Annotated in this window: 54 protein-coding genes and 3 pseudogenes (2 of these 57 only partly in view); 25 read left to right on the plus strand and 32 right to left on the minus strand. The window is 71.6% G+C overall.

Features of this window, described 5'->3' with window-relative positions; all coding sequences use genetic code 11:
• The 4 genes from ACZ60X_RS38870 to ACZ60X_RS38885 form a co-directional block, all read right to left on the minus strand.
• Window positions 1-122, minus strand: partial view of a hypothetical protein gene (locus ACZ60X_RS38870; RefSeq protein WP_469609324.1) — the 5' portion only. 100 nt of this gene lie to the left of the window's left edge; the window shows 122 of its 222 coding nt (coding positions 1-122); it begins with the start codon at window positions 120-122; the stop codon falls past the left edge of the window.
• Between the two features lie 16 nt (window positions 123-138).
• Window positions 139-516: a hypothetical protein gene (locus ACZ60X_RS38875; protein ID WP_469609326.1), complete on the minus strand. Its 378-nt coding sequence runs from the start codon at window positions 514-516 to the stop codon at window positions 139-141.
• Window positions 517-1447: 931 nt separating this feature from the next.
• A complete protein-coding gene (locus ACZ60X_RS38880; protein ID WP_469609330.1) occupies window positions 1448-2389 on the minus strand; it encodes a DUF6924 domain-containing protein in 942 nt (313 codons plus the stop codon).
• 44 nt (window positions 2390-2433) lie between these two features.
• Window positions 2434-3222 (minus strand): SAM-dependent methyltransferase, encoded by a 789-nt coding sequence (locus tag ACZ60X_RS38885; protein ID WP_469609332.1) that lies wholly within the window; start codon window positions 3220-3222, stop codon window positions 2434-2436.
• 228 nt (window positions 3223-3450) lie between these two features.
• Between ACZ60X_RS38885 and ACZ60X_RS38890 the strand changes: the two genes are divergently transcribed.
• Window positions 3451-3987 (plus strand): hypothetical protein, encoded by a 537-nt coding sequence (locus tag ACZ60X_RS38890; protein WP_469609335.1) that lies wholly within the window; start codon window positions 3451-3453, stop codon window positions 3985-3987.
• A gap of 107 nt (window positions 3988-4094) precedes the next feature.
• Here ACZ60X_RS38890 and ACZ60X_RS38895 read toward each other — a convergent pair whose 3' ends face one another.
• Window positions 4095-4502 (minus strand): hypothetical protein, encoded by a 408-nt coding sequence (locus ACZ60X_RS38895; protein WP_469609337.1) that lies wholly within the window; start codon window positions 4500-4502, stop codon window positions 4095-4097.
• A gap of 26 nt (window positions 4503-4528) precedes the next feature.
• On the opposite strand from ACZ60X_RS38895, the gene ACZ60X_RS38900 reads away from it, so the two are divergent.
• Window positions 4529-5524, plus strand: coding sequence for a DUF6215 domain-containing protein (locus ACZ60X_RS38900; RefSeq protein ID WP_469609340.1), 996 nt, complete (start codon window positions 4529-4531; stop codon window positions 5522-5524).
• Window positions 5525-5571: 47 nt separating this feature from the next.
• Here the strand turns inward: ACZ60X_RS38900 and ACZ60X_RS38905 are convergent, their stop codons facing one another.
• Entirely contained in the window at window positions 5572-6510 is a 939-nt protein-coding gene (locus tag ACZ60X_RS38905) for a DUF4232 domain-containing protein (protein ID WP_469609343.1), read from the minus strand.
• 496 nt (window positions 6511-7006) lie between these two features.
• On the opposite strand from ACZ60X_RS38905, the gene ACZ60X_RS38910 reads away from it, so the two are divergent.
• From ACZ60X_RS38910 to ACZ60X_RS38920, 3 genes are all read left to right on the plus strand, one after another.
• The gene (locus tag ACZ60X_RS38910; protein ID WP_469609345.1) at window positions 7007-7414 is read left to right on the plus strand and encodes a hypothetical protein; all 408 of its coding nucleotides are present in this window, start codon (window positions 7007-7009) and stop codon (window positions 7412-7414) included.
• 431 nt (window positions 7415-7845) lie between these two features.
• Entirely contained in the window at window positions 7846-8217 is a 372-nt protein-coding gene (locus tag ACZ60X_RS38915; protein WP_469609347.1) for a hypothetical protein, read from the plus strand.
• 147 nt (window positions 8218-8364) lie between these two features.
• Window positions 8365-8520: a DUF6131 family protein gene (locus tag ACZ60X_RS38920; RefSeq protein WP_469609350.1), complete on the plus strand. Its 156-nt coding sequence runs from the start codon at window positions 8365-8367 to the stop codon at window positions 8518-8520.
• A 180-nt stretch (window positions 8521-8700) separates the two neighbouring features.
• On the opposite strand, the gene ACZ60X_RS38925 is transcribed toward ACZ60X_RS38920, so the two are convergent.
• Both ACZ60X_RS38925 and ACZ60X_RS38930 read right to left on the minus strand, forming a co-directional pair.
• On the minus strand, window positions 8701-9273 hold the full coding sequence (locus ACZ60X_RS38925; RefSeq protein WP_469609352.1) for a helix-turn-helix transcriptional regulator: 573 nt from the start codon (window positions 9271-9273) through the stop codon (window positions 8701-8703).
• Between the two features lie 706 nt (window positions 9274-9979).
• Complete coding sequence (locus ACZ60X_RS38930; RefSeq protein ID WP_469609480.1) at window positions 9980-10351, minus strand: hypothetical protein; 372 nt, start codon at window positions 10349-10351, stop codon at window positions 9980-9982.
• A gap of 102 nt (window positions 10352-10453) precedes the next feature.
• Between ACZ60X_RS38930 and ACZ60X_RS38935 the strand changes: the two genes are divergently transcribed.
• A complete protein-coding gene (locus ACZ60X_RS38935) occupies window positions 10454-10645 on the plus strand; it encodes a hypothetical protein (RefSeq protein WP_469609354.1) in 192 nt (63 codons plus the stop codon).
• A gap of 26 nt (window positions 10646-10671) precedes the next feature.
• Here the strand turns inward: ACZ60X_RS38935 and ACZ60X_RS38940 are convergent, their stop codons facing one another.
• Complete coding sequence (locus ACZ60X_RS38940; RefSeq protein ID WP_469609356.1) at window positions 10672-11058, minus strand: nuclear transport factor 2 family protein; 387 nt, start codon at window positions 11056-11058, stop codon at window positions 10672-10674.
• Window positions 11059-11158: 100 nt separating this feature from the next.
• Here ACZ60X_RS38940 and ACZ60X_RS38945 point away from each other — a divergent pair, with 100 nt between their 5' ends.
• Entirely contained in the window at window positions 11159-11770 is a 612-nt protein-coding gene (locus tag ACZ60X_RS38945) for a TetR/AcrR family transcriptional regulator (protein ID WP_469609358.1), read from the plus strand.
• 576 nt (window positions 11771-12346) lie between these two features.
• Window positions 12347-13482, plus strand: a pseudogene (locus ACZ60X_RS38950) (FAD-dependent oxidoreductase).
• 72 nt (window positions 13483-13554) lie between these two features.
• Here ACZ60X_RS38950 and ACZ60X_RS38955 read toward each other — a convergent pair.
• Window positions 13555-14592 (minus strand): C40 family peptidase, encoded by a 1038-nt coding sequence (locus ACZ60X_RS38955; protein WP_469609360.1) that lies wholly within the window; start codon window positions 14590-14592, stop codon window positions 13555-13557.
• A gap of 1386 nt (window positions 14593-15978) precedes the next feature.
• On the opposite strand from ACZ60X_RS38955, the gene ACZ60X_RS38960 reads away from it, so the two are divergent.
• Entirely contained in the window at window positions 15979-17442 is a 1464-nt protein-coding gene (locus tag ACZ60X_RS38960; RefSeq protein ID WP_469609364.1) for an aminotransferase class I/II-fold pyridoxal phosphate-dependent enzyme, read from the plus strand.
• A 463-nt stretch (window positions 17443-17905) separates the two neighbouring features.
• Here ACZ60X_RS38960 and ACZ60X_RS38965 read toward each other — a convergent pair whose 3' ends face one another.
• Window positions 17906-18544 (minus strand): TetR/AcrR family transcriptional regulator, encoded by a 639-nt coding sequence (locus ACZ60X_RS38965; RefSeq protein ID WP_469609366.1) that lies wholly within the window; start codon window positions 18542-18544, stop codon window positions 17906-17908.
• A 106-nt stretch (window positions 18545-18650) separates the two neighbouring features.
• On the opposite strand from ACZ60X_RS38965, the gene ACZ60X_RS38970 reads away from it, so the two are divergent.
• Window positions 18651-19613 (plus strand): zinc-dependent alcohol dehydrogenase family protein, encoded by a 963-nt coding sequence (locus tag ACZ60X_RS38970; protein ID WP_469609484.1) that lies wholly within the window; start codon window positions 18651-18653, stop codon window positions 19611-19613.
• A gap of 1372 nt (window positions 19614-20985) precedes the next feature.
• On the opposite strand, the gene ACZ60X_RS38975 is transcribed toward ACZ60X_RS38970, so the two are convergent.
• From ACZ60X_RS38975 to ACZ60X_RS38985, 3 genes and pseudogenes are all read right to left on the minus strand, one after another.
• Window positions 20986-21831 carry an RNA polymerase sigma factor SigF gene (locus tag ACZ60X_RS38975; protein ID WP_469609368.1) on the minus strand — a complete coding sequence of 282 codons (846 nt, stop codon included), beginning with the start codon at window positions 21829-21831 and terminating at the stop codon, window positions 20986-20988.
• Between the two features lie 177 nt (window positions 21832-22008).
• Window positions 22009-22407 (minus strand): annotated as a pseudogene (locus tag ACZ60X_RS38980) (ADP-ribosylglycohydrolase family protein); the annotation flags it as partial.
• Between the two features lie 20 nt (window positions 22408-22427).
• Entirely contained in the window at window positions 22428-22790 is a 363-nt protein-coding gene (locus ACZ60X_RS38985) for a DUF488 domain-containing protein (RefSeq protein ID WP_469609371.1), read from the minus strand.
• 251 nt (window positions 22791-23041) lie between these two features.
• Here ACZ60X_RS38985 and ACZ60X_RS38990 point away from each other — a divergent pair, with 251 nt between their 5' ends.
• Together ACZ60X_RS38990 and ACZ60X_RS38995 are read left to right on the plus strand one after the other, a co-directional pair.
• Window positions 23042-24298: a site-2 protease family protein gene (locus tag ACZ60X_RS38990; RefSeq protein WP_469609374.1), complete on the plus strand. Its 1257-nt coding sequence runs from the start codon at window positions 23042-23044 to the stop codon at window positions 24296-24298.
• Window positions 24299-24446: 148 nt separating this feature from the next.
• Window positions 24447-25340, plus strand: a complete 894-nt coding sequence (locus ACZ60X_RS38995; RefSeq protein WP_469609377.1) for an alpha/beta hydrolase — start codon at window positions 24447-24449, stop codon at window positions 25338-25340.
• A gap of 254 nt (window positions 25341-25594) precedes the next feature.
• On the opposite strand, the gene ACZ60X_RS39000 is transcribed toward ACZ60X_RS38995, so the two are convergent.
• Complete coding sequence (locus tag ACZ60X_RS39000; RefSeq protein ID WP_469609380.1) at window positions 25595-26593, minus strand: hypothetical protein; 999 nt, start codon at window positions 26591-26593, stop codon at window positions 25595-25597.
• Window positions 26594-26884: 291 nt separating this feature from the next.
• Between ACZ60X_RS39000 and ACZ60X_RS39005 the strand changes: the two are divergent.
• A pseudogene (locus tag ACZ60X_RS39005) lies at window positions 26885-26944 on the plus strand (SPW repeat protein); the annotation flags it as partial.
• A gap of 56 nt (window positions 26945-27000) precedes the next feature.
• The gene (locus ACZ60X_RS39010) at window positions 27001-27132 is read left to right on the plus strand and encodes a hypothetical protein (RefSeq protein ID WP_469609383.1); all 132 of its coding nucleotides are present in this window, start codon (window positions 27001-27003) and stop codon (window positions 27130-27132) included.
• 58 nt (window positions 27133-27190) lie between these two features.
• Here the strand turns inward: ACZ60X_RS39010 and ACZ60X_RS39015 are convergent, their stop codons facing one another.
• On the minus strand, window positions 27191-28093 hold the full coding sequence (locus tag ACZ60X_RS39015) for a DMT family transporter (RefSeq protein ID WP_469609387.1): 903 nt from the start codon (window positions 28091-28093) through the stop codon (window positions 27191-27193).
• A gap of 342 nt (window positions 28094-28435) precedes the next feature.
• On the opposite strand from ACZ60X_RS39015, the gene ACZ60X_RS39020 reads away from it, so the two are divergent.
• Both ACZ60X_RS39020 and ACZ60X_RS39025 read left to right on the plus strand, forming a co-directional pair.
• Entirely contained in the window at window positions 28436-29242 is an 807-nt protein-coding gene (locus ACZ60X_RS39020) for an SDR family NAD(P)-dependent oxidoreductase (protein WP_469609390.1), read from the plus strand.
• A gap of 69 nt (window positions 29243-29311) precedes the next feature.
• The gene (locus ACZ60X_RS39025) at window positions 29312-30127 is read left to right on the plus strand and encodes a polysaccharide deacetylase family protein (protein WP_469609392.1); all 816 of its coding nucleotides are present in this window, start codon (window positions 29312-29314) and stop codon (window positions 30125-30127) included.
• Between the two features lie 163 nt (window positions 30128-30290).
• On the opposite strand, the gene ACZ60X_RS39030 is transcribed toward ACZ60X_RS39025, so the two are convergent.
• Window positions 30291-31349, minus strand: coding sequence for an MGDG synthase family glycosyltransferase (locus ACZ60X_RS39030; protein ID WP_469609487.1), 1059 nt, complete (start codon window positions 31347-31349; stop codon window positions 30291-30293).
• A 257-nt stretch (window positions 31350-31606) separates the two neighbouring features.
• On the opposite strand from ACZ60X_RS39030, the gene ACZ60X_RS39035 reads away from it, so the two are divergent.
• The 4 genes from ACZ60X_RS39035 to ACZ60X_RS39050 all read left to right on the plus strand — a co-directional run bounded on the left by ACZ60X_RS39035 (window position 31607) and on the right by ACZ60X_RS39050 (window position 35446).
• On the plus strand, window positions 31607-32518 hold the full coding sequence (locus ACZ60X_RS39035) for a DMT family transporter (RefSeq protein WP_469609395.1): 912 nt from the start codon (window positions 31607-31609) through the stop codon (window positions 32516-32518).
• A 271-nt stretch (window positions 32519-32789) separates the two neighbouring features.
• Window positions 32790-33653, plus strand: a complete 864-nt coding sequence (locus tag ACZ60X_RS39040; protein WP_469609398.1) for an alpha/beta fold hydrolase — start codon at window positions 32790-32792, stop codon at window positions 33651-33653.
• A 308-nt stretch (window positions 33654-33961) separates the two neighbouring features.
• Window positions 33962-34705 carry a class I SAM-dependent methyltransferase gene (locus tag ACZ60X_RS39045; protein ID WP_469609401.1) on the plus strand — a complete coding sequence of 248 codons (744 nt, stop codon included), beginning with the start codon at window positions 33962-33964 and terminating at the stop codon, window positions 34703-34705.
• A gap of 264 nt (window positions 34706-34969) precedes the next feature.
• Window positions 34970-35446 carry a hypothetical protein gene (locus ACZ60X_RS39050; protein ID WP_469609404.1) on the plus strand — a complete coding sequence of 159 codons (477 nt, stop codon included), beginning with the start codon at window positions 34970-34972 and terminating at the stop codon, window positions 35444-35446.
• Between the two features lie 993 nt (window positions 35447-36439).
• Here ACZ60X_RS39050 and ACZ60X_RS39055 read toward each other — a convergent pair.
• From ACZ60X_RS39055 to ACZ60X_RS39090, 8 genes are all read right to left on the minus strand, one after another.
• Window positions 36440-36799 carry a low affinity iron permease family protein gene (locus ACZ60X_RS39055; protein ID WP_469609407.1) on the minus strand — a complete coding sequence of 120 codons (360 nt, stop codon included), beginning with the start codon at window positions 36797-36799 and terminating at the stop codon, window positions 36440-36442.
• Between the two features lie 139 nt (window positions 36800-36938).
• Entirely contained in the window at window positions 36939-38819 is a 1881-nt protein-coding gene (locus tag ACZ60X_RS39060) for a DUF2264 domain-containing protein (protein WP_469609409.1), read from the minus strand.
• Window positions 38816-39793, minus strand: a complete 978-nt coding sequence (locus ACZ60X_RS39065; protein ID WP_469609490.1) for a hydroxyacid dehydrogenase — start codon at window positions 39791-39793, stop codon at window positions 38816-38818. Before ACZ60X_RS39065 ends, ACZ60X_RS39060 begins: the two co-directional genes overlap by 4 nt.
• A 23-nt stretch (window positions 39794-39816) precedes the next feature.
• Entirely contained in the window at window positions 39817-40683 is an 867-nt protein-coding gene (locus ACZ60X_RS39070; RefSeq protein ID WP_469609411.1) for a carbohydrate ABC transporter permease, read from the minus strand.
• Window positions 40680-41663 carry a carbohydrate ABC transporter permease gene (locus ACZ60X_RS39075; RefSeq protein ID WP_469609413.1) on the minus strand — a complete coding sequence of 328 codons (984 nt, stop codon included), beginning with the start codon at window positions 41661-41663 and terminating at the stop codon, window positions 40680-40682. The genes ACZ60X_RS39070 and ACZ60X_RS39075 overlap by 4 nt, the downstream gene beginning before the upstream one ends.
• Window positions 41664-41692: 29 nt before the next feature.
• Window positions 41693-43045 carry an ABC transporter substrate-binding protein gene (locus tag ACZ60X_RS39080; RefSeq protein WP_469609416.1) on the minus strand — a complete coding sequence of 451 codons (1353 nt, stop codon included), beginning with the start codon at window positions 43043-43045 and terminating at the stop codon, window positions 41693-41695.
• A gap of 112 nt (window positions 43046-43157) precedes the next feature.
• Entirely contained in the window at window positions 43158-44303 is a 1146-nt protein-coding gene (locus tag ACZ60X_RS39085; protein WP_469609420.1) for a substrate-binding domain-containing protein, read from the minus strand.
• A 151-nt stretch (window positions 44304-44454) separates the two neighbouring features.
• Window positions 44455-45285: a polysaccharide deacetylase family protein gene (locus tag ACZ60X_RS39090; protein WP_469609493.1), complete on the minus strand. Its 831-nt coding sequence runs from the start codon at window positions 45283-45285 to the stop codon at window positions 44455-44457.
• A 399-nt stretch (window positions 45286-45684) separates the two neighbouring features.
• Between ACZ60X_RS39090 and ACZ60X_RS39095 the strand changes: the two genes are divergently transcribed.
• A complete protein-coding gene (locus ACZ60X_RS39095; protein WP_469609423.1) occupies window positions 45685-47379 on the plus strand; it encodes a hypothetical protein in 1695 nt (564 codons plus the stop codon).
• Window positions 47380-47465: 86 nt separating this feature from the next.
• On the plus strand, window positions 47466-47798 hold the full coding sequence (locus ACZ60X_RS39100; RefSeq protein ID WP_469609426.1) for an undecaprenyl diphosphate synthase family protein: 333 nt from the start codon (window positions 47466-47468) through the stop codon (window positions 47796-47798).
• A gap of 155 nt (window positions 47799-47953) precedes the next feature.
• On the opposite strand, the gene ACZ60X_RS39105 is transcribed toward ACZ60X_RS39100, so the two are convergent.
• Entirely contained in the window at window positions 47954-49039 is a 1086-nt protein-coding gene (locus tag ACZ60X_RS39105) for an alkene reductase (protein ID WP_469609496.1), read from the minus strand.
• Window positions 49040-49239: 200 nt separating this feature from the next.
• Window positions 49240-49668: a TetR/AcrR family transcriptional regulator gene (locus ACZ60X_RS39110; protein WP_469609429.1), complete on the minus strand. Its 429-nt coding sequence runs from the start codon at window positions 49666-49668 to the stop codon at window positions 49240-49242.
• A gap of 245 nt (window positions 49669-49913) precedes the next feature.
• Here ACZ60X_RS39110 and ACZ60X_RS39115 point away from each other — a divergent pair, with 245 nt between their 5' ends.
• Together ACZ60X_RS39115 and ACZ60X_RS39120 are read left to right on the plus strand one after the other, a co-directional pair.
• Complete coding sequence (locus ACZ60X_RS39115; protein WP_469609505.1) at window positions 49914-50150, plus strand: hypothetical protein; 237 nt, start codon at window positions 49914-49916, stop codon at window positions 50148-50150.
• A 102-nt stretch (window positions 50151-50252) separates the two neighbouring features.
• Entirely contained in the window at window positions 50253-50792 is a 540-nt protein-coding gene (locus tag ACZ60X_RS39120; protein WP_469609433.1) for a PadR family transcriptional regulator, read from the plus strand.
• A 46-nt stretch (window positions 50793-50838) separates the two neighbouring features.
• Here the strand turns inward: ACZ60X_RS39120 and ACZ60X_RS39125 are convergent, their stop codons facing one another.
• The 5 genes from ACZ60X_RS39125 to ACZ60X_RS39145 form a co-directional block, all read right to left on the minus strand.
• Window positions 50839-52233 (minus strand): GAF domain-containing protein, encoded by a 1395-nt coding sequence (locus ACZ60X_RS39125; RefSeq protein WP_469609436.1) that lies wholly within the window; start codon window positions 52231-52233, stop codon window positions 50839-50841.
• 69 nt (window positions 52234-52302) lie between these two features.
• On the minus strand, window positions 52303-52716 hold the full coding sequence (locus ACZ60X_RS39130) for a pyridoxamine 5'-phosphate oxidase family protein (protein ID WP_469609439.1): 414 nt from the start codon (window positions 52714-52716) through the stop codon (window positions 52303-52305).
• A gap of 4 nt (window positions 52717-52720) precedes the next feature.
• Window positions 52721-52966, minus strand: a complete 246-nt coding sequence (locus tag ACZ60X_RS39135) for an ArsR family transcriptional regulator (RefSeq protein ID WP_469609442.1) — start codon at window positions 52964-52966, stop codon at window positions 52721-52723.
• Between the two features lie 116 nt (window positions 52967-53082).
• Window positions 53083-53763 carry a GPR1/FUN34/YaaH family transporter gene (locus tag ACZ60X_RS39140; protein WP_469609445.1) on the minus strand — a complete coding sequence of 227 codons (681 nt, stop codon included), beginning with the start codon at window positions 53761-53763 and terminating at the stop codon, window positions 53083-53085.
• Window positions 53756-53977, minus strand: coding sequence for a hypothetical protein (locus ACZ60X_RS39145; RefSeq protein WP_469609448.1), 222 nt, complete (start codon window positions 53975-53977; stop codon window positions 53756-53758). Before ACZ60X_RS39145 ends, ACZ60X_RS39140 begins: the two co-directional genes overlap by 8 nt.
• A 680-nt stretch (window positions 53978-54657) precedes the next feature.
• On the opposite strand from ACZ60X_RS39145, the gene ACZ60X_RS39150 reads away from it, so the two are divergent.
• Window positions 54658-55546, plus strand: the 5' portion of a protein-coding gene (locus ACZ60X_RS39150; protein ID WP_469609499.1) for a substrate-binding domain-containing protein. Its footprint extends 332 nt past the window's final position; the window shows 889 of its 1221 coding nt (coding positions 1-889); the start codon lies at window positions 54658-54660; its stop codon lies beyond the right edge, outside the window.

The following is a 55546-nucleotide window of genomic DNA, read 5'->3' on the forward strand; positions in this document are numbered from 1 at the left end:
AGGATCCGCGCGACTCCTCCGCGCTTGAGCGGTCCGGCGGGCGCGGGCTTGCCGAAGGTGGCGTGATCCGACGACGCCCACGCCGGACGCGGCCCCGCACGGACGGCAACGGCGCTGCTCATGGCTGCTCACGGCTACTTATGACTGCTCCAGGGTGGCGAAGACCACGCGCTGATGGATGCGGTTGCGACGAGGAGAGGAGGGCTGCGTCGCGCCCGAGTGCGTCGACGCACGGCAGGCGAGGATGTGTTCGCCGACCGCGGAGGGGGTCCAGTCGAGGGTGAACCTCTGCCAGGCGTGGCCGGTGCGGGAGGTCACCGCGGCCGGCGTCCAGGTCGCGCCCCCGTCGACGCTCACGTCGACCGCTGTGACCGGCTCGCAGGCCCAGGCCCATCCCCAGGTCCGGACGGGCTTGCCGGCATGGACGTCTCCGTCGACAGGTGCGACGAGGCAGGAGTTCGGGGCCAACTCCCACACGGGCGTGGCCTCTGACGCCCCGTTCTCGGGCGGATCCATGTAGTACTTGGTCGTGAAGCATCGGTGTACTACGCGCCTTGGCCGCGGGACCGGGACGGGGAGAAGTCGGCATGGCCAGTTACTCGTTCCTACTCGGTGGCCAGGTCCTCGTCGATGAGACCGGCCATGACGGCGGCATCCGCCTCGCTGTCGCCGGACACCCTGTCACCGTAGCCGGTCACCAGATTCATGATCCGCGGAGCGGGCCGAGCGCGTACGCCGCTGGCGGGCCAGTTCGGTGTCCTCCGGGCGGAACAGCCCGTGCGGGTCCAGGGCCTCGGGTATCACGCCGGAGCGGCGGGATCTCCCTACCTCGCACGGTCAACGCATGGAGTTCCTCGCCCTGTTCGGCCACCGGCAGGTGGAACGCGGCTGGGTGGCCATAGCCTTCGGCGGTGCGGCCGACGGCGACCACGGCCTTGTCCTCGCAGGGCTCCGCGCCATCCCGCTCGTGGGAGCGGGGCGCACGCCAGGACGCCGTGCGCGGATCGGCGGGCGCGCTGAGATCACGAAGGCCGACCATGCCGTGTGCCAAGCGGCCGCAGGACGAGCCCTGCCGATCTTCCGCATCCCCTACGGCGACACCCCGGTAGATCGCCGGGGCAACCGCTGGGTTTCGCCGACATCGAATGGACCACTGACACGAAGCCCAGGCACCGCGGACGGTGTGACCGGACAGAGGACGGTGACCCGCGCGCCGCCCGCGGAGGCCCGGGCGGATCATCCAGCTGCACAGCGGACTCCTCGACGGCCAAGGGCCCGTCCTCGACGCCGAGACGCTGCCCCAGATCATCGACGCCCTCCACGCACGCGGAACACCGCATCACCGACCTCCGCGACATCCTCGGCGCATCAGGTCACCGACTCGCCGGCCGGAACACATGCCCCGCTCCTCCGCACGCCCCCCCGGGGGGCGCCGGGGAGCCACTGATCACCCACACCACCACGGCTCCGTACCTTCCTCGGTGACGAACTCGTGGAAGTCCATGTTGGCGATCTCCAGGTTGCACGCCATCGACCCGACCATGCGGCAGGGCAGTACGGCGGCGTGTCCGGGGGTGTCGTACAGGTCGACGGCGGTCAGCGGCCGGCCGGGTTCGGCAAAGGTCCGGGCGTCGGCGAGGGCGACCAGCGTGGTGTGCTCCCCGGGCGGGACGAGTGCCGGGACCTGCCCCGGCAGAAGGCCGCCGAAGGTCCGGTCGTCGATGACCAGCGCCGTCAAGGGGTAGTGCTCCACGTCGGTCTCGTCCGGGTCCAGCTCGGCGCCGACCCAGCCGTCCTCGTCGGCCCCGCCCAGCTCGTCGAGCAGCGCGCGCCAGCCGTCCTCGTCGTCGAAGGAGGTGCGGACCAGCAGGGCCCCGGCGGTGGCGGGCAATGCCGGGAAGGACCGGCGCAGCGGCATCGTCGGCGCGGGAAGGGCCGGGCGGCCGCCGTCGCCCTGGTACATGCCGTACTTGTCCATGGCGCGTACCAGGTCGTCGAACCCGAGCGCGCCGTCCAGCAGGGCGGACAGGATCTCGCCGAGCCGTGCCGACGGGACCCGGACGCCACGCCCGGGTATCGCCGCCAGATCCACCAGCAGCGGCCCGTCCCCGCCGTACACCACGGGGACGTCCGCCAGGACGACGACCGGCGGCACGAGGCCGCCGCTCGGGACGAGCGCCGGTACGTTGCCGCCGTGCAGGTGATCCCATTCCCGGTCTTCGACCAGGTGGAGCCGCACCCGGCCGTCCGCGAGGGCGAGCACGCCGCCTTCTCGACGGCCCCCCAGCTCGTTGAGCAGTCCGCCCCACAGGGCCTTGCCGTCCTCGTAGCACGTGCAGACCAACAACACGCCGGCAGACGCCGACTGGGGAAGCTCGGGAAAGGACACGACTCTCCTAGAAGGGGAATTGGGGACCGGAAGTTGACGGATCGTCAGGGTTTGCGGGCCAGCGCGCAGGAGATCAGCCGTTCCCACACAGGGAGATCGCGTTCGGATCCCGACCGCCACAACGAGCAGTGGACCAGCCCCGGTTCGCACAGCTCAAGGTCACCGAACAGGCCGACGATCTCCTCATCGGTGCGCCAGCGGCCGCGGCCGAAACTTGCCTGCAGCTTCTGCTCCGCGACCCGGGTCTCCTCGTTCTCGCCGGAGCGGAAGTGAGAGATGTAGACCTGGCTGCCCGAAGGGATCCGGTCCACCCACCAGCGCACGAGGTCGGCGGGCCGCTCGGAGTCGTTGAGATGGTGCAGGACGGCGCTGAGGACGACGCCCACCGGTTCGTCGAAGTCGATCAGGTTCTGCACGTCGGGGTTGTTGTAAACCTCCTCCGGCTCGCGCAGGTCCGCCCGGATCACCGCGGTGCGGTCGTCGGCGGCCAGCAGGGCGCGGCCGTGGGCGAGCACGGTCGGATCGTTGTCGACGTAGGCGACGCGCGCACCGGCACTGTGCCGCTGGGCGACCTGGTGCACGTTGTCGGCGGTGGGCAGCCCGCTGCCCAGGTCCACGAACTGCCGGATGCCGTCGCGAGCCATGGCACCCACGGCGCGGATCAGGGCCTGGCGGTTGGCGAACGCGATCGACACCGAACCGGGCAGATCCTTGATGAAGAAGTCTCCGATCTCACGGTCGACGGCGTAGTTGTCCTTGCCGCCGAGCAGATAGTCGTAGACGCGGGCGATACTCGGCTTCGACTGATCAATCCTTGTGCTGCGATCGGTCATGGGAACCAACCCTGTCCCTGGGATCCGTTGTCACGTCGATCGTAGGAGAACCGCCACGGCATGGGCCGTGGGCGCCCTCGACCGCGCCGCCCGTCTCGCGGCCGCCCCGGGGCTGGGCCGTCCGGAGGATGTATCGGCATCATGCTGTCCGCTCGGTGGTAGGCCTGGCCGGTGTCCGGGCGCGTCAGCGTGGGCCCCCGGTCACGCAGGCGACGATCAGGAGTGAGGATGCCCGCAGCCTCCGCTTCCCGGCCTTCCCGCAGTCACCGGCGCCCGTTGTTGCGGGAGCGCTGGCGCCGGGTGCTGGACGACCACACCACACCCACTCAGCGCTCGCTCATGGCGGCCTGGCTCGGCTTCGGCTGCACGTTCGGCACCGCACGGCTGATCACTCACGGAATCCGGGGCGGCTGGCTGCCCTGGGGCAACATCTCTGCCGACCAGACCCACCTGCACCACTACAACTTCGGTATCGCCACCCTGGCGGGCGTCGGACTGGTGGCCGTACGCGGCGACGAGGCCTACGTCGGCCATCCGGGGATCGGCGCCCTGTACGGCGCGGGTACGGCCCTGATCGCGGACGAGTTCGCCCTGCTGCTGGACCTGAAGGACGTGTACTGGGCCAAACAGGGACGTATCAGCGTGGACGTCTCCCTGGGCCTCCTCAGCGCGCTGGGTCTCTACCTGACCGCGGTGCCGTTCTGGCACGAGATCACCAAAGTCACTCGCGCCCATATCCGCGCACACCCGGCCGGTACGACCTGACCACTGGTCCTCCGCAGCCGTCCGACCCGGAACGCGGAGGCCGACACGGCCCCCACACCCGGAAGGAGGGCGCGGAGCCGCTTGGTTCTGTGGTGCCGCCGGAGCCGTCAGCTGTGTGTGCCGCGTCGGCGCCTGAACCAGATCAGGGCGCCTCCGGTCGCGACGAGCGCGGCGGCGATGCCGAGGGCCTGCGTACTGCTGTGCGCGAGGTCGCCGCCGCTGCCGCCGTTGTCGCCGGGATGGGGGCGTGGGAGACAGACTGCCGTTGCCGCTTCAGCTGTGGGCAGCGCGGGTGGCTCGGGCTGGTGGTCCCTCGAAGTGTCCGCGCCGCGCAGGCGCCACTTGCTGACGTCGCTGCTGTTGATGATCTCCTTGCACGCGCCGCGGGTCGAGTCGCGGCGCAGGTACCTGGTCTGCCCGAACCGAGGATCCGGGGTGGCGGAGTGCCGGTAGCCACGCCGGCCAAGTCGGCGAACGGTGACCGACGGAATTGTGGCCTCCACCACGGCGAACATGATCCCGTTCTTGGTGAGATCACCGGATGCTCGGTCTTCTTCTCCGTCTCCTGCCGTTCTGGGTCCGCGAGCCCCTGATCATCCTGCTCGGGTCCGTTCTCGGCGTACGCATCATGTACCTCGCCGTCCGTGATCACAACAAGGTCGCGGCCGGTCTCGGCGCGGTGTTCCTGGTGTTCACCGCGCTGCACGTCCACACGGTGATCAAGGCGCTTCGCGCGCGCCGGAACCCGGCTCCGGCGCTCCCCGCAGACCGGACGGTGGCCGATGCAGCCGCCCAGCCCCAGGCCGGAGCAGCAGCGCAGCCTCCCGGCCCGGACACTCAGGAGAAGGAACCCAGCGCGTGGGGCCAAGCCGTCGCGGCCGTGGCCGTGTTCGGCGCACTCGGGGCCGCGCTGTGGCCGGCCCCGCGCGTCCTGCCGTCCGACGACAGCACACCGCGGCCGGCCTCGTGTTCCCACACGGCGGACGAGAAACTGCCGACGGCCTACCAGAAGACACCCCAGGCCGTGACCGGTGACGAACTGTGCAAGGCACTGAACCGGCCCGACCTGCCCCGGCTCCTCGGAACCCCCGGAGAGAGGGCGTCCACGGCGTCCGGCACCAGCAACACCGCTCCCCTGACCGACGGAAAGGTCGCCCAGCCGGAGGCCGAGGTCACCTTCGACACCTACACCGTGCACCTCACGGCCACGTACAACGGCCTCTCGACCGCCCAGTACGTGAAGCTGATGGAGACCGGGGGCGAGGGGAGCGTCAAGACGCGTACAGTTCTCGGCCGGCCCGCGGCCTTCTCCTCGGACCACACCATGAAGTTCGAGATCAGCCTCGGAGGCGGCGGCTCCGGTGGGCCGGTCGAACAGGGCCCGCTCGCCCGGACACTGTCCGTCGCCCTCGACCAGAAGGACCGGGGCGGCTACTACGACATCACCGTGTGGAGCACCTCGGGAGCCCTCCCGGACGACAGCGTCCTCCTCGACATCGCCGAGAAGGTACTTCCGACGATCCCGCGACGCGGGTGACCTGGCGGCGCCAAGATTCCCGGCAGGGTCTCCTCCGCGTCAGCTGTTCAGCGCGGAACCAAAACCATCACGATGGGCCTCCGTCCGAGCACGACGATGAGTCGACGACCGTGATCGCAACTCACCGCTTGAGATGGAGAATCACCCCGATGAACGACAGACGGAGCCGACATGACGATCCCCATCCCCAGGCGCCGTGGTGGTGGGGGATCGGACCGGCGGGAGCGCTTCTCCTCGTCGTTGCCGGGGTCGCCTGGACTCTGTGGATCTTCCTCGGGTCGTCCGAGGCTGTGGACAACCCGGCGACCGCCTACCCGGCGAGCATCGCCGATCGGGTTGACGAAGGTTTCGGGGCTGGGGGTGCTGCCGGCCTGGTCCCACAGCGCGCCGCCGTAGGGCCAGACGAGGGTGACATGCGTGGTCTCGTCGAGCGGGGTGATGAGGACCTTGCTCGGTGCGAAGGGGCGGGTGTCCGTGGTGTTCACGGGGATCGGCAGGATGTTCATGGTGATCAGAGCCGTGTCCTGGCCGTGGTGCAGGGTGAGCGTGGCGGGCTTGTCCGTGGAGCGGGGCAGGTCCCAGGCCTTGCCGGACTTGCTGATCAGGCGAATGCCGGGGAAGCCGTACAGCGTGCAGGTACGCGCGCCGCGGTTCGTCAGCCTGACGGCGGCGATCTGCTGGTCGGTGGCTTCCATGTCGCGGCCGCCGTGCGCGGAGCCCCAGCTGTAGTTCAGTTCGCCGGTGTGGCAGCGGTTGCCCGTGGCCGAGGAGGGGGCGTTGACGGCGTCGGTCCGTGAGTTCCGCTGCGCCTTCCTCTTCACACCTGCCCCGGCCGGATCCTGCTGAGCCGTGCTCCGTTGCGTGCCGCCCTGCTGGCCAGAGGAGGAGTCCGTGGCCGCGGTGGAGGGCGCTGCGTCTTTGGCGGAGACGTGGTCGGAAGTGCCGCATGCGGTGGCTGCGGCGCCGAGCGCGACGACGGCCAGCACGGCGGCGGTGCAGCGGAGGGCGCGGTTCGGCTCGGCGGTCATGGTTCCCCCGTTTGTTCCGGCGCCGGGCTCTTCGACCGGGGCCGTTTGTGTCGAGTGCGTCTGACGCGATGTATGACGGCCCCTCGCAGAACGTAAGTTCACCCGAGAACGTCCGGAACGTGTAACGGCCATCCACCCGGTCGCCCACGGCGGAGACACGCCCGCGCCGATCGCCTGGACGGGATGGCGGCCTGCCACGCGGAGGTCGCTTGGCGGGGCGCGGGGCGGTCGTCTTGTGCTCGGGCTGCTGGAGCACGGCTGGGCGGCCGCGCAGCCCGGCGGCTGAGAGCCGTGAAAATTGGTCGAGTTCGGGGCAACGGCGCTCCACCGTTCTCCCTCTGACAGGGTGCAATCGGTGAGCGGATACGGCGGCCGCGGATCAAGAGGAACGGCTTCGTGTCCTTTGCGTTTCAGCACCGACCCAGCACCGACCGCTCGAAGGGGGAAACCGACTATGGGCGTTGTCAACCGCCGTGCCGCGCGCGCGGCCGTCGTGGCGGCACTCGGCATCGCGGCACTCGGGATGAGTGCGGCGACGGCCTCCGCAAAGGTCAGTTACGACTTCAAGGCGAGCCCGCACACCGTGAAGGCCGGTGCCCGCGTCCACGTGCGGGGCTACGCCATGAACGACGACTACCTCTTTCAGAGGTTCTGCGTGCAGGAGCGGCAGGGCACCGCGTCCTGGCACACGGTGAAGTGCGCTCACGGAGCGGCCTCCGACGGCGGCTCGGTCGACGCCTGGTTCCGGGCGAGCCACCGTGGCACCCTGCAGTTCCGCGGCGCGCTCTACGAGGCGGAGGGGGACACCGGCAGGCTCCGCCTGCAAACGGTCACGCCGACCCAGACGGTCAGGGTGCGCTGACCGGCCGGAGTACCGTTCCTGCGAAGCGCACGGTGTCTCGGCAGCAGCCGTGTGGTGTCCGCGAGCGTGGTGACGCCTGCGCCGCATGTCAGGGGTGGGGCTCCAACCCGCGTCAGGGAGCGCGGCTTCGGCGCTGAGCCAATGCGGGTGAACCAGCTCGGCGACGAGGTAGCGGCTGAGTGCGCGGCTCGGTGAGACCGGTCAGCCGGAGGACACGCCCGCAGGTGGTCGCGGTGGCACGGGCCATGGGGACGGCACGGTGACCCGGGCGGCCTGGAGGCCGGCCGCGCGCAGGTCGCGGGGAGGCCGGCGAATGCGCGGCGCCTGTCGGCCGCCAGGCCGCCCACGACGTACGGTACGACGAACTGCCGTGGCCGCAGGGCCGGTCGCCAGGCGCTCGGCCTGACCGACAGGGAGGCCCGTTCCCGCTGGTGGCCACCGGGCTGGCGTCCGGCGAGGGTCGGCCCGGGATCCTGCTCTTCACGGGGGAAACCGTCGTCTTCGCGGGCGGCACCTTCGCCTTCGCCGTGCTCTGCAACAGCGCCCTGCGCTTCGCCGTACCCCCGCCCGCGCCGAAGGCCCGGCGGGCCGCCCGCATCGCCGCCACCACGGGGGCGTCCGTGCTGCCGATCTCCTTGGCATTCCGGGACGCGCTCTGGCAGCTGCTCGGACTCGGTCACACGGTCGATTCCCTCCGGCGATGGGCGGTCCTCACCCTCGCCGGTGCACTGGTGACGGGAGCGATCGCCTTCGGCATGGCACTGATCGGCGCCGAGGAACGCCGGCGGCGGGCGGTTCTCTGAAGGACGGATTGCGGACCAGCACCTGGTCGCCGGCCGGGTGGGGCAGCGGGACGTCTCTCTCTGACGCGGATTTCTCGTCCGCACATGATGAAATACGCCATTTCGGGGCACACGAACGCAAGGAGCTATATCCCAAGGAGGCGCGTCATGATCGCGATCGGCGTCATTCTGCTCATCGTCGGATTCGTCACAGGAATCTCCATCCTGTGGACCATCGGCATCATTCTCCTGGTCATCGGCGCAATCCTGTGGCTCCTCGGTTCCATGGGACACGCAGTGGCCGGCCGACGGCACTACTGGTAAGGACACGACCCGGCTCGCGGCTGCCAGGTCAGAGCCCCCGGCCCCGTCAGACGAGGGCTTCTCCTGGCACACGCCTCGGTACGTCTCGTCAGGCGGTGCGGTCACCGCGGTGGCGCTCCTGCGCAGTGAGGTGGGCCAGGCACAGGGAGGGTTCGACGAAGGGTTCCAGCCGGTCGACGCTCAGGGGGCGCGGACTTCCTTCAGGGCGCCGCGCGGGAGGCCCAGGGGCAGTGAGCACACCACGTCGCGGTGGCCCTCGGCGACCTCGCGGAACGGGCAGTGGCGCAGCGGGATGACGCGGTCGGGCCGGTCCTGGACGGGACCGGGGGCGAAGCCGACGTCCGCGAGCATGCGGGTCAGCCGCTGGACGGCCCCCTCGGTGTCGATGCGCTGGGCCGGCGAGGGGGTGTCGGCGAGATAGCGGCCCCATGCCTCCCCGGCACTCACCGCGGCCTGCGCCGGCTGGGGCAGTGCCTCGGCGATGAGGCCGGTGAGCAGCTGGGCGAGGAGTTGGTAGCTGCGGCGGCCCGCCGGTACCCGGCATGAGGCGGCGGCGCGGTAGACGGTGCGGGGCCTGCCGGGTCGGCCGCGTCCCTCGGTACCGCGCTCGACGAGCCCCTCCTTGACCAGCGTGTCGAGGTGGAAGCGAGCCGTGTTGGAGTGCAGACCCGTGGGCGGTGTGGCCAGTCGGTCGCCGGCCGTGGTGAAGGTGTGGAGCGCTTGCAGGAGGGCGGCGCGTTCCCCGGGCGGCATGGCGGTGACGATCCCGGCGACGCGGGCTCGCCGCGCTCCGGACACCCGCCGCGACGTCGTGCCCGGCGTCGGTCAGGCTGATGGGGATTTCACGCCGGCTGGCGGGGCTCGGTCCCCGCTGAAGCAGTCCGTGGGCCACAAGGCGTTCGGTCATGCGCAGGGCTGTGGAGGGCAGCACGTCCAAGGCCCTGGGTGAGGCGGGTGAGGTTCATCCCGCCGAGGGCTTCCAGCACGGCCAGGAGGTGAAACCGGGGAAGGGTGAGCGTCTCGTCGACGGATGCCAGCGCCTGCCCGGAGACCACCGTGAGCAACCCTGCCGCCGCCAGGATGGCCGAGCTCGTGCTCGGGTGCAGGTCACCGGCACCCGGAACGCGCATCTCGGTCACGGTGCCGTCGCTCTTGGCAGCACTCCCCCACCTCCCGGCCCCCGTCCCCGTACGACATCAGCCGGCCGGGGAGGGGCGCTCGGGGCAAACGGGACTGCGCCGTACGCCTCAGCCGCGCCCCCGTGGCGTCGGCCCGGTCGGTGCTCACGCCACTCGCCTCCTCGGACACGACAGTTGTTTACCGTACCCACATCACCTGTCGTCTCACATGGCCGGCTTCGAGGGCGGTGACCACTGTGCTCCGCCGACGGCCGAACCGAACGGGTCCACACTCCGCCAGCCCGCACGCGGCACACCGCAGCCGAGTTCGCCGACACCGCCTACCCGTCCTGGACCTCCGTACGGTCCGCGGCCATCACTCGGTCTTCAGGTACCGGGGTGCCGTCGGCGTCGAGCAGGCGAAGCAGCACAGCGGCCTCCGCGCGGAGCCGCGCGACCCGGTCGGCGTGTGCGGGAGCGGCCAACCGCGCTGCGGCTTCCAGCCGTTCGGTGGCCTCGGCGCGCACGACGTCCGCCACCTCGCCCTCGCTCAGCTCCCGTCGCGCTGCCTCGGTGACACCCACGCCGATCGGCGACTGTTCGAGAGCCAGGCCACGCAACTCGGCTTCGTTCACGGTCACCGCCTCGGCGTTGTCGAGCGCGGCGAGCGTTGCGCGCAGGGCGCTCACCGTGGCCTTGTCGCGGGCGCGCATCGCTTCCGGGAGGGCTTGACGCATACGAACACGTAGGGACATGAGGGGACCCTATGGCGGTGCTCTTGGCCCGCACAACGCGATATCCCTGGAGCGGACCCCGTGGTCGGGGAACACACCGAACGGATCCTCGCGGAACTGGGGTACAGCACGGCCGATATCGCCGCCTTGCGGGTCGCCCGCGTCCTGTGCCGCCGACCTGCCCCGGCACCGACTCACCCGAGGAGCGGCACCCCGCAGACCCAGCGGAACGTCATCGCGAGCCGGCTGGTCGAGCGAGGGCTCGACGTGTGAGCCGCCGGCGCACCGCCCTCCCCGGTTCAGACGAAGAAGGCGTTCATCCCGTCGACGTCCGACAGGTACGTCTCGATGCTCGCGATCCTGCCGTCGCGCAAGCGGCAGACGGTGGAGAGGTGCTCATCCAGCCGTACGTCGCCCCGGCGAGCGGTGTTGTGCAGGGAGAGGGCCATGTTCTCGCGGCTGACCAGGATGTGCAGCAGCTCGAAGTGGAGGCCGTAGGAAGCGATCTTCCGGGCTCGCTCCACGACCGCGTCCGCGCCTTCCGCTGTGCCGGAGATGGTGTTGTCGCCGGGCAGCGTCCAGGTGGCGTCGTCGGTGAGCAGCGCCCGGATGCCGTCCCAGTCACCGGCGGCGAGGAAGGCGTGGAACCTCGTGCCGAGTCGGTGGGCAGCCTCGTACTGGGACATGGATCCTCCACGGAAGAGCACTTAAAGCGGTGATCATTGCTTTAAAGGAGCCTACCGGGGAGACCTACTAAAGCACAACCCTATGCTTTAAGGTGGAGGGATGCCCGCCAAAAGCAAAGACAGCCGCCCCGGTGGCCGGAGCGCCCGCGTACGCGCCGCCGTCCACGGCGCGGTGGTGGACCTCATTCAGGAGATCGGCGCCGACAAGGTGACCATCCCCGCGGTGGCGCGCCGAGCCGGCGTCAATCCCAGCTCGGTGTACCGGCGTTGGGGAACGACCTCCGCGCTCCTGGCGGATGTGGCCGCCCGGCGTCAGGACGAGGAGACACCCGAGCTGCTCGGTGACCTCCGCCAGGACCTGGAGCGGGTGGCGGTGTGGACCCTCATGGATCTGTCCCGGCCTGGCGGCGTGGCGTTCTTCCGCGCCGAGGTGGCACCGGACGTCGACGACCGCAGGGCCGGCCTGCACGCCTGTCTGCGACGTGTCAGCGCCCGGTTCCAGGCCCCCCTGGAAGCTGCTGCGCAGCGGGGTGAGACGGTCCCCTCACTGGAGCGGGCGCTCGACCGGGTCGTCGCCCCCCTGTATTTCCGCGTGGTGTTCTCGATCCCGGGAACCGACGAGCACTTCGCCCGAGGCCTCGTCGCCGACCTGTGCGGCACCGGCGATGCCGTGGATCCGGCCCTCGACGAGGAGCGAGCCGCCCCCGCGTGAGCGCGGACCGGAGAACTCGTATCAAGACGCATCGTCCCGGCCGCCGTCGCCGTCTGTCGCACCCGCACGGGCGCCGGCGCCCAGCCGGAGTTGTCCACGGCGCTGCGCAAAGCGATGTTCGCTGACTTCTCCGGAGCGGCCAGGCGCCGGTCGACGGCCGGTGTGCCGAGTGCCGACCAGCCCCTACGCCGACCACTTCTGGAACGGGTTCGTGAGCGCCGTCCGCTCGGCGGTCAGGAACCACGAACTCGGGATCGGCTGCCTGCAGTTGGATCCGTGGTCCGCTGCCATGGCCGCCCCGGGGGGGGGACCAGCCCGTTGACATCCGTGGCGAGCCGGCCCGGGGAGCGGCCCGGTCGCGCACCACGCCGACGCAGGGGTCCACGTCGCGGCGGGGCCGATGTTCGGTACCGAGGGCCGTCCCGTCGTTCTCACCCGGTGCCGGGCCGACTCCGGTGTCGGCTGGTTGTCGGCGGGGGTCGGCGGTCTGTCGGTGTTCTGTCGGGGGTCGCCGGGAGATTGGGGCTGGACCTGCCGGGGGTGTCCGCCCGGAGGTCCACGACCAGGAGGAAACCCATGACCACTGACATCACGATCATCGGTGCCGGGCTCGGCGGCCTCACGCTCGCCCGTGTCCTGCACGTCCACGGAATACCGGCCACGGTCTACGAGGCGGAGCCCTCCCCGACGGCGCGTTCGCAGGGTGGCATGCTCGACATTCACGACTACAACGGCCAACTGGCCCTCCGGGCAGCTGGCTTGATGGACGAGTTCCGCGGCCTCGTCCTGGAGGGCCGCCAGGCACTGCGGATCCTCGATCCGAACGGGACCGTCCTGTTCGAGAAGTCCGACGACGGCACGGGCGGACGCCCCGAGGTGCAGCGCGGCGAGCTGCGACAGCTCCTGCTCGACTCGCTCCCGGCCGGCACCGTCCGGTGGGGGCACAAGGCCGCCGGCATCCGCGTCCTCGGCGAGGGCTGCCACGAGGTCACGTTCGCAAGCGGTGACACCGTCGTCGCGAACCTGCTGGTGGGCGCGGACGGCGCGTGGTCACGGTCCGGCCGCTGCTGTCCGCTGTCACACCCGAGTACGTCGGCAAGTCGGTCGTGGAGACCTATCTGTTCGACGCCGGCGCCCGGCACCCGGTCGCCGCGAAAACGGTCGGCGGCGGCTCCATGCTCGCGCCCTCGCCGGGCCGGGAGATCTTCGCTCACCGGGAGAAGGACGACACCCTGCACGCCTACGTCGGGCTGTCCGAGCCGCAGGAGTGGTTCGCCGCCGTCGACTTCACCGATGCCGCCGCGGCCACCGCGCGGATCGCGGCGGAGTTCGGCGGCTGGGCCCCGGAGCTGACCGCCCTGATCACCGACAGCGACACCACGCCGCTCCTCCGTCCCCTCTACGCCCTGCCGACCGGGCACCGGTGGGAGCGGGTGCCGGGGGTGACCCTGCTCGGCGACGCCGCCCACCTCGCGGCCCCCAACGGCGAGGGCGCCAACCTGGCCATGCTCGACGGCGCCGAACTCGGCAAGGCCATCGCCGCACGGCCCGACGACATCGAGGCCGCGCTCACCGAGTACGAGCGGGCCATGTTCCCCCGCAGCAGCGAGGCCACCGCCTTCGACGGCGTCGAGGCCCACGGAGCCGACTCCGAAGCCAGTGCGGTCCACGACCTGGTCGCCGCGTTCACACGACACGAGCAGGCCCGATGAGGCACTCGTCTGACGAGCGCGGTAGGGCGGCTGCGGCGGGTCCCGGCCGACGCCCGGGTCTGCGGGTGCTGGTCAGACCCGGGCGCCGAACATGAACGGTCCGCCGATGGTGTCCATCGACTCGTACCGTACGACCGTGCCGGTCCGAGGGGCGTGGAGGATCTGGCCGTTGCCCGCGTAGAGGCCGACGTGGTGCAGGTCGTTGAAGAAGAAGACCAGATCGCCGACCTGGAGCTGGCTGCGGGTCAGGCGGGTGCCGATGCCCGTCTGAGCCTCTGAGGTGCGCGGTATGGAGACGCCGGCCTGCGCGTAGGCCCACGAGGTCAGACCCGAGCAGTCGAAGGAGGACGGGCCGGAGGCGCCGTAGACGTAGGGCTTGCCGAGCTGGCTCTGCGCGGCGGAGAAGGCGGCGGTGGCCCGGCCGGAGGCAGACGTGTCCTTGCCGAGGTCCACGCGCTCGGTGGAGGAGCGGTTGGCCCGTGCCTGCTCGTCGGCGAGCGCGGCCTTCTCCTCGGCGGTCAGTGTGTTGAGCAGCTTCTGTGCCGTGGCGAGCTTGGTCTGGACTTCCTTCTTCTTGTTGCCCAGCTCGGTGCGGGTGGCGGCGAGGTCCTCCAGCTTCGCGGTCGCCTCGGCACGTTCCTGGGCGAGTTCGCGCTGCTTGTTCTGAATCTTCTTCAGTTCCTCGACCTGCTGGCCGCTCAACTGGTCGAGCGTGGACGCCTTGTCGAGGAAGTGGTCCGGGTCGGCGGACAGGAAGAGCTGGACCGAGGGGTCGATACCGCCGGAGCGGTACTGGGCGGTGGCGAGCGAGCCCAGGCCGTCGCGCAGCGTGTTCAGCTCCTGCTGGCCGCGGGCGACGCTGTCCTGGAGGGTCGAGATCTCCTTCTGCAGCTTCTGCTGCTTCTCCTTGGCCCCGTTGTACTTCTCGGTGGCCTGCTCCGCCTGCTCGTAGAGCTTGTCGACCTTCGCCTTGACCTCGTCCTTGGCGGGCTTCTGGCTCGGGGCGGCGTTGGCGGCGTTCGCGCTGAGCACGACGGCCGCGGCGGCTGCGGTGGTCAGCACGGTGGCACGTGCGCGGCTGGGCTGCTTGGGCCGACGGTGGGACGCCACAGGGGCGAGCTCCTTGTTCCTTCAGCCGCCTGCCGACACGTCGGCGGGCGGTGCCCCTCCACCGTCACTCCTTATGAGTGATCACCCGAGCGGGGGCCGGAGCAAGACCTTAATGAGTTTCCCACGAACAGATCAAATGTTTCCATGAAGAAGCATCGGCAAGGGCCTGAACCGGGATCGAGGAGTTGGTTGCCGCAGTGCGTGCCCCATCCCCGGGTCAGGTCGGGCAGTCCGGCCAGTTGGTGGGAGACGGCGGAGACCAGCGTGCGGTCGGCGCCGACGCACGCGCTGACCGTGAGCGACAGGCCCGGGACCGACGGCTGAGCTTCAACTCGTGGCCCTCCCAGCGGGCCAGGGCTGCGGCCGGCCGGTCGCAGCCGGGGACCAGGACGGTGCCCTGGCCGCTGAGGTTGTTCTCCCGGCGCTGCAGCAGCGCCTGCTCCCAACCGCCGGGCCAGTAGGCCGAGGCCGGCCGGCGGTCCGATGACGGGATGAGGACGTGCTCGGGTACCGCCACGCCCGCCTCGGCCAGCAGTGCCGCCGAGTCGATCTTGTCCGCGGCTGGTTCCGTGATCGTGACCGAGGCAACGAGGAGCCGTGCTGCCGTGCTGCCGTGCTGCCGTGCTGCCGTGCTGCCGTGACCCTACCCGGGCGTTGTGGCCGTGGTGTTCGGGCGCGAACACCACGGCCGGGTCTCGTTTCCGCGGGGCCGCGGGCGGCTCCCGGGGCGCTGTGGGCCCTACGGTCAGCAGGGGCGACACCGGCACGTGGCCCAGCCAGTCGACGGCGGGGCGGGGCGGAAGGAGGCGGGCAGGAACGCGGACCTGGCCAGGAAACCCCACCTCGTCCACCAGGACGGCGGGCAGGGCCATCCCCCGGTCGGCGGCCATGCCTTCCACGACAGGCGTGGACGGCGCCGACCGGTTCGTCACGGACGGGTGTCACGGGCGCACGCCCCAGAACGAACGGACACCGCCGGCCCGCCGCCGTCCTGGGCCTGCCGATGCTCGGTGCCGGCTCCCCCCGACGCCCATCAACTCCCCCGTCCCCACCGCGTTCCCCGGCCCGCGAACATCAGCGTGTCCACGGGGCAGAGGACACGGCAATGTGCCCTTCTGCTCGTCTGGGCGGGCTGGGCGGCCGCGGTGCCGGAGGAGACCGAGGTGCCAAGCGCCGGCAGGGCACGTCCGCTCCCCAGGCCGTGCGCCGGTCACCGCGGCAGCTCTCCGGGTTGGGGCGGAACCGTGTGCCCGGTGCCCCTGACCGGCACCTTCGGCACGCTTACGGGGCCCGGTGCGGGCGATCGGTTCGAGCGTCGGGGCACGAGGGTACTCGGAGCCGAGGCCGTCCGGCAGAACGCGAGGGGGCCGACCGAGAGGTGTGATCATGGACCATTCGCGGGTTCCCGTTCTGGAAGCGTTGCAGGAGTTCCGGCGCCGAGGAGACATCGTCTACGGACCGCCCGGACACAAGCAGGGTCTCGGCGTGGATCCGCGGGTGGCGGACATCGTCGGTCTCGATGTGTTCCGCGCGGACGTCCTCACCCTCAACGGGCTGGACGACCGCCGCGAGTCCCAGGGCGTGCTCAGCCAGGCCCAGGACCTCATGGCGGACGCAGTCGGTGCGGAGCAGGCCTTCTTCTCCACCTGCGGCAGCTCCCTGTCCGTGAAGACGGCCATGCTCGCCGTGGCCGGCCCCGGCGAGAAGCTGCTGCTGTCGCGCAATGCGCACAAGTCCGTGATCGCGGCGGTCGTGGTCAACGGTGTCGAACCGATCTGGGTGCACCCGAAGTTCGACGGGCAGCGGCACATCGCCCACCCGCCGGAGCCGGACGACGTGCGCGACCGGCTGCGCGAGCACCCGGACGCCAAGGGCATGCTGCTGATCACTCCCACGGACTGGGGGAGCTGCGCGGACATCCAGGGCGTGGCCCGGGTCTGCCACGAGTTCGACGTCCCCCTCATCGTCGACGAGGCCTGGGGCGCCCACCTGCCCTTCCACCCCGATCTGCCGCCGTGGGGCATGGACGCCGAGGCCGATCTGGTGGTCACCAGCGTGCACAAGATGGGCGGCGCCATCGAGCAGAGTTCCGTCTTCCACCTTCAGTACGACCGGGTCTCCCCGGAGGTCCTCAAGCAGCGCGAGGACCTGCTCGGCACCACCAGCGCGTCCAGCCTGGTGTACGCGACCCTCGACGGCTGGCGGCGCCAGATGGTCGAGTACGGCCACGACCTGCTGGACGCCGCGCTGCGCCGCGCGGAACGTGTCCGGAGCGTCGCCGGTGAACTGCCCGGGCTGCGGCCGATGGGCCGGGAAATCGTCGAGGAGGGTCTCACCGCGTCCTTCGATCCCCTGAAGATCGTGATCGACGTACGGGAACTCGGCGTCAGCGGCATGCAGGCCAGCGAGTGGCTTCGGACGCACCGGCACGTCGATGTCGGCGGTTCCGATACGTGCCGCATCAGTGCCTCGATCACCTATGCCGACAACGACGAGACCGAGAAGGTGCTGGTGGACGCGCTGCGCGCGCTGGTCGACGGCGCCGGCTCCATGGAACGGCAGCCGCCGGTCCGGCTGCCCGAGCCGTCCGCCCTGGAACTGGAGCAGGCCATGCTGCCGCGCGAGGCGTTCTTCGCCGAGGCCGAGCACGTACCCGCCGAGCGTGCCGCGGGGCGGATCGCCGCCGAGATGATCAGTCCGTACCCGCCCGGCGTGCCGGCCGTGGCACCCGGCGAGGTGATCACCGAGGGGGTGCTCGACTACCTGCGTTCGGGCGTGGAGCACGGCGTACTCATCCCGGACGCGGCCGACCCGTCGGTCGCCACACTCCGCGTGGTGGCCCGGCGCTGAGGCGCACCGGCGCCCTTGCGCACGCCGCACCGAAGCGGATCGCACCCATCCCGGCCATTCCCACTGGCGAGAACCAGCCATACGTCACACACGACCCGATCCTCACGCGGAGGAACCCGCTGCTCGCCCTTGCCGCCGTGACCGCCGGCCCGTCGCTCACCGCCTGCTCCAGCCACTCCTGCGCGGCGTCGGCCGGCTCCCCCGTCGGCAGCGCGTCCCGCGAGGCGAGCACCCGTCGGTTACGCCCAGGGCCCCCGCCCCCACGCCGTCATCGACTCCCTCGGCGAGGAGACCGGCTACTGCCCGCCTGTGCGGCACTGGAGCGGACTGTGAATGCGCCTTCGCCCCTCCGGGAGCCGAAGTCCCGGTGGGATCCGGCCCGTTGCTACGGCGAAGAGCAACGAGCCGGACGCGTTTCGGGCCCGTGCTCCCTGGCGGTCCCGGGCAGCGACGGGCCGCTTCGTCACGCTCCGGCAGTGTCCGAGGCCGCGGATGCCAGTCGTGCCGCGGGCGGCAGAGGCGTGTGCTGGGGGCAGGCCTCGAACGCCTGGATCACATAGCCCGCGAACCGCCGGGAGGCCGCGACCCGGGTGGCGGCAGACGCGGCATGGATCCCTTTGTTGGCCATGAGCATGAGAATGAGGTCGTCCAGCACGAAGTCGGGACGCAGCCGCCCCGCGGTCTTGGCTCGCCGCGCCAGATCGGCTACGGCTCTCACCGTGTGCTCGCGGCCTTCGGCGACCTCCGCCGCCCCGGGAAACGTCGACATGAACGCTTCGGTGAAGCCTCGGTCGCGTGCGTGCAGCGCACAGATCTTCTCGATCACCAGGCAGAGGCCACGCCACGGATCGGGATCGGCGCACCCCTCGTCGACGATGTCGCGACACGCGCGCAGTTGGTCGGCGAAGACCGCGGTGACCAGCGCCTGCTTGGTCGGGAAGCGACGGTACAGAGTGGCGGGTCCGACCCCTGCGCGCCGGGCGATCTCCCGCATCGGCACATCAAGGCCGTTGGCGGACAACAGTGCGCGGGCCGCGTCGAGGATGCGTTCGCGGTTGTCGGCAGCGTCGGAACGCAGGGCCTGAGGCAAACGGGCGGTCACCCCTCTCACTTTAGCCAAGTGGACGGAGGCGTCCGTTACCGTCCGGAACGCAGAGCAGCACACGAAGGAGCACGCACGCGTGCGGTCCGCAGATGGGGAGACGACATTGAAGGCGATCGTGATCGAGAGGTTCGGGGCTCCCGAGGGTCTGGCCGTCGTCGACCTGCCGGCGCCCGTGCCTCCCGCCGGGCACGTGCTGATCGCCACGGAGGCCGCGGGCGTCGGCGGCGTCGACGCCGTGATCCGCAGCGGTGCTCTGGCCGCCTACGGTTTCAAGGAAGGGCACGTGCCCGGCAGTGAGGTGGCGGGCACGGTCGTCAGCGTCGGCGACGGCGTCGACACGTCGTGGCTCGGGCGCCGGGTGTGGGGATTCACCGGCACGGGGGGCGGTTACGTCGAACGGGCCGTGGCCCCGGTGCGGGAGATCCTGCACCTCCCCGAGAACCTCTCGTCCGTCGACGCGGTGACGCTCGGCGGGTCCGGAGTCGTGGCCCACCACGCGCTCGCGCACGCCCGTTTCGTCCCGGGAGAGACGGTTCTGGTACGTGGTGCGGCCGGCAGTATCGGCATCACGACCGTCCAGCTCGCCGGCCGACTCGGTGCCGGGGCGGTGGCCGTCACCACGTCGTCGGCCGAACGCGGCGAGCGTCTGCGGCAACTCGGCGCGACCCACGTACTGACCCGCTCCGGCGACGGGGGAGCGGACGCTCCCGCGGGCTACGACGTCATCATCGACATCGTCGCGGGCCCCGGCATGCCATCGTTCTTCGACCTGCTCAATCCCAACGGCCGCATGGTCGCCGTGGGCGTTGTCGCAGGGCCGCCCCCCGCCGACTTCGGCATGAAGCTGATGGCCGCGTTCCAGAAGTCCATGTCCTTCTCCACCTTCAGCGCGGACACCGTCGCGGAGGCCGACCGGCGTAGCGTGCGCACCGAACAGTTCGCCGCCGCGAGCCGCGGTGAACTGAAGACGGTGGTCCACGAGGTGCTGCCACTGGACCAAGCCGTCCTGGCACACCGGAAGATGGACGCCGGCGAGGTCTTCGGCAGGATCGTGCTGACACCGTGACAACGCGCCCTGGGCAGCGCAGTTGGCACCGGCGTGCTCATCGTGGGTACTGGCATGAACCACCGGCGGGCAGGGCGTGTCGTCGGCCCGGCATCGCGATCGGCCGGTTGCCTCGCGCGAAGGGCCGCACGGATCGTATGCGGCCGGCCCCACGCGGAGGAGGACGAACGATGCCCGTCTTCCACGCCTCCGGTTGGCCGGCCGCCGCGGCTGCCCGCGTGCTCGCGCCGGCGGCCTGCGGCACGGTCACCGCGGGCCGTGTCGGGACCCCCTGGCCGCACGCTCCGCAAGGACCTCACCGACACCTCACACGGCGTCCGTCCATCCCGGCCCGGCACTCGGCGGCTCCGCCCACTTCGCCCAGTACCACGACGGAACCAATGGGCGATCCGATCGTCACCGAACGCGAGTTGCCCGCAGCCAACGACGCCCTCCAGACTTCGCCCGCACCAGCCCGTCACCGACAGCCCGCACATCCAGCCCCACACTCTCGACGGCAGGAAAGCCGCGGTTCCGTCGGAGGACTACGTCCCGGCACACACCTTCTCGGCCTGTGCCGCGAGCTTGTCGGCCTCCGCCTTCGACTGGGCGAGGTGGTCCCTCTCGGCCATGCCCGGATGGCCACCGGCGTTGATCTGGGCAAGGTAGGCGCTGGTCTCCGCGTGGTATGCGGTCGGCCTTCTCCGACGCCTGCCGCGCGGCGGTACACGAACTCTGTAGCGGTGTGCTCGGGACGGCGTGGGCAGGGCCGACGAGCAGGCCCACGCTCAGGGCACCGGTGGTGAGGGCGGTGGCGAATCGCATGCGCACACCTCCAAGGTATGGCGGTCCTTGCCTGCGGCCGCAAAACGGCCACGCCTTCCCAGTACAACCGACGGCGGCGCCCCGCGCACCACGATCACCGGCAGCGGCCGGTCTGCGGGCGGGCGCCCGCCAGGCAACGACCGCACTCTGGGTGAGTGGGCTTACAGAGCGCCGTGAGAGACGTTTCCGCCGGGCAGTTGGGGCTGCCGCCGGTGCTGGTGTGCGGCGGGCCAGGGAGCCGAGGGCAGGATCTGCGCCAGCTCGTGGCGTACGCGGTCGGCTTCACCACGGGCCTGGGCCGGCACATCACCGCGCTCTGCGACAAGGCGGTTGAAGATCGGGGTTTCGTGGAACACGCTGGGATCTGCCTTCTGAGGTGGTCGCAGCACGGCAACCACCGAGCTGCGAGCTGATCATATGACACCGCACGGGACCCGACTCGGGTTACCGTCGGGCCGCGGCGATACCCAGCGTCGAGCTGCCCGGGGGCCGCGTGTCATCGCTTCGTCCCGCGTCCCGCGACTCCCCCCGGCCGAGCCGCCGCTCCGCACATCGACGAAAGGGGCCGTCAGCGTGTCGTCAGCATGCCCTCGCGCAGCCGCGTCAACGTGCGGTTCAACAGCCGGGATACGTGCATCTGGGAGACACCGAGGCGTTCGCCGATCTGGGCCTGGGTGAGTTCCTCCACGAACCGCATGTGGATGATCTGCCGGTCCCGCTCGCCGAGTTGGTCTATCAGCGGGGCAAGGGCATGGAAGTCCTCGACCAGTTCCAGAGCCTGGTCCTCGACGCCGATGAAGTCCTGCAGCGCGGCTTCGCCGTCGTCACTGCTGTTGACGGTGGCGTCCAGGGAAGTGGAGTTGTAGCCGTTGGACGCGAGCCGGGCCTCGACGACCTCTTCCTCCGGCAGGGACATCAGCTCCGCGAGTTCCGCCACCGTGGGGGTACGGCCCAGCCGGCTGCGGAGTTCCTCGGTGGCGCGGGCCAGTTGGACGCGGGCCTCCTGAAGTCGGCGCGGTACGTGCACGGCCCAGGTCGTGTCCCGGAAGAACCGCTTGATCTCACCGACGATGTACGGGAGCGCGAAGGTGGTGAACTCCACTTCACGCGACAGCTCGAACCGGTCGATCGCCTTGATCAGCCCGATCATGCCGGTCTGGACGATGTCCTCCGCCTCCTGCGGGCCACGGCTGCGGAAGCGGCCTGCGGCATAGCGGACCAGGGACATGTTCATCTCGATCAGCGTGTTGCGAGCGTACTGGTACTCCGGCGTGCCCTCCTCGAGCACCTGCAACTGGTCGAAGAACACCTTGGACAGTCCACGAGCGTCCTTCGGTGCCACCTGGGAGGGATCCTCGACCTCCGGTAGCCCAGACGTCTGCGTGTGCGTTGTCGCGGTGTTCGCGAGCGCCATTGCCGTGTCCCTCCTGAATCGAGCCGATCGGACAACCGGCCGCCTGCAACGGCCGATGGCAGCCCGCCTACCCGTGCGCCCTCGTCCTATGCCTGCTACCGCACGAATAGCGCCACTCCCGGGACGCGGCCGGGGCCAGTCACGGTGGCCCCGGCCGGTTCGCCCAGGGTGACCGGGTCAGTCCACGCCGGCAGCGAGGCACTGGGCGAGACCGATCAGCTCGGCCAGCCGCAGCACTCGTCCACCGAACCCTGGCAGGGGAACGGGCAGGGGCTCGGTCCACCGAGCAGGGATCGCGTCGAACCCGTGGTACGCGCCCGCGAGAGCGCCGGTGACCGCGGCGACGGTGTCGGTATCGCCGCCGATGTCGATCGCCGCGCGAAGGGCGTCTTCGAAGTCGTCCGTGGTGCGCAGCGCCCAGACCGCCGACCCCAGGCAGGGCCAGACCGCGCCGTTGAACTCGGGTGCCGACCGGAAGCCGTTCAGGCACCAGCCGCCCCTCAGAACAGTCTCCCGCCCACACCGAAACCCGAGGTGCGGGGCTCGACTTGCCGCCGGTCCGGCATCGGCGCCGGCCCGCGCGTGTGGGCGGTTCCTCACCGCTTCTTGGTCAGCCACTCGGCGAGGACGGCGGCCTGGCTGTGATCCACGTCCTTCGTGGCGGTCAGCAGCATGAGCTTGTCGTGCGCCGCCAGGTCGCGCAGATGTCCTGCCGCCTCGCGGTGCTCGGCGTCGCGCAGTTCCGCCAGGTAGCGGCGGCGGAACTCCGAGAAGCGGCTGGGCTCATGGCCGTACCACTTGCGCAGTTCGGTCGAGGGTGCGACGTCACGCAGCCACTCGTCCAGGTGCGCGTCCTCCTTGCGCATGCCGCGGGGCCAGATCCGGTCGACCAGCACGCGCTTGCCGTCCTGCGGCTCGGTCTCCTCATAGACTCTGCGATAGGCGATCTGTGTGGCCATCGCGCTGTCCTTCCCCAATCGGTCGGCTACTCCTGCCTTCGGTGAACGGACGACTCCGTTCCCTGCGGAGCGGGTGCTCCCGACTGCTCCATTTTATCGAGCCCGATCACACGACCCCGTGGTGACTCCACCGCAGGGCGCGGATCACGGTGCCGGCGCACCGGGCGCGGTGCCCGTTGTGGCGAGTGATGGCGGACCATGGAAGGGGGCGAACGAAACTCGCAGGCTTCGGCCTGTCGGCGGTGATGGAGATGAAGGGTTCGATCCGGCTCGGAACGATCCGCGGTCTGGTGGTACGGGCGCACTGGACCGTGCCGCTGATCATGCTGCTCTTCGCCTACGCGCTGGCCCGTCAGGTGCTGCCCGGGTACGCGCCGGGCCAGGCACCGGCCGTCTACGCGGTCGCCGGCGTCGTCGCCGCCTCGCTGCTGCTGGCCAGTCTGGTCGTGCACGAGGCCGCACACGCCCTGACGGCCCGCAGGGCGGGGATCTCCGTCAGGGACATCACGCTGTGGGCGCTGGGGGGACTGACCCGGATGGACCGGCCGACGACGGCACGGGACGCCTTCACCGTCGCCGGCAGCGGGCCGCTCGCCAGCCTGCTGCTCGGGGGCGTCGGCGTGGGCGCGGCAGCCGCGGTGCAGGCGGCGCTGGGCTGGCGGATTCCGGTGGCCGTGCTGAGCTGGCTGGGTGGTACGAACCTGCTGCTGGGGATCCTCAATCTGTTGCCCGCCGCGCCGCTGGACGGCGGGCGGCTGCTCCAGGCCGTGCTCTGGTGGCGCACGGGCGATCGGGAGCGGGCCCAGCGGGCGGCGGGAGGCTCCGGACAGGCCGTGGGCATGGCACTGGGCTTCCTGGGATGGCTGGCGTTCATGAGGGGGAACGCGGGCGGACTGTGGCTGGTGATCGTCGGGCTGTTCGTCGCGAGCGCCGCCGCGGCCGAGCGGCGCTGGGCGGGGCTGGTCATGGCGCTCCGGGGCGTGCGGGTGAGCCAGGCGATGTCCACTCCGGTGGAGACCGCCCCCGGCTGGCTCACCGTGGACCGCTTCCTGTCCGAAGCGGCGTCACAGACCCGGCACTCGGTCCTGCCCCTGCTGGACTTCGACGGCCGTCCCAGCGGTGTCGTGCGGATCCGCGGGCTGGCCGCCGTACCGCCCGGGCAGCGGCAGTCGCTGCGAGTCCAGGATCTCGCGGTGCCGCTGTCCCGGTGCACGTCGGCCGCACCGGACGAGGCGCTGAACGCCGTCCTGGAGCGCCTGGCCGCCGGCGGTGGCCTGCCCGTTCTGGTCATGGACGAGGGCCGGCTGTGCGGAATTGTCACCGCCCACGACATCGACCGGCTACGGCGTGGTACTCGGCGCTCGCCGGCTCTTCCCGAGTCCTGCGGACCACCACTCCGGGCGCCCGGCAGCCGTGCGGGCACCGGCAGCCGTCGGGGCCACGGCGGCCGTCGGGGCCATGGCAGCCGCCCGGTCTGGCGTGGCCTCACCTCGATGCAACAGGGGTGAACCCGAGCGAACCGATGTGACCAGCGGACCCCACTGAGGTGGCAGAGGTACCGCGTCGGCGCGCACAATGTTCCCCCGGACAGGGCTACGGGGGTGTATCCGCGGGAGGTGAACGACCACGGGTATTCCTTTTGAACCCCATCTGTCGGTGCCAGGGCTGTCACCGGTACGCGGCGTGGGTGTCGAGGCGAGCAGGGCCGCCGGATGGCTGGCCCGGCTGCCGCTCGACATGGCCGCGGGAGGAGTCGGACTTCTGGCAGGGCAGCTCGGCCGCATCCGGCCGAGCCGAGAGGGGGGCGGGGACGACGCGCCGCCGGTCGAGGGTGACCTCACGGTGATGCTGGTGCACGGCCTGGGCGACGGCGATTCGATCGTCGCGCCGCTACGGCGAGGACTGGACGGTCTCGGCGCCGGGCCCTTCGTCACGGTGAACTACCAGGCGTTCGGCCCGGACATCCGCGTGGCAGCCCGCGTCCTGGGCGAGCAGGTGGAACTGGCGAGCGCCGGCAGCCCCGGACGCAGCGTCGTCGTCATCGCGTACAGCCTCGGCGGGCTGGTCGCCCGTTACTACGTCCAGGCGCTCGGCGGTGACGCGCGCGTGCCGCTGGTGGTCACCCTCGCGACGCCGCACGGCGGAACAGCCGCGGCCCTGCTGGCGCCGCCGCATCCGCTCCTTCGCCAGCTACGGCCGGGCAGCAGCCTGCTGACCGAACTGGCCGGGCCGGCCGCCGACTGCCGTACGCGGTTCGTGGCCTTCTACAGCGACCTCGACGAGGTCGTCATCCCGGCGTCCAGGGGGCGCATCGACCATCCCGACCTCAAGGCGCGCAACGTACTCGTGCCCGGCGTCGGCCACCTGACGCTCCCCTTGCACCAGCCGGTCATCGACCAGGTGCGCTCACTGCTGACCGCCGCACGGCAGACCGACCGCTTCCGCCGCGGACCTGGCGAGCGCCGGCGGCCCCGGACGAAGCGCGGAGCGCCGAGTCGCTCCCGGTGTACCGATGACAGCAGGACCGGACCGGGGGACGCCGAGAGCTAGTGCCCGGGCAGGCGACGTTCGCCCCGTCGCGACGCCCGGCACGCTCCCCCGCTGCGCGGGAGGTGCCCCCACTCGCCGCACCGGCCGAAAGGCCACGTACGCCCAGTACGAGGACTTCCGGCCGGCACGCCGACAGCACGCACCGGACGCCGCTCCGTGACGGGCAAACGTTGCCTGCCGGGGCACCAGCCGCCGACAGCTCGGCACGTTCAAGCCCTGCTGACGGGACGGGGCACCACCGGGTTCGCGGCCCGTCAGGCGTGCACCTTCTCCGCAGCGGCGAGGACGGTGGAACGCGCCTGGTGGCGGCGCTCGTAGTCCAGTACCCGCCGCGTCAGGCTCTCCCCCGCGTCGGCGAGGCGCTTGCGGATGTCGCCCGCGTTCATGGCGTCGTAGCCGGGCCAGGGTTCCGGGCCGAGGAGGGCCGCGATCCTGGCGAGGACTGCGGGGCGGGCCGCGTGGGAACGCTCGTAAGCGCCGACCGTGGCGAGATCCGTCTGCGAAAGCTGCGGGAGCCGGCCGACGATCACCCTGGCGCTGAGCCTGCGGTAGTCGGGGATCGGCAGCTCGTCCCCGGAGATCAGGGCGCCCTGCGGCACGCCCTGGAGCCTGTCCACGCCGGGCATCCGCTCGGCCGTCTCCCGCAGCCAGGTGCTCCAGTCCCGGACCGTCTGTGTGGCACCACCGACACCCAGGCCATCGGTGACCGTCACGGCCACCTCTGCGGCCGCCACCGCCGCCTCCGCCTGCTGTTCGAGACAGCGGGCGAGTTCTTCCAGCGTCTCCTCGCCGTCCCGGCGGATCGCGCCGAGCAGGTCCTCGGTGACGTCGTCCTCGGCGCCCTGGGCCATGTGCTCGGCGGCACGGCAGATCGCCACGGCGAACGCGGTGGCCGCGTACTCCTCTTCGACGTTCTTCAGCAGCCGCTGCCCCGTCACCCTTCCTTGCTGGCTCCGCAGCAGGGCGCTCGGCGCGAACATGGCCGCGTCCATGGGCAGCCGGAAGGCCTGCCTCGTGAGGTCCCAGGCATTGCCCAGGACGTTCTCCACGAGCCGCCGGGGTTTCAGCGCGGCCAGCCGTTCGTCGAGGGCGTACACATGCCCGCGGGCGTCGCCGACTCGGCGCTCCAGGAGTTCCCGGTACTCCCCGGGGGGCGTCATGGCGAGGTCGGCTTTGAATCGGTCGGCAAGCGCGGCTTGGGCCTCACGGACCTCGCGCAGCGCGGGAACGAGCACGTCTGTGGCTAGGGCCATCACGTTTCCTTACGGCTAGGGCGATGCTCTCATGACATCGGGCCAGAGCGGCCCCGCCCCCCTCGCTCCTACCGTGCACCGAAGCGCCCGGCCCCGCATCTTTCCGACGGCCACTCGTACGGTTCGGTGTGCTGCGGCAGCTCCCCGCCCGCACGAGGTGACGCACCTCACAGTCGCATCCCGGTCGCGCACTGCTTCCACTCACCAGATCGGGGTAATTCGGAGGGAGGCAAATAAGCACCATGGGTCGTCCACTTCTCAGGTCAGCCGAACATCACCGTCAACACTCTGATCGTCGGCATCACCGTCGGTCTGATCGGTTTCGGGCTGACCCTGGTCCCGGAGCGGATGTTCCGCCTCACGTGGACGGTCGTGCCCCTCGGCGTCTGGCTCCTGGTCTCCCCTGGGTGGTCACGGCGACGCACGGCGCCCGTGCCGGCATCGTCTGGAACAACTGCTGGCTCGGTGCCGTCACCATGGTGCTGAGTCTCGCAGCGATGGGCCTCACCATCGGCGTCACCCGTCCGGCTCATCGGTGAGTCGAGGAGCGTGCCGCATCCCCGCTCGCGGAGGCGGCACGCTCCTCACACCCGCCTGTCACCGCCGGCCGCCGGGGCGGCGCGGACGGCGGTGAGCCGGCGGCTCGGGGCGGCGTGAGCCACTGGGCAGGGCAGGGTGCCGTCCGAGGACGAAGACGCCGCTGACCGCCGCGGCCACTCCGGCCGCCTGCCAGGCCAGTGCACCGGGCGACGTGCGCAGCTCGTCGTGGAGGAAGCCGATGCCGCAGGCGATGCCGCTCATCGGCTCGGCGACCGTCAACGCGGGCAGGGACAGGCGCAACGGCCCGGCCTCGAAGGCGCTCTGCACCAGGAGCAGCCCCACCACCGCCAGGGTCACGACCGCCCAGGGCTCCCACGAGACGAGCAGTCCGGTGATGCCGCTCTCGCCCACGATCCCGCCGCAGACGCGGGTGAGCGCGTCCTGGAGCCCGTAGAGCGACCCGGCCGCGGCGGCCAGGAAGGGTGGCCGGTACGGCAGTGGCAGCCGCTGGGCGAGGGCGACGAGGAATCCGGCCAGCGCCAGCACACAGGCGATCACGATCCAGTGCTGCAGCGCCCCGACGTGGCCCTGCCCGCTGTGCGGGCGCCCCGCCAGGATGATCGCCGCCACCCCGCCGCTCAGGGCGAGCGCGCCCGACCATCCCGACCAGCCGAGCGGCTGGTCCCCCATCAGCCGGGCGAGCGCCATCGCGAAGAGCAGGTTCGTGGTGAGCAACGGCTCCACCTGGGCCAGGCTGCCGTGGGTCAGCGCGAGTGCCCCGAGGACCTGCCCCAGGACCATGCAGCCGATACCGGCCAACCACAGCGGCACCCGGACGAGATCCAACAGCAGCCTGAACGACAGCATCAAGGCCAGCGGTTCACGCTCAGCCGCGTGCTGCTGGAGCACGAAGCCGAAGCCCAGCAGACATGCGGCAGGCACGCCGAGGAGGTACACCACGGAGCCATCCTCCTGCCCTGTCCCGGCACCGAGTCGACGACGGCCGCGGCCCGGCCGGGAGCGTTCCGCAATGACACACGCGCGGCCTACCGGCGCGCGGGCATGACCACCAGGCCGCGCGATCACCGCACCGTCGCCCGGCGGTGGCACCCGGTTCGTCCGGTACGGCCGGGTCGGCGGCGCGACAGCGGCCGACTGCCCGCCAGCAGGTTTGAGATCCGTGGATTCCGGCTACCTCTGGCTGGTCGTTGCCGTCGCCGGAGACACGTATGCCGCGGTGTCGGTGCGCACGCGGGCGGCCCGCGGCATCCGACGCCCCGCCGAGGCCCTGAGGAGGTCAGCTTGGGATACGCCACGGCGGATCCGTACCCGCCCTCGTCTCCCCCGCTGCCAGGCACCGCGCCCACCGCCGGCGTGGCGCTCGTGACGGGTGCCTCCTCGGGAATCGGAGCCGCGGTCGCACGGGCCCTGGCGGAGGAGCGATGGACGCTGCTGGTCTCCGGACGTGACCGTGCCCGGCTGGACGCGGTGGCGCGCGAGACGTCCGGCGCCGCGATCGCGTGCGACCTGGCCACCGCCGACGGCGCCCGACGGCTGGTGGACCGGTCCCTGCAGCAGGCACCGGGCATCGATCTGCTGGTCGCCGCGGCTGGAGCGGGCTGGGCCGGCCCGTTCACGTCGATGCCCGTCAGCGATGTGGACCAGGTGCTCACCGTCGACCTGACCTCGGTGGTGCTCCTGGTCCGGCAGATCCTGCCCCACATGGTGGCGCGACGCCGGGGACGGCTGGTGCTGATCGGCTCGGTGGCGGGAACCCTCGGGGTGCGGGAGGAAGCGGTGTACTCCGCGGCGAAGGGGGCGCTCGGTGTCTTCGCCGACGCCCTGCGGTACGAACTGCGCGGCACCGGCGTGCGGCTGACCCACATCGTGCCGGGCGTGGTCGACACCCCCTTCTTCGCCCGCAGGGGCGTGCCGTACTCCCGCGCCCGCCCGCGTCCGGTGCCTCCCGAACGGGTGGCCGCCGCCGTCGTCGACGCGGTGCGCCGGGACCGCCAGGAGGTGTTCGTGCCCGGCTGGCTCCGGCTGCCGGCGATGGTTCGCGTCCTCGCGCCCCGGTCGTACCGGCGCCTGGCGGCTCGGTTCGGCTGACCGGCACGACAGGGACGCAGCGCAGACAGAACAAGCAGGCGAAACACTTCGAAAGGCGGAGGCGGGGAGATGCTCGGCAGCGTCGATCGGGGCAGGTTGTTCGCTACGGCCGCCGCCCTTCCGGCGCTCGTCGCCGCCGCCCACATCGTGCCGGCCGGGACCTGGCTCCCCGGCCCACGGCGTGCATGGCTGCCGGCCCTGGCGGGGGTCGGCAGCGGCGACCATGTGGCGCTCACGTTCGACGACGGACCGGACCCCCGATCGACTCCCGCCTTCCTCGCCGCGCTGGACGAGTTGGCGGTCCGTGCCACGTTCTTCGTCCTCGGGGAGCAGGTCCTGTGCCACCGGCGACTGGCCCACGACATCGTCCGGCGCGGACACGAACTCGCGGTCCACGGCTGGACGCACGGCCGGTCCTGGCTGCCGGCTCCGATCCGGGAGGCCCGGCAGCTGGCGCGGGCCGCGCATGCGGTGGCGGAGGTGTCCGGCGTCGTTCCCGTCTGGTACCGACCGCCGTACGGCGTACTGACCGGAGACCGGCTGCTGGCCGCGTGCCGTACGGGACTGCGTCCGGTCCTGTGGACGGCCTGGGGTCGCGACTGGACAGCGGACGCCACCGCCGAGTCCGTGGCGGCGGCCGTCCTGCGCGATCTGCGCGGTGGCGGCACGATGCTGCTGCACGATACCGACCGCCACGCGGCACCGGGTTGCTGGCACGCGGCATTGGCCGCCCTGCCCGGTGTGGTGGCCGCGATCCGGACAGCCGGTCTCACGGTGGGGCCGCTCGGCGAGCACGGCGTCGGAGACGGTCCGCCCGCGGCAGCGGCACCGGCACCGGCACCGGCCGGCGACCGTGGCAGTCACCTGACTGGGCGGCAGCCGTAGCGGGCAGCGACTGGGGATCAGCAGCCCGAGATCCGTCAGGCGGGGGCCGTGGCGGACACCCGTCGGTCGACCGTCGTGGCAGGCACCGCCGGCTCGACGACAGCCACGGCAGGCGGCCGGACCGGCGGCAGCAGGGAAACGCACTCCCTCGGGCGCCACGGCGTCACTGTGTCGGGCCGGTCAGCCGCTCCAACGGGCCGACGACATCGCCTCGCAACAGGCGGTGGGCGACGTCCGGCCCACGGCCGGGCGCCGGTCCGCCCGAAGTCAGGCGGTGCAGGGACTCCACCAATTGCCAGGAATCGGCCGCGTGCTCGACGAGGCCCAGCTCCGCCATCCGCCGCACCCCGTCGGCGCCATGGCCCGGGATCGGCCGGTACCCGACCACCGGTACGCCGACGGCGAGCGCCTCCAGCGCCGTCTGCCCCGCGGCGTTGTCGACCAGTGCACGGCTGGCCGCGATCAAGCCCGGCATGTCCTCCACCCAGCCCAGCGCGAGCGTGCCCGGCACCTCCGCCAGCAGGCGACGCAGGCGCTCGTTCCGCCCGCACAGGGCGACCGGCAGGTAGCCCGCGCCGGCCAGCAGCCGGGCCGTCGTCCGCAGCCGGCTTCCCACCCCCCACGCGCCGGTGGACAACAGCACGGGCGGGCGACCGTCGCCGCGCATGAGCCGCCGGCGCCATCGCGCCTCACCCGCCGGGTGCGGGTGGAAGCGGTCCGCCAGCAGCGGGCCGCAGGCGGTTGCGGGCCGGCCCAGGCCCTGCCGCACCTCCTGGGCGATCTCGGGGGTCAGGCACAGGTGGAGGTCGTTCCCCCGATGCAGCCACTGCCGGTGGACGGCGAAGTCGGTGACGAACACCGCGCTGGGCACCGCCAACCGCCCCCGCGCCCGCATCCGGCCGGTCAGCTGGGCGGCCAGGTGGAACACCGAGACGACCGCGTCCGCCTCCGCGCGTGCCACTTCCGTGCGCAAACGGGTCTCGGCGAGCGCGGCGAGCGGCGCGCTGCCCGGCCGTGGACCGCCACCGGAGCGGAAGAAGGCGGCGTAGATGCCCGCGTAGAGCCCGGGGACACGCCGGACCGCCCCTCGGTAGAAGCTCCGCAGCCCGGCCCCGATGCCGACGGGCAGCATCTCCAGCACGTCCGTGCGCACCGCCTCGTGCCCGGCCGAGTGCAGCCGCCGGACCAGCTCACCGGCCACCGCGTCGTGGCCCGACCCCATGCTCGCGCTGATGACCAGCAGACGGCTCACGGCACCCGCCACCCCGGCTCGGCGGCGCTCGGCAATGGCACGACCGAGCGGGGGCACGGGCAGGTGATCGGGACGGACAGGTACATATGCGGCATGATTACGTCGTATCCAGCAGCGGGCAACAGGTACCAGCCGCACCGCCCATCCGCCTCTGCCTGCCGTCGCCCGCCCGCCCGCCGCATGCCCGGCGGTCGTCGGCCGAGTCCCCGTGAACGACAGGCATCCGCATGAACGCGCTCACCATCGTCATGGCCCTGCTGTCCGCGCTGTCCAATGCGGCGGCCTCGGTGCTGCAGCGCCGTGCCGCCGTGGAACCGGACGAGGTCACCCGGCGCGGCACCGCGGCGGTTGCGGCGCGCCTCGCGGGGCTCCTGCGGCGCCCGTACTGGTGGGCCGGGGCGACGGCCCTGGTGCTGTCCGCCGTCTTCCAGGTGATCGCGCTGGACTCCGGAGAGCTGATGGTGGTGCAGCCGCTGCTGGCCACCGAGCTGCTGTTCACCCTGCTCGTCGGCGCGGTCGTGTTCCGCCGACGGCCCGACGCCGCGACGTGGCGGTCCTTCGTGATGCTCGCCGTCGGATTGGCCGTCTTCCTGCTCAGCGCGTCCCCGTCACCGGGTGGTGACCGGGCCGGCAACTGGCGCTGGCTCGCCGTCGGAGGCGGGCTGGCGGGTTGTGTGGCCATCCTGCTGGCGGCCGCCCTGCGCCTGCGCGGCCCGCTGCAGGCCGCCACGCTGGGCGCCGCGACCGCCGCCTGCTTCGCCACCACCGCCGCGCTCATCAAGGAGGTGACCGCACGCTTTGCGGACGGCCCAGCCGCGGTCTTCACCACCTGGCACACGTACGCCGGGGCCGCCACCGGCATGCTGAGCGTGCTGCTGCTGCAGTGGACGCTGCGGGCAGGCACCCTGGCCGCGTCACAGCCGGCTCTGACCCTGGGAGACGCCCTGATCAGCGTCACCCTCGGCGGCCTGCTGTTCGGAGAGAGCATCGCGCTGGGCTGGCGCCTGGTGCCCGAGGCCGCGGGGGTGGGTCTCATGGCCATCGGCATCGTCGGCCTCACCCGGTCGTCGATGGTGGCCGGCGGCGACGACTGGGACGAGAAGGAACCGGAATCCCGAGGGCTCCGCCACAACACCTGACCCACGAGCGCCTGAACCACCAGAAGGCGGGCGTGAGGGACCCGATCAGCGAAAAAGAGGGGGCGGCGGACAGAGAAACGGATGGGACGGTACCGGTTGCGTCGGTGATCTTCGCTGCGTAGCGTCCCACGGGGTGACCGGGCGGCCGGCCCTGATCGTGTCGATCGAGACCGCGTCCTCGACCGCTGGGCAGCGCCCCGGACGGCGCCGGACTACAACCCATCTCCGGCGCGCGTGGCGCCGGTGGAGGGCCCAGAGAGTGGGGAGACAGATGCAGCCGACGTTCGTACTGGTTCATGGAGCCTTCGCGAACTCCTTTTCCTTCGCGCCGCTCCAGGCCGAACTCGGCCTTCTCGGGCACCGGTCGGTCGCGGTCGACCTGCCGGGGCACGGTTTCGGGGCGACTTACCTGCGCGCGTACCAGGCGCCGCAGGATCTCGACGCTCTCGCCGGCGCACCGGGAGCGCTCAAGGGGGTCACGCTCGCCGACAACGCCGCGCATCTGATAGGGGTCCTGGAACGGGCCAAGGAGAACGGGCCGGTGATTCTCGTCTCGCACAGTCGTGGCGGTGTCACGGCCACCGCCGCGGCCAACGCGCGGCCCGACCTGATCGACCGCATCGTCTACGTCGCGGCCTGGTGCCCCGTCGATCTGGACGTCAACGACTACTACGCCGAGCCGGAGATGGCCACCGTCGACGCCTCCTCACTGGGCCGGGCGTTGGCCGGGAACCCGGCCGAACTCGGCCTGCTGCGCTTCAACTTCCGCACCTCGGACCCGGCGGCCCTCGCGGCGTTCAAGGCGGCCTTCCTGGCCGACGGCACCGACGAGGAGTTCCTGACCTTCCTGAACACCTTCCAGCCCGACGAGAACCTGGACGTCGGCACCTCCGCCGACCGGGCACAGGCCGCGACCTGGGGCCGCATCCCGAAGACCTTCGTACGGCTGACCGATGACATGAGTTTGCCGCTCGCCCTGCAGGACCGGCTGATCCGGGAGGGCGACGCGCTGACGCCGGACAACCCGTACGACGTCCGCACGCTCCGGGGCAGCCATCTGAAGTGGCTGACCGACCCGGCGCCGGCGGCTCGAGTCCTGGGCGAACTCGCCTCGCTCACCGTTCGGTCCGCCTGACCGTGCGCGGCGCCGCGTGACGACGCCGAGGTGATGAGGACCCGGCGCGGCGGAACCGTCCCGCGCCGGAGGGCGTCATCGACCGCCGCGCGCCGCCCACGCCGTCGCTTCGCACGTCGGACGTGCCGCGTTGGGTGATAGGAGGATCACCCCGCCACCTTCTTTGTGTCATCTGCCAGTACGACCGCCGGACCGGGCCGGGGAAGACTCGCTGCCACGACCGCGGCCCGGTGAGCCACCGCATGCGGAGGGCCGGCCTGGCCACGTACGGGATGACGTACAGGATCACGCACAGGAGGGGGCGGCACGTGAGCGTGCAGCAGTACGACGAGATCGGTGAGGCGTTCGAGGGGTTCAAGTCCCTGCCGCTGATGCGTTACGGGGAGGTGCCGAGCTTCCTCGGCCTGGTCGGGGACGTGAGCGGCAAGTCGGTTCTCGACCTGGCGTGCGGCACCGGTTTCTACAGCAGGGAGGTCAAGCGGCGCGGCGCCGGTGACGTGCTCGGTGTCGACATCTCCGTCGAGATGATCGCCGCCGCACGGGAGATCGACCGGCGTGACCCGCTGGGCGTGCACTACGAGGTCGGTGACGTGACCGAACTGCGGCCTCTCGACCGGCGCTTCGACATCGCGTTGGGAGTGCAGTGCCTCAACTACGCAGAGGACATCGCGTCGATGGAGCGGATGTGCCGCACCATCCATCGCGGCCTGGTACCGGGTGGCGCGTTCTTCGTCCTCGCCCAGAAGCCCGACTACCGGTTCGACTGTCCGTCGCTGGACACGTACGGGTTCCGCTGCGAGCCGACGGGTGAGGAGATCGAGACGGGCCCGCGGGTGCGGGTCACGGCTCTCCTCGATCCGCAGCCGATCAGCATCGTCAGCGCGGTCCCCCGCCGTGAGGTCTACGAGACGTGTCTGCGGACGGCCGGGTTCAGCGACGTGGAATGGGTGCCGCTGCGGGTGTCGGAGGCCGGCATCCGTGAGTTCGGCGAGGAGTTCTGGGCCGATCTCCTCGCCTACCCGCCGCTGGAGATGCTGCGCTGCCGTGCCTGACAGGTGCGACCGCCCTGGCCACCGGAACGGCCGGGTGGCTCAGTTTTCGGGACGGCGAGGCGACCGCCGGGGACGTGCCGGCCCTGAACCGCGTCGAACTGCACCGCCGCTTCTCCACCTGTACGCGTCGCGTTCGGCACGTCGGTCATCGGCCCCGGCATCCGCACCGCCACGGGCTTCCACCGTGTGCCGGCCCGGGGCGCTCCGGCGGCGCCCACGCGCCGGCCCTCCCGTCGCCGCCGGTCGCCGGGGTGATTCTCACGTATGGGCAGCACGAGTACGGCGCTCAGCGCCGGCACGGCCGGGCTGGCCGACGGGGTGACCCGGTGGATCGCCGCGGAGGACTGTGCGCGCCTGCCGCTGGACACGCGACTGGACAGCCGCGACTGGCGCCTGAGCGCGACCTCCGCCCAGCCGCAGTCGGTACTCGCCCGCCTGGACGTCGAGGTCACGGACCGGCTGCACGGCCTGGTGCTGGCGCTGCGGGCCGGCGTCCCGGCGCCGGCCCTCGACCCCGTCCCGGGCGGCGCCAAGGCGACTGCGCAGGCCCGGGCCCCTGCCTGGCCCGCGCTGGTGCAGGCGCAGCAGCTGAACGCGCGACGCCTGGACGAGTGGTGGCAGTGGTGCCTCGCCCCGGCCGGCACCTCGCCCGACGGATCGGCGCCGTGTTCCGTGAGGATGCCGGGGCGGACGGCGCCGTCGCACTCGTCGAGGCGCTCCGCATGCCTGCCGGGCCAGTAGCCGGACGCCGGTGCGGCCCCACGCTCCATCCCCCGAGCGTCGGCGAGCCTCCGGTCAGGCTCCTTTCATCGACGGCGGCTACACCCACGCCGGCCCTGGGCCACTCGGAGGCACGGCCGGTCAGGCGGCCTCTTGCCGGCGGCGAGTACGCGAACACCTCCGGCAGATCGCTGTCGAGGTAGCGCACGAACGACTTGACGTTCTCGACGGTGAGTCCGGAGGCCGGCAAAGTCGCGGTCGACGTTGCGGGCACGGGTTGTCCGAGGTCGGCCCGTAGACCGGGAGCCCGGCGGTGTCCGGTCGTACTCCGGAAGGCCCTGCTCCTCGTCACAGCGCAGGGCCCGGGTCGTCGATCCGGTCCGCGCGGCCAGCGCACCTATCACCTCGCGGTGCAGTGCCCCCGGCGCGCGCTCCCGCCCTTCGATCACCATCTCTTCGTAGACGATGGATCCGTCGCGCAGCCAGCAGTAGTTTTGAGCCGTGCGGTCTGCCCCGTCAGGCTGCCCGCGGCCCCCGGCCGCGCTGGAGACGAAGACGGTGTCGCCGGGCCGCGGCTCCGCCGCCTCCACGAGCCCGACGTAGGCCACCAGACCGCAGCCGAGATGCAGGGAGCGGCTGGGGTGGGATACGCCGGCCGGGAGCCGGCGGTCCGCCTGGTCGGCCGTGGCGGGCGGGCTGAGTCCTGCGGGCGGGTTCCTGCCCGCCTGGTCGGCGGTCACGGCACGGGCGAAGGCTCGCGCCGGCGCGGTGATCGCGCTTCTGCGCGCCTCGGGCCGGCCGGGCAGTGTCCGCCCTGCCACGGCGGCACGCGGCGGCCGGCTGTCCGGGCGCTCTCGCGCCAGGGCGGCGGTCCATGATCGCCCACGACGCAGTGGCCGATCCCCGGCGAAGGCACTCGGGCCTGTCCTGACGGCTGAGGGACACAGTGCGCGGTCGTCCGATCAGTGCGACGCGCGGCCCCGCCGGATTCCTGGGTTCGGCGCGACCCCGCGCTCACAGCTCCTCTTCCATCCTGATGGCACGGCGGAGATCCTCCTGAGCCTTGCGCGCCTCGCCCTCCCCCTGCTCCAGGAGCGCCGCGGCGATCGCGTCGAGCTTGCGCTGGACGGCGTGCTCGGCCCGCCGCTCGGAGTTCTTCAGCAAGGTCAGCAGCAACAGGGTCACGCAGGTCATCAGGTCACCGGCGAGCAGTTGCTGCGGGACCGCCAGACCCGCGGCATGCGCGGCGACGAAGAAGGCGACCAGCAGCACGCAGAACGCGTAGAACACGGGCGAGCTGGTCACGTTCGACGCGATCTCGGCGAACCGCTCGAACCTCCCCTTGCCCCCCTCGGCGGGATGTCGCAGGACCATGATCTTCACCCTCCTGGGCCAGGGCTGGAACTGCCCACCGAGTGCCCCGGCAGAGCCCGACCGATGAGTGCGACGCCTCACCTGTACGGAACACCGGGCCGGCGCGCTCGCCGCCCCGGTGGTGCCCCCCGCGCGACCGCTACACCGCCGTCACCCGGAGCGGTTCGAAGGCCACGACGGTCCGGGGGCCGTCCGCCCAGCGCACGCGCAACTCCCAGCCGTCCCAGGTGGCTTCCGTGACGGCGGCGGCGAGCGCCGGCGTGCCGGTGCCGGTGTCGGCGCCCAGGGCTGCGAGCGCGGCGAACACCTCCGTGCCCTGGACCTCGGCGGACAGCCGGGGCATCCGCACCCACGGCTCGTACGCGGTGCCCTCGGGCGCGCGCGCCCGGTCCGCCTCGCGCCAGCCGTGCAGCCCGACCAGCTCGGAGCGCAGTGCCAGCGTCGCCCAGCCCGTGAGCGTGACCCGGGCTCCGTGCGGTGCCCCGACCACGCGGTGGATCCGCAGTTCGTGGCGCCCGCGGGCCACCGTCACGCTCTCGACGCGCAGGCCCGGAACCATCGGCGGTCCGGAGACGAACACCGGCCGGTGCCAGGACGCCGCCCACCCCCACCCGTCGCCCTGGCCCGCGCCGAGCGGATGGATGCGCCGCCGTACGCTGGCGACACCGCCGATCTCGACGGACAGGTGGTTGTCCGCGATGTTGGCCGCTGATGTGGGGCCCGTGTGGGTGGAGTAGGCCTGGCGGCCGTACAGCGGATCGTCCTCCGCCGGGGATTCGCCCTCGTGCGGCCGGACGTGGTCACTGCCGTGGTTGTGCAGGCGCACGATCCCGTCGCTCACGGTCGACTGCACGAGCAGTCCGGGCGCGGGCAGCGCGAGCACCCGGTCGGCGCCCTCGCTCGGCGCCGGCTCCTCGGTCGCCGTCCACAGGGGGTCGTCCTCCGGCGCGAGCAGCGCGACGAAGGCCTTGGACGCCCAGTAGGGGGAGGCGGGTCCGGAATACGACTGCAGGGTGGCGGTGTGCGGGCCGTGCCATCCCAGGCTGAGCAGTCCGTCGTCGCGCACCGCGCCCCGGTCGAGGAAGTAGCGCAGGTTTCCGCTGATGAGGCGGCGTGCCGTGCCCGGGGACAGGGGGGTGTGTCCCGTGACGGCGCCCACGGCGACCGCCGCCGACGCCGCGAACCGGTACGTGAGCGAGCGCCCGAAATGGATCGGCGCCCCGTCCGCGCCGAACAGCAGCGAGAATCCCGTCAGATGCTCGCGCAGCCGGGGCCCGAAACGGTCAAAGAGGGCCGTGTCGCCCGTCAGATGCGCGTGGAGCAGCGGGTACAGGTGCAGCGCCCAGCCGTTGTAGTGGTCGAAGGCGCGCCCGTCGCCGTCCGCGTACCAGCCGTCGCCCCGGTACCACGTCTCCATGAGGTCGAGCGCCCGGTCCCTGGCCCGCGCCGTCGCCCGGTCGCCGCGGCCGACCGACTCCAGGAACGACGCGACCATGAACGGGAAGAGGTACCAGTTGTTCGGTGCGGGGGTGTGCGTGACGGCGCCGCGCAGCCATGCCTCGGCCCGGTCTCGTACGTCCTGGTCGAGCCGGTCCCACAGCCACCGCCGGGTCAGTGACAGGCCGAGTGCCACCGACGCCGACTCCACCATCGGCTGGCCCTGCACATGGTGGTCCAGGATCAGCGGCCACGATTCGGCGTCGTCCCGTCCGGGTGTGCGGGTGCCCGCCGCGAGACCTGCCGCATACCGTTCCAGCCGGCCGTGCGGGTCCTTGCCGTGGGCTCCGGCGATGCGGAAGCCGGCCGTCAGGAAGGTGCGGGCGTACCCCTCCAGGCCGTCCGAGCGGACGCCGGACCGGGAGGGGCGCCCCGGCAGGTCGAGGAGGGCGCCGCCCGGGGTCGCCCAGCGCCAGGCGGCGTCGAGCAGCCCGTCGGCGACGGCCTCCCAGTGGGCCCGGGTGTAGCCGGTGTGCGGGCTCGACTCGCGGTTCTCGGCGGGAAGTTCGAACGGGATGCTCATGCCAGGAAGGCCAGCCTTTCGCGTCGTACGGGATGGGCGAAACCGTCTCCCGCCGCCCAGCGGGCCACCTCGCCGACGGCGGTGTCGGCGAGCCGTTCCCATTCGTTGCCCTGGGAGCCGGCGAGGTGGGGGGTGATCAGTGCGTTCGGGCAGTCCCACAGCGGGTGGCCGGCGGGCAGCACCTCGGGGTCCGTCACGTCGAGCACGGCCCGGATACGGCCGCCGCGCACCGCCTCGGTGAGCGCGTCCTGGTCGACGACCGCGCCGCGTGAGGTGTTGATCAGCGTGGCGCCGGGCCGCATCGCAGCCAGCAGCTCGCGGCTGACGAGCCCGTGGGTGGCGGGCAGCAGCGGGGTGTGGACGCTCAACAGGTCGCTGCGGGCGAAGAGTTCGGGCAGGTCCACCCACCGCACGCCCAGCTCGGCGGCTTCGGCTCCGCTGACGTACGGGTCGTGCAGCAGCACCTCGTAGTCGAAGGGGCGCAGCAGTTCGATGACGCGCCGGCCGATCAGGGAGGCGGAGAGGATGCCCACGGTGCGGCGGTAGTTGCCCACCTCGCGCGGGGTGCGCAGCCAGTTCGCGCGCTCGCGGGTGCGGCGGAAGTCGCGGGCCCGCTCCAGTACGTGCTTTCCGTGCAGCAGGATCATACCGAGCGTGTACTCGGCGACCGGCAGCGCGTTGGCCGCGGCCGCCGAGGACACCTCGATGCCGCGGTCCCAGCAGGCGTCGGTGACGTGTCCGCGCACGGACCCGGCCGCGTGCACCACGGCTTTGAGCCGGGGCGCGGCCGTGAGGACGTCCGCGTCGAGGGGCGGGCACCCCCAGCTGGTGACGAGCACCTCGGCCTCGGCGAGGATGTCGTACGCGCGTACGGTCCTCAGGTCGTCGAGGACCGGCGGCGCGAGGTCGCACACCTCTCCGAGCGCGGCCAGCGACCGCGGGGTGAAGACGGCGGCCGCCGCCTCGGGCGACATGGCCAGCGCCGCGCGCGGCTTGGTCACTTGACCGCCCCCGCCGTCAGGCCTGACCGCCAGAACCGCTGGAGGAGGATGAACGCGAGGATGAGAGGGAGGACCGCGAGGAGCGAGCCCATGATCACCACCGGGTAGTACTCGGGCGAGACGGACGCCTGGCTGTTCCACTGGTACAGCCCCAGGCTGACGGGATAGAGGTTCTGGTTGGACAGCATCACCATCGGCAGGAAGAAGTTGTTCCAGATCGCCGTCAGCTGGAAGAGGAAGACGGTGACCAGGCCGGGTCCCAGCATGCGCAGCGACACCCGTACGTACGTCGTCAACTCGCCGGCGCCGTCCATGCGCGCGGCCTCCAGGATCTCGTCGGGCACATAGCCCTGGGCGAAGATGCGGCCCAGGTACACGCCGAACGGGTTGAACAGCACGGGGATGAACACCGACCAGAAGGTGTTCACGACCCCGGTCTCGGACGCGATGAGGTACAGCGGCAGCGCGAGCACGGTCTGCGGCACCATGACGGCCGCCAGCACGAGACCGAACAGCTTCTCCCTGTGCCGGAAGCGGTACTTGTCGAAGGCGTACCCGCAGGCGACGCTGATCAGCGCGCCGAGCCCCGCGCCGAGGACGGCGTAGAGCAGGCTGTTGCCGTACCAGCGCCCGTACAGTCCGCCGTCCATGGCGAACAGGTCCTTGACGTTGCGGACCAGGGAGAAGTCGCTGAACGACAGGATGCTGCTGCTGAACAGGGCGTCGCGGGACTTCGACGCGGCGAGCAGCAGCCACATCACCGGCAGCAGTGTGTACAGCACGGAGAGTGCGACGACGGCGTTGACGGCCGCCCGGCCCAGCAGGCGCGGGCGCAGCGGGGTGGGGTGGTCCGTGGCGCTCATCGTGCGTTCTCCTCGGCCGAGTCGACGCGGTTGGTCCAGCGGGTGACCCCGTAGGAGAGGGCGATGGTGATCACCAGAAGGATCACCGACGCGGCGGCCGCCAGTGAGTAGTTGTTCCGGCTGAAGGCGGCGTCGTAGATGTACATGCTCGGCGAGAACCGGGTGTTGATCATCTGTGAGGACTGGTGGAGCAGCATCGGCTCGGTGAACAGCTGCAGCGCCCAGATGAGTGTGAACATGGCGACCATGACGATCGAGGAGCGCACGAGGGGCGTCTTGACCTGGAGCGCGGTGCGCACGGGCCCGGCGCCGTCGGCCACGGACGCCTCCAGCACCTCGCGCGGGACCGCCTGGAGGGCCGCGTAGAACACCACCATGTTGTAGCCGAGGTTGCTCCACAGGGCGATGTTGACGATCGACGGCAGTGTGGTGTGCAGTCCGAGGAAGTCGACCGTGATGTCGGCCTTGCCGAGTGTCTCGATGACCGGGCTGATGCCGGGCGTGTACAGGTACAGCCAGATCAGGGCGGCGATGATGCCGGGCACCGCGTGCGGCAGGAACAGGCCCAGCTGGGCCCAGGCGCGCAACCGGACGACTCCGGAGTCGAGCAGCAGGGCGAGCGCCAGGGAGCCGATCACCATCAGCGGGATGTAGATCACGCAGTACAGGCCGACCGTGCTCAGCCCGGCCAGGAACGTGGGGTCGCTGAGGACGGCGGCGTAGGAGCGCAGTCCCACGAAGACGGTGCGTTCGGGTCCGAAACCGAGGCCCGGCTCGTCGGCGCTGAAGAAGCTCAGCCACACCGCCGTGCCGACCGGGATGAGGAAGACGAGGGTGAGGAGAGCGAAGAACGGCGCCATCAGGACGCCCGCGGCGCCGCTGCGGCGGCGTTTCGCCGCGCGCTGCGCCTTGCGCCGGGCGGCGTCCGCCGCCTGCGGCGTGGCGGCCTGCGCCGACGGGACGTGGGCTGTCGCGGTCATGGGTCACCTGCCTGTCAGAGGTGCGGCGGTCACGTCGAGTGCTGGGTGGTGGCGAGGCCCAGCGCCTTGAGATCGGGCATCGTGCCTTCCTGGGCGGCGCGCATGGCGGACAGGATCGTGCCGGAGCCGGCGCCCGCCCGGGCGAACGCGTCCTGCATGACATAGCCGGTGGCGGTCATGCGCGGGCCCCACACCCAGCCGTCGCGGATCTTGTGGGCCTCCTCCTCGAACAGCCGGTAGATGTCCTGGCCGCCGTAGTACGCGCGGTCGAACGCGGCCCGCCCTATGGGGATGAGCCCGGTCGCGGCGGGGTACTGGCTGCTCGCTCCGCTGGACAGGCGGGCCCTGAGGGCATCGGGGTGGGCGACCTGCCACTCGATGAACTCCATGGCGGCCTCGGGGTACTCGCTGTCCTTCGTGACGGCGAACGTCGAGCCGCCGTGCGTGCCGAGCGCCGGCTTGCCGGGCGTCCACTGCGGGAGCGGTGCGATGCGCCACTCGCCCTTCTGCTCCGGGCGCGCCTTCATCTGCGCGCCCGCGTCCCAGGCGCCGCTGAGCCGGGTCAGGACCAGGCCATTGCCGATCTGCGCGTCGTAGAGGCGGGCGGTGGTGGAGTTGCAGTAGACGAGGTCCTCGTCGATGAGCCGCTGCCAGTAGGCGGCGACCTTCCGGGTCGGGGCGTCCACCATGGAGACGTTCCAGGCGCCGTGGGAGATGTCGAACCACTGCGCCCCGGCCTGCCAGCACCAGGCGGCCATCTGCGGCATGCCGTCGGTGGGGAAGGCGGCGAGCCTGCGGCCCCCGTCCGTGCGTCGCACCGTGCGGGCCAGCTCGGCGTACTCGTCCCAGGTGGCGGGGACGTCGAGGCCGAACCTGTCGAACAGGTCCTTGCGGTAGTGCAGGACCATGGGCTCGATGTCGAGCGGCACGCTGTACGTGCGTTTGCCGAACGTCGTCTGGCCGAGCGACTGCGGCAGCAGCTTGGCTCGCAGGGCGTCGCTCATCAGCGAGGTGATGTCGCGGGCCACGCCGTCGATGGCGAAGCCCGGCAGCTGGGGGTACTCGAGGGTGGCGACGTCGGGGGCGTTGCCCGCCCGTGCCGCGTTGCTGAGTTTCAGATATCCGCCCTGTGTGCCGGAGGGTATCTGCTCGAAGTCGACGTGGATGTGGTCGTGTGTCCTGTTGAACGCGTCCACCACCTGCCGGCTCCCGCGCAGTGCGGACCAGAACGTGATGGTGGTGGTGCCTTTGGTACCGGACCTGCTGCTGCCCCCGGATCGGACGGACGCGCTGTCGTTCCCGCTGCATGCGCCCAGGGCGCCCGTCAGCGGCAGCGCGGTGATCGCGGTGAGCACGGATCGACGGCTGTGTCGACCAGGCATGGACGCCTCCCGCGGCTCCTACGGCTCCTGCGTGTTCGAGTCACGGGAATACTGATCGACTTAACTCACCCGGTCAATAGATCAATCAGAAGAAAATGAATCGCTCAAACGCTCATCGGGGTACGGGAGTTGACTCCGGGATCGCCGGGGCGTGTGGTGCCTGCGTCGAACCGCGTACCTTCAGCACGGGCAGCAGCTCCACCCGCCGCGCGGGCGCGGTGGCCGCCTCGGGATCCCGTGGGTCGAGCCGGCGCAGGAGCAGTTCCGCCGCCGCCCGGCCCACGTCCGCCTTCGGCGGGGACACCGCGGTCAGGGGGGTGCTGCCGAGCGCCGCGACCACGTCGTCGTACGCGATCACGGAGCAGTCCTCGGGCACCCGCACCCCGTTGTCGCGCAGCGCCTGCACCAGCATCAGGGCGTCCACGTCGCCGTGCAGCACGGCGGCCGTCGCCCCCGACTCGGCTATCAGCGAGGGGAGTTCGACCGGCCGCTCGGCGACCGTGCCCGGCTCGGGGTCGGGCACCGCGCCGGGCGAGCTGAGCACCACGGTCCACCGCTCGATGCCCGGGTGGTCCGCCGCGATCTCGGTGAACGCGGCACGGATGGCGCGCGCCGTCGGGCTGTCGTCGCGCGCGGCGAGCACGATGCGCCGATGGCCCAGTTCCGTGAGGTGGGCGACGGCGAGATGGATGCCGTACCAGTGGTCCGTGCAGACGGTGTCCACGGCGTGCAGCGCGCTGCCGCGCCGGGGCCTGCGCTCCATCAGCACCGTGGGCACGTCCAGGCGGGACAGCCAGGTGTAGTCCGACTCCTCCGTGCTGCGGCTGCGCCAGCGCGGGGCGATCAGCAGGCCGCGCGCGCCGTCCGCCAACGCACGTTCCACCAACGGCTGTTCGGCCCCTGGAACGGCCGGCGCGATGTGCAGCGCGATGCGCACCCCGGCCTCTTCGAACGCGGTGCGGGCGCCGTGCAGCGCCTCGTACAGATACGCGTGACGTTCGGGCACCACGACCGCGACCGGACCTCCGTCGGCCGGGGGCGGCGCGGGCGTGGCCGTCCGCTGCGTCACGGGCAGCACGGGGCGGGCCACGCCGTGCCCGCGGCGCAGCTTGCCATCGCGGGCCAGTTCCTCGACGTCGCGCCGGATGGTCACCACCGACACCGCCAGCTCGGCGGCGAGATCGGTGACCCGGGTCGCGCCGCGTGAGCGCACCGCGGCGAGGATCCGCTGCCGCCTGAGATCGACCGGTTCGCGCATGCTGTTGGCCCCCGCCCACTGTTCGTTTGAGCGTTTCGCTGAACGTTTCGCGAGCAGCATAGCCAGTCGGCGCCCGCCCGGGGCAGTGCTTGACGGGTGCGGCCACGTCGCGACGCGGGCGAGGGCACCACGCCGGTCACCGGTCCGGGCTTCAACCGGTCGGTGGCTGGATGTAGTCCTCCAGGCGGGCCACGGCGAACCCCTGCTCCTGGATGCGCCGGAGCAGGTTGGCGAACATCTGCGTCATCGTCGCGCCCTTGAGTTCGCTGGGGCCGCGGAAGTGAGCCAGGATGATGTCGCCGGGACGCAGTTTCCTGGTCGGCGTCTGATACTGCATGTTGCGGATCTGCATGGACTCCCGCCACCACACGATCGCCCGGGGTCCGCACTCCCCCACCGCGGTCCTGGTGTTGCTGTTGTAGGCGCCGTAGGGCGGCCGGAACAGCAGCGGCGCGACGCCGTACTCCTTGGTGAGGATCTTCTGGTCGCCGCAGACCTCCTCCTTCTGGCGGGCCAGCGGGAGGGTGCTCATGACGGGATGGTGCAGGGTGTGGTTCTGGACGTGGTCGCCGAGGGACTGCAGCGGTTTGAAGTACGCGTAGTCGGACTTGATGGCGTCGTTCATCAGGAACATCGTGATCGGGACCTTCAGGTCCCGCATCATCTCGATGAACCTGGGGTCCTTCTCCTGCCCGTCGTCCACGGTGATGAAGACGACCTTCTGCGCGGTCGGTATGTGGGCGAAGACCGGCACGGTACCGGTGGCGGAGAGCTTCACCGGCTTGTCGGCCGGCGGAGCCGGGGCGGCCGGCAGGGGCGTCAGGCCCCACTTGTGCCAGGCGGCGGCGTCAGCGGCACCGGGCGTGGCGCCGGCCGTGCCGCTCGGCGCGGCGGAGTGCGAGGGCCGGGCGGTAGGACCGGATCCGCTGTCGCCGCCCGCGCCGCAGCCGGCGACGGCGAGTGCCGCCACGACCGTGCCCATGACCGCCGGGCACCAGCTGCCCCGGCCCGCATACTGCTTCACGCTACCGACCCCGCTGACGTACGACCATGATCAGCTGAAACGATAACCCGACAACGCGTGAAACGGATCAATGGACAGGTGTGAATTCGCCAGGGCAGGTACCGAAGTACCGCCGACCGGCCCGCCCTCCTGACCCTCGGCGCGTGAGACGGGAGCGCGCCGGTGCACGCCGGCGCGAAGGAGGGAACCTCCACCGGTCGACGCGGGCGGCGTGCTTCGGTTCGGACGGTACACCGGGATACGTTCCCCGCCGTGGGGGCAGTATCTCCGCCGCCCAGCGCCGGGCCGTCGGCCTGGCCACCGTCGTGGCCCCTGCCCGTGACCGGGGCGGTGGGCCGCCGGCCCTGAGGAGTCCGTGTGCGCTACTACGACCTCGGCGACCACGGCCGGCGCGTGACCACGTCGTCCGCCGAGGCACAGACATGGTTCGACCGCGGACTGACCTGGACGTACGCCTTCCACCACGAGGAGGCCGCCCGCTGTTTCGAGGCCGCTGCCGAGGCGGATCCCGGCTGTGCCATGGCCGAGTGGGGCCTGGCCTACGCGCTCGGCCCCAACTACAACAAGCCCTGGGATTTCTTCGACGAGCGGGACCTGGGCCGCACGGTGGAGCGCGCGCATGCCGCCGTGCGGCGCGCGCAGGCGAAGGCGGCCGGCGCCACCCCGGTCGAACAGGCGCTCATCGGTGCGTTGCAGGCCCGCTACCCACGGGCACATGCCCCCGGCGTGGAGGACTGTTCCGTGTGGAACACCACCTACGCCGACAGCATGCGGGACGTCCATCGGCTGGCGGCCGACGACCTCGACGTGGCAGCCCTGTACGCCGACGCCCTGATGAACCTCACGCCCTGGCGGCTGTGGGACATCCGCACGGGGCGTCCCGCCCCGGGCTCGCGCACCGCCGAGGTCGAGGCGGTGCTCGAACGGGCCCTGGCCACGGAGGGCGGCATGCGGCATCCGGGCCTGCTCCATCTGTACATCCATCTGATGGAGATGTCCCCGACGCCCGAGGCGGCCCTGCCGGCGGGCGAGCGGCTGCGCGGTCTGGTGCCGGACGCGGGCCATCTCCAGCACATGCCGTCACACCTGGAGGTCCTCTGCGGCGACTACCGCCGTGTCCTCTCCGACAACACCGAGGCCATCGCCGCCGACGAGAAGTACCGCGCCAGGACAGGGGCGTTGGACTTCTACACCCTGTACCGGTGCCACAACCACCACTTCAAGATCTACGGTGCCATGTTCCTCGGCCGGTCCCAGGACGCGATCGATGCGGCGGACCGCCTGGCAGCGGCCGTACCCGAGGAACTCCTGCGCGTGGACAGCCCACCCATGGCGGACTGGCTGGAGGGCTTCCTCGCGATGCGGGTGCACGTGCTCATCCGCTTCGGCCGCTGGGCCGACATCCTGCGCCTTCCCCTCCCGGCCGACGCCCGGCTGTACTGCGTGACCACGGCGATGCTGCGCTACGCACGCGGTGTCGCCCTCTCGGCCCTGGGCCGGACCGACGCGGCCGGCACGGAGCGCGCGCTCTTCCGTGAGGCGGCCGCCCGCGTCCCCGGCACCAGGATGCTGTTCAACAACACCTGTACGGACGTCCTGGCGATCGCCTCGCACATGCTGGACGGGGAGCTGGCGTACCGGAAGGGGGAGCACGAGACGGCGTTCGCGGCACTGCGCCGGTCGATCGAGCTGGACGACGGCCTCCCGTACGACGAGCCGTGGGGATGGATGCAGCCGACCCGGCACGCATACGGCGCGCTCCTGCTGGAACAGGGCCGGGTCGAACAGGCCGAGGCGGTCTACCGCGCCGATCTCGGACTCGACGACACGCTGCCCCGCCCGCTGCAGCATCCGGGCAACGTCTGGGCGCTGCACGGCCTCCACGAGTGCCTCGTGCGACTCGGCAAGCAGGGTGAGGCGCGGATCGTGGCCCAGCAGCTGAGATTCGCCGCGGCGATGGCTGACGTACCGATCGAGGCGTCCTGCTTCTGCAGGCTGACGACCGGCACGGGCTCCGCACCCCGTGAGGACTGCTGCACCGCGGAGTGCTGAGCGGCTGCGGGCGGTCCGGTGGGGTTGTCCGCTCGGCGGGGACCGGCTTTCCGCCACCAGGCCCGGCCCGCCGCGTACGGAACCTCGTGCGTCCGGCGGCGGGCAGGATCAACCCCGATGACATCGGCCCCGCGGATCTCGCCCGGCACCTGTACATGCCCGAACTCCCCTACCTGGACCTGCTGGTGCGCACCTGCGGTGAGCCGCCGGTCAGCTTCCTGCCCTGGCACCCCGGCTACGCGGGGCTGGTCTTCGACCCGGTGCTCTGGCCGGAGTACGACCTGGCCCGGCTGCGCGGCGCCGTCACCGTCCACGGGGCGCGCGAGCGCCGCTTCGGCAGCGGCGGCGGCCGGCCCGCACAGGCCGGCCCGGAGAAGCCCGCCCAGACCACCCCTGACCAGCCGGCCCGGACCGGCTGAGCGGTCGGGGCCGGCGGACACCGGTGGTTCGGGCGCCTACTGGCGCTTCACCGCGGGCGGGAGGAGAACTCCTCTGCCTTGCGGAGGAAGCGCACCCTTCTGCTTTCTTCCGGGCAGCGGGCGTGCCCGGTGGGCTTCGTTCCGTCGCCGAAGCGTCAGGCGCGGGCTTCGGCCAGCGTGGGGTAGTCGGTGAAGCCCTTCTCGCCTCCGCCGTAGAAGGTGGTGGGGTCGGGGGTGTTGAACGGGCCGCCCTGGGCGAGGCGGGCGGGCAGGTCGGGGTTGGCGAGGAAGAGGGCGCCGTAGGCGAGGAGGTCGGCGGTGCCGTTGTCGATGAGTGCCAACTCGGCCGATCCGGTGGGCTCCTGGCCGGTGAAGGGGTTGAGGATGAAGGTCGTGGGCCACGCCTTGCGCAGCCGGAGTGTCAGGTCGCGTACGCCGGGGGCCTCCAACTGGTGCAGGTAGGCGAGGCCCAGCGGGGCGAGGGCCTCGACCAGGGCGGTGTAGGTGGCCTCAGTGACGGCGGTGTCGGACTCGTCGATGTCGTTGTAGGGGTTGCCCGGGGAGAGGCGGAAGCCGACCTTGTCCGCGCCGACGGCCTCGGCGACGGCCTTGGCGGTCTCCACGGCGAAGCGGATGCGCTTCTCGGGGCTGCCACCCCATGCGTCGGTGCGCTGGTTGGTGTTCGGGGCGAGGAACTGGTGGATGAGGTACCCGTTGGCGCCGTGCAGCTCGACTCCGTCGAAGCCGGCCTCGACGGCGCCTCGGGCGGCGGTGGCGTAGTCGGCGATGGTGGCCCGGATCTCGGTGTCGTTCAGTGCGTGCGGGGTGACGAAGTCCTGGGGACCTTCGTGGGTGTACACCTGCCCGGCGGCCGCGACGGCGGAGGGGCCGACGGGCTGCAGGCCCGTCAGCACGGGGTGTCCGACCCGTCCGGTGTGCATGATCTGCAGGTAGATCACACCGTCCTGGGCATGCACGGCATCGGTCACCTTCCGCCAGGCAGCGACCTGCCCGGCGGTGTGGATGCCGGGGGTGTCGGGGTAGCCCTGGCCGACCCTGGAGGGCTGGACGCCCTCGGTGACGATCAGCCCGGCGGAGGCGCGCTGCGCGTAGTAGTCCGCCATCAACGGCATGGGGCTCTGGCCGGGACCATAGGCGCGGCTCCTGGTCATGGGCGCCATCACCACTCGGTTGGCCAGGCGCTTGCCGCCCAGCTCGTAGGGCTCGAATGCCTTCGGCATCGTCATCTCTTCTCCTGAGGGAGGGGCGTGTCCAACGGCCGCGCGGAGAGTCCCGCCGGACCGTTACTTGTCCGAACAGGAATCTAGCGGTCCCCCCTTCCCTGAGCGCACGTGCGCTGCATCACAACCGAACTGGTGACGTAGCCATTACATAGGGAGATGACCTGCATCAGACTATGACGATCGACCGTGAAGGCCGATCACGGATCTGCTTGCTCGAACAACATCACTCGCAGCCAGTTCAGCGTGGCGGTCAGTTCGTCAGTGCGGGGCAGGACGCGGTCCGGCGTCGCGCGCACGATGGTGAGCGAGGGGTCGGTCAGCTGCGCTTCCAGAGTGAGGTCGGGGAAGCCGGCCAAAGCCTCCCAGGGTTCTTCTTCCGCCAGCGGCCGTTCCGCATGGGCGACCAGCGCTTCCATGCCCGGGGCCGCCACGCTCTCCATCAGGGCCTCAGGGGTGGGGAAGCGCCGGTAGACGGTGGCCACGCCCACGCCCGCGAGGCGGGCGACGCCGTTGAGCTGCAGCGGGGTGCCGTCGTCGCCGAGCCGGCGGGCACCATGCGCTGCCGGTTGCGGGCAGCGTCCTTGCGCATCGGTGCACTGGTCATGCGTGATGCGTTCACCAGCCACACCGTCGAGACCGGCGACCTGACTCTGCAGGCCGTGGTCGGCGGCGACGGGCCGCCGCTGCTGGTCCTGCCCGGCTGGCCCCAGTTCTGGTACAGCTGGCGCCTGGTCATGCCCACCCTGGCCGAGCACTTCACCGTCATCACCCCCGACCTGCGAGGCATGGGTGCCAGTGACAAACCCGCCACCGGCCCCGGTCTCTCGCCGTGCCCGCCGCTGTTGCCGGACCCGGCCACCAACGAGTTCCTGTGGCACTTCGCCTTCACCGCCTCGCGGACATCAACGAGCGCATGGTCGCCGGCCGCGAGGAGATCTACTTCGGCCACACCTTCACGTCCAAGACCGCCACCCCCGGCGCCATCCCGCAGCAGGCCGTCGACGTCTACGTCGACTCGCTGCGCGACCCGGCGCCGGCTTCGAGTACTACCGGACCCTCGACACGTCCGCCGAGCGCGCCCTGCGCCGGCGCGCCGGGGGACCGCTGACCATCCCGGTCCTGGCCGTAGGCGGCCAGCGGCAGTGCTGGACTTCCTGCGCTGACCGGGCAAAACGATCTATGGCGCAGGGCAGACCTATCATTCGTCTTCATGTCGAGCGTGTTGGATCTGAGCATCCTGGGCTTCCTCTACGAGGAGCGGCTTCACGGCTATGAGCTGCGCACCCGCATCGCGCGGCTCACCGGCCATGTGCGGGCGATCAGTCACGGGACGCTGTACCCGGCGATCAAGCGCATGGAGAAGGCGGGCCTGCTGCGGCGCGAGGCGCAGCCAGGGGCCGCCGCGGCCCCGCGCCACGTACTGAGCCTGACCGAGGCGGGCAAGCAGGAGCTGCTGCGCTGTCTCAGCGAGCCGGAGCAGCCCTTCATCACCGACGAGAACCGGTGGTTCACCCTCCTCGCGTTCCTCCGGTATCTGCCCGACCGGCGGCAGCAGGCGGAGATTCTTCGCCGGCGCCGGCAGTTCCTCGGCGAACCGAGCAGCTTCTTCTACAAGGGAGACAAGCCCCTCGCGGCGAACGAGGTCGACGATCCCTTCCGTCAGGGTGTACTGCTCATCGCGCGCGCTACGTCGAAGGCCGAGACGGCCTGGCTCGACCGGACGATCTCCGCCCTCGAAGACGCTGTCTGACCGGCGGCTTCGACCGGCAGCAGCAGCCGGCCGTCGTCGCCGGGGCTCAGGCACGGCCCCAGTTCACGCGGGGCGTCCGGAGGCCGAAGACAGTGCCGATGATGTCCTTGATGACGTCGTCGATGCGGCCGACCGCGTCGAGTACGGCCCGCTGCCGCTCGGCGTCGAGGCGCCCCGCGATGCTGTGCAGGTCGAGGCCGATGGCGTAGAGGTCCCGGATGGTGCGATCGCGCAGTTCGGCTCCGATGCGGTCCCGGTCCCGCAGGAGTGCGAGTTGTTCGTCGTCCGAGCGGTGCGCGGTCAGGCGCCGGGCGAGTGCGGCCTGGACGGCGAAGGACGCGAGGAGTTCCGCTTCTGTGCCGCTGAAGCTCCTGCGCGCCGGGGTCCGGGCGACGGAGAGCGTGCCGATGGGTGTGTCGCGATCGGTGAGCGGGACGGCCATGGCCGGCCCCAGGCGCGTGGCGAGCGGAAAACGCGGGCCCAGGCTGCAGAGATCTCTGCGGGCGTCGTCGGTGGTCTGGGGCCGGCCGGTGGTGTATGCGCGGCCGGTCAGGGAGGCGGCGTCCACGGGCCGCGTCCGGCCGAGCAGGTCGGAGCTGCCGAGTCCGGCGGCGGCACGGACGACCAGGCGGCGGTCGGGCGACCGGTCGGGAAGGCTGACCACCGCGGCGTCGGCGTCGGCGATCCTCAGGGCCTGCTCGGCGATGACCTGCAGCGCGTGGTCGCTGTCGCCGTCGCTGAGAATGGCCGTGGTGAGCCGTGTGCCGGCCTGCTGCCAGGCCTCGCGCAACCGGGTCTGTTGCAGCAGTACGGCGTGGTCCACGGCGGTACCGGCCGCAGACGCCAGCACCTGCACCAGCTCTTCGTCCTCGTCGGTGAAGGGCCCTGGGGAGTGACCGGTGCCGTTCTTGTCGGCCAGGTACAGGTGCGCGGCGCTTCCCCCACCGGTCCGGATCGCGGCGCCGAGCAGGGCGGTGACGGGCAGCGCGTCCCGCAGATGCCGCGTCGCGTCGTCCACCCGTACGGTGTCACGGTCCGCGAGGAGGTTCTGCAGGGCGTGCAGCCCGTGTGCGATCCGGTCGAGCCGGTCAGCCGCCACGTCCTGCAGCCCCGCGCGGATCAACTCGCCGCGCGGGCCCGGCCCCTCGCCCGGGACCACGGCGGCCCAGGCCGCACCGGTCAGGTCACGCGCGCAGGCGACGAGTTGCCGCAGCACCTCGCTCAGGTCACTCTCGTCGGTGACCAGCATGACCGCACGCAGCAGCGCCCGGATCCGGCTCTGGGTGCGCTGTACCTCCCGCGCGGTGGCCAGCAGGTGCTCCACCGCCTGGTCGAGTGCGAGGCGGGCGGGGTCGGGGAAGTACAAGCGCGCCGGGTCCGGCACGGCCGTGGACCGGACCGGTGGGTCCGGCCTGCTCGGTTCTCGCTCGGTGGCAGGCATGGCACGTGCTCCAGATGGGGCGCGACCCATTATCGTCCCGCACCGCAAAGGAATCCAGCGAGGGCGTGGTCAGCCGGCGAACGGCAGGTACCGGCGGCCGTCCATGAGCGTCAGCCCGATCCGCATCACCTTGTCGGCGGCTTGCGGGCGCCAGTGCCCGTCGAGGGCGAGGCGGGCGATCCGGCCGACTTCCCGGGGGTCGTGGACGCGGCGGGTGTAGCCGGTGACCGTGACGCTCTCCGCGACGTCGCCCCCCGCGTTCGCCCTGTCCGCCTGGAACACGACGACGTCGCCGTCCCGCAGCCTGTCCAGGCGCCGGTCGTCGCATCCACCGATGACGATGCCGTCGTGGTCGAGCAGACAGCAGACCGGTACGACGACGGGCAGCGCCTGATCGGTGAAGACAACACGCCCGTAGCGGCATGTGCCGAGCAGGGACAGGCACTGTGCGTGGTCGAGTTCCGACGTCCCGTTCACGGTCACAGACTCAAGTGTTGTCCCGTGGCCACCGACCGCGCTTGGGCCGTTCGTCCCTGTCAGCGGCCGTTCTCCGGGTCGGGTGGTGGCTCACCTCGTGGCCGATGCGTTCGCCGGCGCTGAGGTCGAGGCCGTGGTGGACGTAGCGGCCGTCCCGCTCCACGCGTACGAGGCCCAGGTCGCGGAGGGTGCGCAGGTGCCGCGACACCTGCGGGCGGGTCATCGCGAGCCGGGCCGCCAGGTCGGCCGTGGTCATGGGCTCTCGGTCAGCGGGGAGCGGCGTACGGGCCGGGCTGATCCCCACGTGCTGCACCAGGAGGGGACATCGCCCGGTCTCCGTGCCTGTCGTCCGTGACCGACCGGAGCAGGTGCTCACAGCTGTCTGCGTGTCCCCGGTTCCTTGGGAAGGTCCTCCTCGATGGCCCGGCGGGCGTCCCCCCGCCGCAGGATCGGCAGGACCGTGTGCTGGCGGACATCCTCGACGAGGAACGCGGTGCCGGCGTACAACGCGAGGGCGACCAGGAGCAACGCGGCCGCGCCGTTGGCCAGTTGGAGGGCGTGGGGGGCGCCGAGCTGGTAGGCCGCCGAGAGGGACGCGCGCAGTATCGAGACGGTCAGGACGATGCCGAGCAGTGACTTCCCGAGGAATCCGACCACCGCCAGCGGTATGAGCATCAGGGCGAAGGCGCACAGATACATGCCGACGGCGACGCTCGTCTGCCGGGCGGGGGCAACGACGTACAGCACGCCGAGTCCGGCCCAGGAGGTGGCGAACAGCCCCAGCGCTCCGGCGGCACCGGTGTCACGGGTGAGGAAGGCCACCACCGCGGCGAGGAACTCCAGCGGGGACACGAACACGGCCAGCAACATGCCCGCCGAGCGGACCTGCTCGCCGCTGATCAGGCCGAGCCCGATGCCGGCCAGCAGGGCCATCCCGATGCCGAAGGCGAAGAACCCGAGCGGCAGGGGGTTGCCGTAGGGCCGGACCACGACCGTGGCGTCCTCGCGCCCCTCTGTGCCCGAAGGAGACGGGCCGCCCCCGGTCCTAGTCATCAGCGGTGGCGAACTCGCCGACGGACTCCGCGCCGGAAGCGGGCAGTTCATCGGGGCCACGGCTGACGACCGGCCCGTCGGCGGCGGCGCCCTCCCCGCCGACCACCGTGGTGCCGGAGCCGCGCGGGCCGGATGCTTCCCCCACGCCCCGCAGTCGGCGGTCGCGGCATGTGACCGGGCACCGCCCGTGGCCCATGGCGATGTCGTGGGTCACGCCCGCGCGTCGCTCCTTCGTGTCCGGCGCCTTCCCGGTCCTCGGATCCGGTACGTCCTGTGTCGCGGAAACCGGTGTGCCGCGTGTCGCGGCGTCGAACGGCCTCCTGTACACGGCAGCCTTCATGGTGCGATGCCTTTTCGGACCTGGCCGGACACCGGAAGAGACCGGCCTGGGCTGTCCCAGTGCCCAGACCTCACACGGCCTGACCCAGCCCGACGGGGGAACCCGGCCAGACTTGATCCAGACCCTTGTGCGCGGTGGCGCGGCCGGCGCCGCCGGGACGACCGCACTGAACGCGGCGACCTATGCCGACATGGCATGGCGGGGCCGGCCTTCCGGTCAGTCCATGCCGATTCCTTCCCCACCGGTGTCCCACACCGGGGTCCGCTCCGTTCGTCGGCCCGGTCGGCCCGCCGCGTCACGGCGACGGCCGGGTCGTCCTCACCGTTGCGGCACATGTCATCGCCGACCATGTGTGACCGAGCCATGACTGGGCCGCGAGGAGCAGTGGCCAGCCACATGCCGTCCGTCGCGCAGCGCTCCTATCGTTCCGGCAACCACGCACCGCGCTTCCGCGGTCGCGCAGCCGGGACGGCGTCCGCAGGGGAGACGGCGCACCCAGCGGCGGCGGGAGGCGGCACACTCTTCAGGAGCCGGTCGTCATGCGTCCCAGCGTCATGAGCACCCTCAGAAGCAGATCCGTTCGCGCCCTCGGCCTGGTCGCCGTCGGAGCCCTCGTCGCGGGCTGCTCCGCGGCCGGCACCGCCGGCACCGCGACCGCCGGTTCCGGGGGCGGGACCGATGCCGTCAAGGTGGGTCTGGTCTACTCCCGCAGCGGGTTGCTCGGCGCTTACGGCAAGCAGTACGAGGAGGGCTTCACCGCGGGCCTGGCCTACGCGACGCACGGTACGAACAAGGCCGGCGGCCATCCCATCGAGGTCACCGAGCAGGACGACGCCGGCGACCCGGCGAAGGCCGTGGCCGCCGCCAAGTCCCTGATCGGCAAGGGCTACCGGATCCTCGCCGGGACCACCGACTCCGGCGTGGCACTGCAGATGGCACCGCTGGCCGCGCAGAACAAGGTGCTCTACGTCAGCGGCCCCGCCGCCACCGACGCGGTCACCGGCGTCAACGCCTACACCTTCCGCTCGGGCCGGCAGTCCTACCAGGACATCCTCGCCGCCCAGGCCCTGCTCGGCGACGCCAGGGGCAAGAAGGTGACCGTGCTCGCGCAGAACTCGGCGTTCGGGCAGGCCAACGTGGCCGCCGTGAAAGCCGTGTTCGGCCCGAAGGGCGCGCACGTCGGCTCGGTGCTGGCCCCGCCGAGCGCCACCGACCTCACGCCCTTCGCGCGTCAGACGAAGGCGGACCGGCCGGACCTGGTGTTCGTGGCCTGGGCGGGCGCCTCGGCGCCCGCCCTGTGGACGGCACTGGACCAGCAGGGCGTGCTGGACTCCGGCAAGGTCGTCACCGGGCTGGCGGGCACCGCTTCGTACCCGGTCTTCGGCGCGGCCGGCGCCAAAGCGGCCTTCCTCGCGCACTACTTCCCGGGCGCCGGTGGCGGCA

Source organism: Streptomyces sp. NPDC104106, assembly GCF_055584345.1.

Coding starts and splice junctions, on each gene's coding strand:
- ACZ60X_RS39000 (WP_469609380.1), bottom strand. CDS start 26,593: ATGGCCCTAGCCACAGACGTGCTCGTTCCCGCGCTGCGCGAGGTCCGT.
- ACZ60X_RS38975 (WP_469609368.1), bottom strand. CDS start 21,831: ATGGCGCTCGCGAACACCGCGACAACGCACACGCAGACGTCTGGGCTA.
- ACZ60X_RS39060 (WP_469609409.1), bottom strand. CDS start 38,819: ATGAGCATCCCGTTCGAACTTCCCGCCGAGAACCGCGAGTCGAGCCCG.
- ACZ60X_RS39090 (WP_469609493.1), bottom strand. CDS start 45,285: ATGGGCACGGTCGTGGCGGCACTCGCCGTCGCCGGCTGCGGCGCGGGC.
- ACZ60X_RS38925 (WP_469609352.1), bottom strand. CDS start 9,273: ATGCCGCCCGGGGAACGCGCCGCCCTCCTGCAAGCGCTCCACACCTTC.
- ACZ60X_RS38960 (WP_469609364.1), top strand. CDS start 15,979: ATGGACCATTCGCGGGTTCCCGTTCTGGAAGCGTTGCAGGAGTTCCGG.
- ACZ60X_RS39070 (WP_469609411.1), bottom strand. CDS start 40,683: ATGAGCGCCACGGACCACCCCACCCCGCTGCGCCCGCGCCTGCTGGGC.
- ACZ60X_RS39140 (WP_469609445.1), bottom strand. CDS start 53,763: ATGACTAGGACCGGGGGCGGCCCGTCTCCTTCGGGCACAGAGGGGCGC.
- ACZ60X_RS39075 (WP_469609413.1), bottom strand. CDS start 41,663: ATGACCGCGACAGCCCACGTCCCGTCGGCGCAGGCCGCCACGCCGCAG.
- ACZ60X_RS39085 (WP_469609420.1), bottom strand. CDS start 44,303: ATGCGCGAACCGGTCGATCTCAGGCGGCAGCGGATCCTCGCCGCGGTG.
- ACZ60X_RS39055 (WP_469609407.1), bottom strand. CDS start 36,799: ATGGTCCTGCGACATCCCGCCGAGGGGGGCAAGGGGAGGTTCGAGCGG.
- ACZ60X_RS39030 (WP_469609487.1), bottom strand. CDS start 31,349: ATGGGGTCGGGCCACGACGCGGTGGCCGGTGAGCTGGTCCGGCGGCTG.
- ACZ60X_RS38930 (WP_469609480.1), bottom strand. CDS start 10,351: ATGCGCGCCCGCGACAAGGCCACGGTGAGCGCCCTGCGCGCAACGCTC.
- ACZ60X_RS39025 (WP_469609392.1), top strand. CDS start 29,312: ATGCTCGGCAGCGTCGATCGGGGCAGGTTGTTCGCTACGGCCGCCGCC.
- ACZ60X_RS38895 (WP_469609337.1), bottom strand. CDS start 4,502: ATGTTCGCCGTGGTGGAGGCCACAATTCCGTCGGTCACCGTTCGCCGA.
- ACZ60X_RS38940 (WP_469609356.1), bottom strand. CDS start 11,058: ATGTCCCAGTACGAGGCTGCCCACCGACTCGGCACGAGGTTCCACGCC.
- ACZ60X_RS38875 (WP_469609326.1), bottom strand. CDS start 516: ATGGATCCGCCCGAGAACGGGGCGTCAGAGGCCACGCCCGTGTGGGAG.
- ACZ60X_RS39105 (WP_469609496.1), bottom strand. CDS start 49,039: ATGCCGAAGGCATTCGAGCCCTACGAGCTGGGCGGCAAGCGCCTGGCC.
- ACZ60X_RS39135 (WP_469609442.1), bottom strand. CDS start 52,966: ATGACCACGGCCGACCTGGCGGCCCGGCTCGCGATGACCCGCCCGCAG.
- ACZ60X_RS38990 (WP_469609374.1), top strand. CDS start 23,042: ATGAAGGGTTCGATCCGGCTCGGAACGATCCGCGGTCTGGTGGTACGG.
- ACZ60X_RS38900 (WP_469609340.1), top strand. CDS start 4,529: ATGCTCGGTCTTCTTCTCCGTCTCCTGCCGTTCTGGGTCCGCGAGCCC.
- ACZ60X_RS38885 (WP_469609332.1), bottom strand. CDS start 3,222: ATGACCGATCGCAGCACAAGGATTGATCAGTCGAAGCCGAGTATCGCC.
- ACZ60X_RS38890 (WP_469609335.1), top strand. CDS start 3,451: ATGCCCGCAGCCTCCGCTTCCCGGCCTTCCCGCAGTCACCGGCGCCCG.
- ACZ60X_RS39080 (WP_469609416.1), bottom strand. CDS start 43,045: ATGCCTGGTCGACACAGCCGTCGATCCGTGCTCACCGCGATCACCGCG.
- ACZ60X_RS39035 (WP_469609395.1), top strand. CDS start 31,607: ATGAACGCGCTCACCATCGTCATGGCCCTGCTGTCCGCGCTGTCCAAT.
- ACZ60X_RS39050 (WP_469609404.1), top strand. CDS start 34,970: ATGGGCAGCACGAGTACGGCGCTCAGCGCCGGCACGGCCGGGCTGGCC.
- ACZ60X_RS39125 (WP_469609436.1), bottom strand. CDS start 52,233: ATGCCTGCCACCGAGCGAGAACCGAGCAGGCCGGACCCACCGGTCCGG.
- ACZ60X_RS38945 (WP_469609358.1), top strand. CDS start 11,159: ATGCCCGCCAAAAGCAAAGACAGCCGCCCCGGTGGCCGGAGCGCCCGC.
- ACZ60X_RS38910 (WP_469609345.1), top strand. CDS start 7,007: ATGGGCGTTGTCAACCGCCGTGCCGCGCGCGCGGCCGTCGTGGCGGCA.
- ACZ60X_RS38920 (WP_469609350.1), top strand. CDS start 8,365: ATGATCGCGATCGGCGTCATTCTGCTCATCGTCGGATTCGTCACAGGA.
- ACZ60X_RS39065 (WP_469609490.1), bottom strand. CDS start 39,793: ATGTCGCCCGAGGCGGCGGCCGCCGTCTTCACCCCGCGGTCGCTGGCC.
- ACZ60X_RS38985 (WP_469609371.1), bottom strand. CDS start 22,790: ATGGCCACACAGATCGCCTATCGCAGAGTCTATGAGGAGACCGAGCCG.
- ACZ60X_RS39120 (WP_469609433.1), top strand. CDS start 50,253: ATGTCGAGCGTGTTGGATCTGAGCATCCTGGGCTTCCTCTACGAGGAG.
- ACZ60X_RS39040 (WP_469609398.1), top strand. CDS start 32,790: ATGCAGCCGACGTTCGTACTGGTTCATGGAGCCTTCGCGAACTCCTTT.